Source organism: Streptomyces sp. NPDC051636 (assembly GCF_044453765.1).
GTDB lineage: Bacteria > Actinomycetota > Actinomycetes > Streptomycetales > Streptomycetaceae > Streptomyces.
The window spans coordinates 446,698-500,661 of the sequence record NZ_JBITDA010000002.1; the positions used below are offsets into that span (position 1 = coordinate 446,698).

Sequence of the window (53,964 nt, forward strand, 5' to 3'; positions counted from 1 at the left end):
GGCGCGCGGCGGCTGCTGGGCTGGCACGCCGCCGAAGTCGTGGGCCGCCCCGCCGTGAACCTCCTGGCCTCCGGCGGCGAGCGGCTGTCCTTCGCCCCGCGCGGTGACCGCTGGTCGGGCACCGTCACGTTGTGCCACCGCGACGGCTCCGCGGTGTCCGTCTGGGTGCTCGCCCATCACCGGCCGCCGGACAAGGACGGCCGGGGCCACTGGCTCGTGGTCACGCCGCTGCGGGATGGCGGCCCAGGCTCCCCCGACGACCCGCTGGAGCGGACCGGGCTCCTTCAGTCACCCTGCGCCGTCGCCATCTACGACGACCAGTTGCGGCTGCGCCGGATGAACGACGCCATGGCCGAGGTGCTCGGGCTGCCCGAGGAGAACGTGCGCGGGCTGCGGATGCCCGAGATGAGCGGCCGGCCGCAGAGCGCGGACGTCGAGCGGCACCTGCACCGCGTGCTCACCAGCGGCCGCGGCGACGACGTGCGGACGTACCTGCCGATCGGCGGTGACGGCCCCACGAACGCCTGGCTGGCCCGGATGGCGCCGATCACCGACGACACCGGGCGGGTGCGCGGCGTGTGCGTCGCCGCCCACGACTTCACCGAGCAGTACCTGGCACGGGAGCGGCTGCAGATCGTGAACGAGGCGAGCGTGCGCATCGGCAGCACGCTCGACGTCGTCCGTACGGCACAGGAACTGGCGGACGTGTGCGTGCCGGCGCTCGCCGACTTCATGACCGTCGACCTGCTGGACCCCCAGGAATCCGGCGGCGAGCCCCCGGCCCGGGTCACCGCGCCCGTCCGGCTGCGCCGGGTCGTGCACCGGTCCCTGCTGCCGGGCACCCCGGAGGCCGTGGCCCACGTCGGGCAGGTCGAGTTCTACCCCGCCTTCTCCCCGCAGGCCGACTCGCTCGTGGCGGGCCGTACGATCGTCGCCTCCGTGCCCTCCGGCGACCTGGAGCCGTGGCTGAACCGGAGCCCGGTGCGCGCCGAGCGGGTGCGGGAGTACGGCATCCACTCCACGATGTCCGTGCCGATCCGGGCCCGCGGCCTGACCCTCGGGGTCGCCGTGTTCACCCGGCACCGGCGACCCGACCCGTTCTCGGCGGACGACGTGCTGCTCGCCGAGGAGGTCACGGCCCGCGCCGCCGTCTGCATCGACAACGCCCGCCGCTACTCCCGCGAGCGGGAGACCGCCCTCGCCCTCCAGCGCAGCCTGCTGCCCCGCTCCCTGCCGCGCACGGCCGCACTGCGGGCCGCCTGCCGCTATCTGCCCGCGGCGCGCGCCGGGGTGGGCGGCGACTGGTTCGACGTGATCCCGCTGTCCGGGATGCGGGTCGCCATGGTCGTCGGGGACGTCGTCGGACACGGCGTCCAGGCCTCGGCCACCATGGGCCGGCTGCGCACCGCCGTGCGCACCCTCGCCGACATCGACCTCGCCCCGGACGAACTGCTCACCCACCTCGACGACCTGGTGCTGCGGCTGGCGGAGGAGTCGGGCGGCGAGGGCAGCACCGGCGAGGTCGGCGCGACCTGCCTGTACGCCGTGTACGACCCGGTCTCGCGCCGCTGCGCGCTGGCCCGCGCCGGGCATCCCGCGCCCGTGCTGCTCCCGCCCGGCGGCGAGCCCCGGCAGGTCGACCTTCCCGCCGGGCCCCCGCTCGGGCTCGGCGGGCTGCCCTTCGAGTCCGCCGAGCTGTACCTGCCCGAGGGCAGCGTGCTCTCCCTCTTCACCAACGGTCTGATCGAGTCCCGCGACCGGGACGCCGAGGCCGGACACCGGCTGCTGAGCCGGACCCTGGGGACGTACACGGACTCGCTGGAGGAGACCTGCGACCGCATCCTGCACGCCCTGCTCCCGGAAGGCGGCGCCGCCGACGACGTGGCGCTGCTGCTCGCCCGCACCCAGGGGCTGCCCGCCTTCCAGGTGGCGACCTGGGACATCCCCGCCGACCCGGCGCTGGTCGCCCCGATCCGCAAGCAGGTGGTCGAGCAACTGGACCGCTGGTCACTGAGCGAGGCCGCGTTCACGACGGAGCTGGTGGTCAGCGAGCTGGTCACCAACGCCATCCGGTACGGCTCCCGTCCCATCCGGCTGCGGCTGATCCACGACGCGGACACGCTGATCTGCGAGGTGTCCGACTCCAGCCACACCGCCCCGCACCTGCGCCGCGCCAAGATCTTCGACGAGGGCGGCCGGGGGCTGCTGCTGGTCGCCCAGCTCACGCAGCGGTGGGGCAGCCGGCACACGGCGGAGGGCAAGACGATCTGGGCGGAACTGGCGCTGTACGGGGACGCGTAGCCGGCGAGAAGCGGCTCAGGAGGCGGTCAGCCAGGGACGTACCTGTTTGCGGGCCTCGTGCAGCCGGGACTTCAGCGTGCCGAGCGGGATGCCGACGCGCTCGGCGACCTCGGCGTAGTCCAGCTGGCAGATGTCCCGGTAGACCAGCGGCGCCACCAGGTGCGGATGCTCCCGCTCCAGGCGCTCCAGCGCCTCCAGCAAGTCGACGCGGGAGCCCGCGATGACGCTGGTGGTGCGCGGGTCGACGCACGCGGAGGGCTCGAGGGCGACGGGCTGTTCGGCGGCGTGCCGCTTCAGCTCGCGGTACTTCTGGCGGGCGCAGTTGGCGACGACCGTGTACAGCCAGGTGCTGAAGCGGCTGCGGCCCTCGAAGGTGGAGATCCGCCGGGCGATCTGCAGCAGCACGTCCTGCGCGGCCTCCTCCGCGTCCTCCCGGCAGGGCAGGAAGCGTCCGCAGCGCCTCACGACCTCGGGCCGGACCTCCGTCAGCAGCCGCTCCAGGGCCGCCGGGTCGCCCGCGGCGGCGCGGCGGGCGAGGTCTTCGGTCAGCGCCGCGTCGTGCACCGTGGGTCCCCCTTGGAGTCGATCTCAGGGCAGGCATGATAGTCGTATGCACTCCCCCGAGCGGATCGGCCGCTATCGCCTGCAACGACGCCTGGGCACCGGTGCGTTCGGCACGGTGTGGCTCGCCCAGGACGACCAGCTCGAGGCCCCGGTGGCGGTGAAGGTGCTCGCCGAGAACTGGTCGCACCGCCTCGACGTGCGCGACCGGTTCCTGTCCGAGGCGCGGCTGCTGCGCAAGGCCGACTCCGCCCGGGTGGTGCAGGTCTACGACATCGGTGAACTGCCGGACGGCAGGCCTTACTTCGTCATGGAGTACGCCGACGCCGGCACCCTCGCCGACCTGCCGGCCCATGGCCCGCTCCCGGTGGGCGAGGCGCTGCGGCTGACAGCGCTGGCCGCCCGGAGCGCGGCGGCACTGCACGAGGCGGGAATCGTGCACCGGGACGTCAAGCCGAGCAACGTACTGCTGCGCACCGCGCCGGACGGCACCCGCCGGGTGCTGCTGGCCGACCTGGGGCTGGCCAAGACCCTGGCGCAGGCCTCGGGGCTGACCCTGGCCGCGGGTTCGGCCGGATACCAGCCGCCGGAGCAGGCCGAGCCGGGCGCGGGCATCGACGCGCGGGCCGACGTGTACAGCCTGGGTGCGGTCGGCTACGAGCTGGTCACGGGAACGGTGCCGGGGCCGCCGGGCAGGGTCGTACCGCCGCAGCGGCTGCGCCCGGACCTCCCTGACGAGGTCCAGCGCGCCCTGATGCGGGCGCTGGAGCCGGACCGGGAGCGGCGCTGGCCGAGCGCGGAGGTGTTCGCGGACGAGCTGGACCGGCTGGCCGCGCGGGCGTCCGCGGCGCCGCGCCGGCGCCGGTTCGACGGCCTGCGGAAGAGGATCGGCGCCGTCACCCTCTCGGCCGCAGCGGTCCTGGCCGCCGGGGCCGCGGCCGTCGCGGTCACCCTGGCGCACGGACGCTCCTCGTCCGGTTCCTCCGCCGAGGAGGTGCGGGTCAAGGACTCCACCGGCCGGATCGTGGCCGAGGTGCCGTCAGGCTGGGGCCGCCAGCTGCGCGACGCCGGCTGGAACCCGAAGGCGCTGGGCCTGGCGTCCGGGCACGAGCCGGGGCTCGCGGTCGCCGACGACCTGGCGAAGTGGTCGGACCTGGGCGCGGACGTGGACGGCGTGTTCGTCGGCCTGAGCGAGCACGGCGACGTGACGGACAAGGTGGACGCCCTCGCCCACAGCGGCTGCCGCTACGACGGCGGCCGCGCCTACACCGGCGCGGCCTGGAACGGCCGGATCCGCACCTGGAGCGGCTGCCCGGGCGGCGGCTCGATCAGCGAGACCGCACTGCGCCCGGCGAGCGGCGAGGACGGGCCTCAGGTGTATGTGCAGATACGCCAATCCCGGGGCACCGACGCCACGGACCGCATACTCCGCTCCCTGCGGGTCACCTGACGGGTGACGCCGGAAAACCCGCACGGAAGAACGGGCGAAAAAACCGCGGGAACCGTGAACTTTTCCCGCGGCCCGCGCATCGGACTCTCATGACGGCGCACGAGGCGCCGAAGAACACGCGCCGACGCGGTGCGTGCCATGACCTTCCAGGAGTGTTGAGAGACATGGCGTACACGTCCCAGTCCTTGCATCGAGCGGCCGTGCTCGGGAGTGCGGTCGCCGTACTCGGCCTCCTGAGCGCCTGCGGCGGCGACACCGGCAGCGGTGCTCCGCAGAAGGTGCCGGGGAACGCGTCGCCCGCCTCGGACGTCTCGGACGTCTCGGCGGACAGCGGCAGCACCACGGCGGTGGCGCCGAGCGGCGCCCCGTCCGGCTCGTCCGCCCCGTCCGGTACGTCGGCCTCGACGAAGCCGGCCGGCCGGGCGAGCGCGGGTGGCGACACCGCCACGACGAACGCCACGAGCACCCGCTGCCACACCTCTGAGCTGCGTGCCGCGGTGGGCCGCAACAACCCGGGCGCGGGCCAGGAGAACTTCCCCATCGTCCTCACCAACAAGTCCGTCCGGACCTGCACGCTGCACGGCTATCCGGGCGCCGCCTTCGTGAACGCCTCCGGCAGCCGGCTCGGCCCGGACCCGAAGCGTTCCCCGGGCAAGCCCGCCACGGTGACACTGAGGCCCGGTCAGAGCGCCTGGGCGGGCCTGAGCTTCTCCAACCCGGAGGTCAGCGGCGCGAAGACGGCGACGCCGGCCGCGCTCCTGGTCACCCCGCCGGACGAGCGGGACCAGCTGAAGGTGAAGTGGACGGCCGGTCCGGTGCCGGTGTCCGGCAACTCCTCGTCCGTGTTCCTGACGGTCTTCAGCCCCGGCACCGGCGCCTGACCGAGCCCGTATCCAGCCCGTATCCAACCCGACCCGGACCCCGCTTGCCCCTCCCCCGGCAGCGGGGTCCGTCATTGTGCCGTCACAACCGTCACAGGAAGGAAACAGGCGCCGTCCGCCGCGATCTTTCCGCCGTACCCGCCCATCGAACCCGTCGACCGCACAGCGAGAAGGCCCCGACGGGGCCGCGACGAGGGAATCGGGGACGAGACATGAGCGGCATCTCACGCAGGCGTCTGCTGACGGCGGGAGCGACGGCGGGTGCGCTGGGCGCCCTGTCCGCCTGTTCGGCCGGGGGACTGTCGGTGGGCGGCGACGGTTCCGGGGGCGGCGGGAGCACGGCGCAGGCCCGGCCGGTGAAGCCGATCGGCGACGGCTCCACCGCCGACACCGGGGCGCAGCCGCACCAGCCGAAGGCCGCACGGATGAAGGCGGGCACCCGGCCGCCGCAGTTCGTGGTGTTCTCCTGGGACGGCGCGGGCGAGGTCAGCAACAAGCTGTTCTCCCGCTTCCGCGAGGTGGCCGCAGACCACGACGCGTCGATGACCTTCTTCCTCAGCGGCATCTACACGCTGCCGGAGTCCAAGAAGCACCTCTACCATCCGCCGCGGCACGCGGTCGGCGCGTCCGCGATCGGCTACCTCGCCGACCGGCACATCCACGCAACGCTGCAGCAGCTGCGCTCCGCCTGGCTGGAGGGACACGAGATCGGCACCCACTTCAACGGGCACTTCTGCGGCGCGGACGGGGTGCGCAACTGGTCGGGCGCCGAGTGGCGCAGCGAGATCGAGCAGGCGGTCCGCTTCGTCACCGAGTGGAAGACCAACACCGGCTTCACCCACCTCGACCCGCTGCCCTTCGACTACCGCAAGGAACTGATCGGCGGTCGCACCCCCTGTCTGGAGGGCCAGGCCAACCTGCTGCCCACGGCGGCCGCCTGGGCCGTGGTGCGGGAGGCGGTGATGGCCGTCCCCGCCGCCGCGGTCGCCGTCACCACCTGCGCGAGCTCGCTGGAGCACGGCCGGGCCGAGGCGGAGCGGCTCGGCCCGGTGGTCGGCTTCCCGGCGGCGGTGCTGATGCTCGCCCGGCGGTTCGAGCGGCAGGTGGTGGCCGCCGCCGAGGGCGCCGATCCGCTGGTGCCGGCCCGCGACGGGGACCGGGCCCGGCTCGGCCCGCGCAGCCTGGGCCCGGCCGTGCGCTTCGCCGTCGACCACGCGCCCTGCCCGGTACCGCTGGTGTGGCCGGAGTCTGCGCCGGACCTGACGGCGATGCCGCCTCCCCCGCCGTCGCGCCACCGTTGAGCGGCGGTGTCCCCGGTCAGCGGCGCCCGTGTCCGAAGCCGGAGCCCGAGCCGTATCCGGGGCCGTAGCCCCGTCCGCCGCCGTCCTGCCCGTCCCCGTCGCAGTAGTACGGGTTGTACGCGCACGGGTCGGTGGAGCTCGTGCTCGACGGCGTCGGTCGCGGGGTCGACGCCGTCGCCGACGGGGTGGGCGTCGGCGACGGTCTCTTCGCGGCCTTGGGCGTGGCCGGAGTGGAGGGTGTCGTCGTCAAGGGCGTGGTGTGGGCGTCCCAGTTGACGTTCTGCATCTGCAGGTCGGGCTTGGCGGTGTCGATGACCCAGCGCTGGACGTCGGTGTCCGCGCGGGTCTTGAGCACAAGGGCACCCGCGCCGTCGGTGGCGGCGGGGGTGAGCGCCAGATCCTGGTCCCCGCGGGGTACCAGGGCGCCCTGGAGGGTGAAGTCGTAGCGGACGCTCGTGCCGGCCGCGGCCGTGCACGGGGCGAGCTGGACCGAGTAGCCGAGGTGGGAGTCCAGGCACAGGTCGGGGGCGGCCGCGTTGCGCAGCAGTCCGTCGGTCTCGTACGTCCACTGCTGGCTCGCCGCCGAGGAGCAGATGGCGAGTTCCGTCTCGGCGCCCTTGACGGCCTTCTTGCCGACGACGCCGACGCAGAGCCCGGAGGCGAGGTTGTGCAGCCGGCCGCGCAGGGTGCCCTTGGCGGTCGCGCTGGAGCCGGCCCACGACGGGTTCGTGGTGGGGGAGCCGGAGCCCGGCGACTTCGCCCCCTTGCCACCCGCGGCGGTGTCGGTGCCGTCGCCCGAGCCGAGCACGGTCCACAGCACCAGCGGCAGCACGACCAGACCGCTCACGGTCGCCACGGCCAGGGCGAGGTTGCGACGCCGTGCCCGGCGGACCGCCCGCTGCGTGGCACGGCGGGAGGCGGGAGGCGGTGCGTTGCCCGGCGCGGAGGGGCCGGAGGCGGCACCGGATTCGATGCGGGGCGCCGAACGGCGGAACGCCGTCCTGGACGGGGTGCGGGAGGCGGCACGGCGGGAGACCGCACGGGCCTCGGCACGGGACGCGGGTGCGGTGCGGGCGGGGGAATCGTCCGCCGCGGGGGCGGCTGCCGTGGTGGCGAAGGGCTCACCGCCCGCCAGTCCGGCCGCCGTGCCGTCGAAGGGCTCACCGCCCGCCGGTGCGGGTGCCGGGACGTCGAAGGCCTCGCCCCCGGCGAGCCCGGCGGCGATCGCGGCCGCGTGCTCACTCCCGGCGGATCCGGCGGGGTGCTGCCCGGGCTCCGGCTCGGCGGTCTGCTCGGCGTGGGCCGCCCGGGCCGCCACGTACTCCGCGGCGCCCCAGCCGAGGACCGCCTCGGCCAGGGCGAAGCCGAGCCCCGCGTTGAACTCGTTCAGCTGGTCGGCGGTGTGCCGGCAGTGCCGGCAGCCGTTCAGGTGCTGCTGGAGGTCCGGGTCGACGTCGATCCCGCCGCGCCGGTAGGTGACGTCCAGCATCCGGATGTAGCGCAGGCACTCGTCGTCGTCGGCGAGTTCGCGGTGCACCTGCAGGCACTCCTCGCGCAGCCGCTCCCGGGCACGCCGGAGCTCGACGCGGGCGCCCTCCTCGTCGAGGCCGAGCAGTCCGGCGGGTATCGCCAGGGGTTCGGACTCGACCTCGGTGTGCCACAGCAGGGCGCGGGCCGACTGGCGCAGCCGCTGGAACGCCCCGGAGACCAGGCGCCGGTGCGACGGGGGCAGCAGCCGGGCCGCCGCGCGGCCCTCGCCGACGGAGCGCACGTCGGGGTGGAGGAGTTCGTGCCGGCCGTCCTTGTCCCACTCGGCGGCGATGCGGCGCACGGTGACCAGGAGCTGGGGCCGCCAGGCGGAGGTCGGCCCCGCCTGTCTGAGCGACGCGCCGAAGAGCCGGGTGAAGGCCGCGGTGGTGAGCATGCCGGCCGCGCGCGCTCCGTCGGTGCACAGCCGGGCGTAGGCGAAGGCGGCTTCCCAGTGCCGGTCGAGGAGTTCACCGACAGGATGCAGCGCGGGTGTCGCTCCCGTCCACCTTTTCAGCTCCGCGCTCAGCTGCTCGTCCGTGACGTCGAACGCCCGGGGCGGGGTGGGGGAATTCGACAGGCCTGCGTCATTCACGGCTGCATTCCTCCAAGACGCAACGCGGGATTTAGTCCATACCAAACGGGTATGCTATCCGGCCCTACAACGCGACCGGGACGACCCGTACAGGATTCGGCATCTCGAACGTCCGCCTTCGGCAGCTCTTTTGAAGCGTGGGGGCGTACGGGAGCGGCCTCTCGCATGCAGAGAGACGAAGAATATCGCCTGCACGCCGAACAGGGCACACCTTCGCACAGGTCAGCGGGCCGGAACAAGGGATCTTCGGGTTTTGCGCATTGCTCGCCCGGCCACGGAATTTGACCCATTGTCAACAGGGATCTTTTTGCGGGTTGCCGCCGCCTCGGCACGGTTATTGCCCGGTACGCGCCCGGCGGGACCCGTACCGCTCCCGAAGGGCGGGGGAGCCGGTCCGTGCGGTACGACAGTTCGCGCCGCACGGACCCCGCTGACCGTCAGTGCCCGCTGATGGCGTGCGGGGTGCAGGGCTCCTGGAGTGCCTCGAACTCCTTGTCGCTGGGCTCCAGTCCGACGGCGGCCACCGCGTCCTCGATGTGCTGCGGCTCGCCCGCGCCGACGATGGGCGCGGCCACCGTGTCCTGGTGCAGCACCCGCGCGAGGGCGACCCGGGCGCGCGGGACGACCCGCTCGCCGGCGATGCGGGTGACGGCCTCGACGATCGAACGGCGACGTTCGCCCCGGTGCCCGATCACGTCCTCGAGGAGATCGTCGACACGATCTTCCTCCCCCTGGTGCGTTGACCGACCGCAGCAACTCACGATCGAGACTTCGTGGCACCAACCTCATGAGACAGCACACCCAGAGCTGCCCAGCCCTGCGGTGCGGCCCTCAGGGTGTCGGCGAGGCCGAGGGGGTTGCGCGGGCGTCCAGGGCTGTGACCGGGCAAGAGGTATCTGCGCCCGGCCGTGTTGCTGTGCCGGGGGCCGTGCTGGAGCTGATCGTCGATGAGGCGGGCGAGCTTCGGCGGGAGCACGAAGGGGTGGTGGTTGGCCGTCATGCAGTCGGTTGCCAGAGGTGAGCGTACGCCGTCGCACGACGTCGGACGTGGGCTTCCGATGCCGACTTGACGGCGGCCGCGCGCGGGCGATTTGATCACAGTCGTGCCGTCGCGTCGGGTGCCGGCAGTCCGAGGCGGGTCGTACCCGCGGTTGATGGAGCGGTCGTGCCGGCCAAGGGGGTTTCCCGCGTCGGAGGTCTCGCGACCACCACCGGCGCGATCGTGCTTGCCGTCACCGCCGCCCTGGGGCTCGCGGGGTGCGGTTCCTCCGGCGGGACGCAGGCGGACCATTCCTCTCCCCCAACCGGCAAAGCGGGCAAGGGCGTTCGCCTCCCGCCGCGTGCCGCCGGGTTCGACTACCAGATCGGCGGCCCCTATCCCCCGCCCCGGGGGGTCCGCATCGTCAGCCGCGACCGTTCGGCGTCCCCGGCACCGGGCCTGTACAACATCTGCTACGTCAACGCCTTCCAGGCCCAGCCCGAGGAGCGCGCCTCCTGGCCCGCCGGCCTGCTGCTGCGCGACGCCGACGGCAAGGTGGTCGTCGACAGGGACTGGAACGAGCCGCTGCTGGACATCCGCACACCCGCCAAGCGTGAACGCGTGGCCGAGCGGGTCGACCGCTGGATCGACGAGTGCGCCGCCAAGGGCTTCGACGCGGTCGAGCCGGACAACTACGACAGCTACACCCGCTCCCGGCACCTGGTCACCGCCGACGACGCGACCGCCTTCATCGCCCTCCTCTCCCGGCACGCGCACGCCCGGCACCTGGCCATCGGCCAGAAGAACACCGCGGAACTGGCCGGGGCCGGGAAGCGGACCGGGCTGGACTTCGCGGTGGCGGAGGAGTGCGCCGAGTACGACGAGTGCGGGACGTACGCCAAGGCCTTCGACGACCGGGTCCTGGTCATCGAGTACTCGGACGCCGGCCTGCGCAAGGCCGTCGCGGGCTTCGGCGGGCGGCTGAGCATCGTGCGCCGGGACCGACTGGTCTCGACACCCGGCAGCGACGGGTATGTCCGCGAGGTGCGGTGAGGGCCGGGGCCGACCGGAGCATCGGCCCCGGCCCCGGGTTGCTGCCCGCAGGTGACGGGTCGGCGTGGGAGCGGCCGGATGATCGTATCGCTGCCGCATCCTCGGCGCAGGCGACCGGCGCCCGGCCGGTCACGGCCGTACGGAGGAACCGCCGTGCCGACACGTCCTACCACCTTGAGGATCCTGGCCGGGGCGGCACTGCTGCCCCTCGCCCTCGTCTCGCCCGCCTGGGGGCGGCCGGTTCCCGCACGGGCGGTGGCGGCCGAGCCGCCGTCCACGCTGTGCGCGACCGCCGGGGTCCTGCGCGGCGAGCACGGCCAGCGGGCCACCGTCAGCCTCTGCGCGGGCAACGGCACCCCCGCCATGTCCGTCTCCGCCCCGGCGGCCTGCGGGCGAGCGGGCACGCGCGTGCGGTACACCTGTCAGACCACCGGCACCTGGACGGCCCTGCACGGCGGGAGAACCGCCGCGTCCGCGACGCTGCCCGGATCGGTCCCGTACCCCGGCCCGGGGACGTACGACATCTCGGCCACCGTGCGCGTCCGCTCGGCGCCCGCCGGGGTCGACCTCCAGGGCACCGTCCAGGCCACGCTCACCCTCACCGCGCCCCTGCCGGAGCCGACGCACCGCATCGAGGTGGACCGCGGCACGGTGCGGGCCGGCTCGGTGACCACCCTGACGTACACGATCCACCGGGACAGCGACCAGGGCGACGGCAGCGCGCGCTTCGGGCTCATCGGCGAGGAGGGCACGGGGATGAAGGTGTCCACCTCCGACCGCCGCTGCGTCAATCCGCTGGTCGGCCGCTACCCGTCGAGGACCCGGCTGGCCCACTCCCTGGACTGCGCGCTCACCGACCTCCAGCCGGGCCATCCCGCCAAGGTGGCCGTCCGGGTGGCGGTCAAGGGCACCTGCTCCACGCTGGTGTCCAAGCTGGGCTACTGGATGCCGCAGGGCCAGACCCTCTACACGGGCGGCATGCTGGCGGGGCCGACGGTCATCTGCCGCTAGGGGTGTCCAGCAGGTCCAGCGCCCGTTCCCAGGCGAAGTCCGGCCGCCCGCCGTCGACGGCCGGCTCGCCGGAGTACGGGTCGCCGAACCGGACGCCCATCCCGCCCAGGCGTATCAGGCTCTCCTGGTAGGCGGGGTGGGCGGCCAGGGCATCGGCCACGCAGGGCAGGACGGCGATCGGCACGCCGAGGCCCGCGGCCTCGCACAGGGTGCCCAGGGCGAGGGTGTCGGCGACCCCGGCCGCCCACTTGTTGACCGTGTTGAAGGTGGCGGGGGCCACCACCACCGCGTCGGGCGGCGGGAACGGGCGCGGGTCGCCGGGGCTGCGCCACGCGGAGCGGATGGGGCGGCCGGTCTGCGCCTCGACGGCGGCGGTGTCGAAGAAGCCGCCCATCGCGACCGGCGTCGCGATGACGCCGACCTCCCAGTCCCGTTCCTGGGCGGCGGTGATCAGCTTGCTGACGTCCGCCGCGATCCCGGCCGCGCAGACGACGAGGTGGAGAAAGGGCTTCCCGGCCTGTCCGGTCATCCGGGAACCCTACTGGAGCGGAAAGGACAGCCCCCGCTCGGCCTCCGGCCGCGGGCCGTGGATCCTGCGCTCGTGCTCCTCGATGCGCACATCGTTGATGCTCGCCTCCCGACGGGTCATCAGCCCGTGCGTGTCGAACTCCCACAACTCGTTGCCGTACGACCGCCACCACTGGCCGTCGGCGTCCCGGCACTCGTACTGGAAGCGGACCGCGATGCGGTCGCCGTCGAAGGCCCACAGGTCCTTGCGCAGCGCGTACTCGTGCTCGCGCGCCCACTTGGCGGTGAGGAACTCCACGATCGCGGCCCGGCCGGTGACGAAGGTGTCGCGGTTGCGCCAGACCGAGTCCTCGGAGTAGGCGAGCGCGACCCGCTGCGGGTCGCGGGTGTTCCAGGCGTCCTCGGCGGCCTGCACCTTCTGCGCGGCGGTCTCGCGGGTGAAGGGCGGCAGCGGCGGGCGGTCGGTCATGGCTTCCTTTTCCACGGGCCTCTACGGGCGGGCCGTCCCCTCCGTCGGCATGGACGACATCCGGGGTGCCTCGGGCGTCTCACTCCAGCGGCTCCACCAGCTCTTCCCCCGAAGGAGCAACCGGTGGCAGCCTACTGGAGCGGCGGGACGGCCGGCGCGGTCGCCTCGCGCAACGCCTACGGCGGACATCGAGCGGCCGGGAGCCGGGTCAGTCCGCCGGATCCGGCAGCGTGATGGCGCCGACCGGGCAGGCGCGGGCCGCCTCCCGGACCATCGGGTCGCCGCCGCCGTCCTCCCGGCCGGGAAGCAGCGTGCTGAAGCCGTCGTCGTCCTGGGTGAAGACGCCCGGGGCGGCCAGGGCACACTGGCCCGCGCCGATGCAGACGTCCTCGTCGATGTCGATACGCGCGAGGTCGTGGGCCATGACCGGAGCCTCTTACCAGGTCACGGGGAGTTCCAGCATCCCCTGGATCGTGTCGCCCGGCTTGAAGGGGATGGCCTCCGGCGGGGCGGCCAGGCGCAGGCCGGGCAGCCGCCGCCACAGCGTCCCGAGGGCGATCTCCAGCTCGGCGCGGGCCAGGTTCTGGCCGAGGCACTGGTGGATGCCGAAGCCGAAGCCCACATGGTGCCGGGCCGTGCGGTGCCAGTCCAGGGTGTCGGGTTCGGGATAGACGGACGCGTCGCGGTTGATGACCGAGGTGGAGAAGACCACGCCCTCGCCGGCCCGGATGGTCGCCCCTTCCACCTCGATGTCCTCCAGGGCGGTCCGCAGCAGCCCGTCGGCGATCGACAGCAGCCGCATCAGCTCCTCGACGGCGACGGGCAGCAGCGCGGGGTCGGCGCGGAGTTCGGCCAGCCGCTCGGGGTGCCGCAGGAGCGTGTAGGTGCCGAGCGAGATCATGTTGGCGGTGGTCTCGTGGCCGGCGACCAGCAGGATGGACGCCAGCGAGACGGCTTCCGCGCGGTCCACCGTGCCCTCGCGCAGCTGGTGGTGGACCAGGTCGTCGAGGATGCCGTCGCCGGGCTCCGGCTGCTTGGCCTTGCCGTCGATCAACTCGCCCAGATAGGCCTCGAGTCGGTCGCGGGCGTCCAGGGTGTCGGCGGGCTCCGGGCCGCGCAGCAGGCGGCGGGACTGTTCCTCGAAGAACTCGTGGTCGGCGTACGGGACGCCCAGCAGGGAGCAGATCACCATGGACGGCACGGGCAGCGCGAACGCGCTCACCAGCTCGGCGGGCGGCCCCTGGGCGATCGTCTCGTCCAGCCGCTCGTCGACGATCCGCTGGATGGCGGGGCGCAGTTCGGTGGCGCGCCGGAGGGTGAAGGCGGGGACCACCATCCGCCGTTGGGCGTGGTGTTCGGGGTCGTCCCGGCCGAGGAGCGCGAGCTTGCGGTCACGGGTCACCGCGATGCGGGGCGTGATCGTCGGAAAGCCGGGGCGGGTGCGGTCGGAGGACAGACGCGGGTCGGACAGCAGCGCGCGGGCGGCGGCGTGGCCGGTGACCAGCCAGACGGGCCGGCCGTCGAACAGGGTGACGCGGGCCAGCGGGCGGTGCGCGCGCAGCGGGTCGTAGGCGGTCGGCGGCTGGTAGGGGCAGGTGCGGTCCTGGGGGAAGGCGACGGGCTCACGCTGAGCCATCGGTTCGGTCGAGCCGGTCGGTTCCGTTGATTCCGTCGTTTCCATCAATTCCGTCGATTCCGTCATGGCGGACCTCGCAGACGAAGGGTGCGTCGTGCCGATCTTTTATTAGATGCCCCGGGCATCTATGCGGCGACGACAAGTTCGGCCAGATCGGTGATCCGCGCCTTCTGGCCGAACATCGTGCTCGCTGCCGCCGTGACCGCGCCGATATTCGGTTGCCGGTTCCGGTTCGCGGGCCGCACGATCGGGCGCATGTTCACCACTGACGTCCTCCTGCCGCCGGCCTCCGCCGCCGTCTTCCCGGTGCGGGGCGGGCAGCAGCCCGGCCGCCCCCGGAGGTCCGAGCCCGCGCGCCCGTGACGGCCGCGCTCGTCGCGGGCCTGCTCGCGGGCTACGGCGTGGCCGTACCCGTCGGCGCGGTCGCGACCTACCTGGTCTCCCTCACCGCCCGTACGACCCTGCGGACCGGCGCCTGTGCCGCCCTCGGCGTGGCGAGCGCGGACGGCCTCTACGCGCTGCTGGCCACGGTGGGCGGCTCCGCCCTCGCGGCGGCGCTGCGGCCGCTGCTCGGACCGCTGCGCTGGGCCTCGGCCCTGGTGCTGGCGGCGCTGGCGGTGCTGGGCGCGGTGACCGCCGTTCAGCAGTACCGCGCGCACCGGCTCACCACCCGGCCGGACCGGCCGCCGCCCAGCCCCGGGCGGGCCTACCTGGGCCTCCTCGGGATCACCCTCCTCAACCCCACGACGGTGGTCTACTTCGCCGCCCTGGTGCTCGGCACCCGCGCCCAGGACGCCGTACGCCCCCTGGAGCAGGGCGTCTTCGTCCTTGCCGCCTTCGCCGCCTCCGCCAGCTGGCAGCTGCTGGTCGCCGGCGGCGGCGCACTCCTCGGCCGCGCCCTCACCGGGCACCGGGGACGGTTGGTCACGGCGCTGCTGTCGAGCGGGGTGACCATGGGGCTGGCGGTGCGGGCGGCGGTGGCGCCGGGATGAGGCGGTCCCGGTCTGGCGCGATGGAACCGCCCGGCGCGCCGGTCCTGCTGCCGGATCTCGCCATGCGCGCGCGTGGTACGGATGAATCGTGGACCGGCCGATGTTGAAACAGGACGCCAACCGGCCGCAGGACCGTCGAAGGGACGAACGTCATGCCTCTTGAGGGCGAGTACGAGCCCAGTCCGACCCAGTGGGTGCGCGAGCAGGTCGAGTTGTACGAGAGCTCCGGCGGCACCAAGGGGACGACGCTGCTGGAGACGGGGCTGCCCGTGATCCTGCTGACGACCCGGGGCGCCAAGAGCGGAAAGATCCGCAAGACGCCGCTGATGCGGGTGGAACACGAGGGGCGGTACGCCGTGGTCGCCTCGCAGGGCGGCGCTCCCAGGCATCCGGTGTGGTACTTCAACATCAAGGCCGACCCGCACGTGGAACTGCGGGACGGCCCCGTCAGGCAGGACATGAAAGCCCGTGAGGTCACCGGCGAGGAGAAGGCCGAGTGGTGGGAGCGGGCGGTGGCCGCGTACCCGCCGTACGCCGACTACCAGAAGAAGACCTCCCGGCAGATCCCGGTCTTCGTCCTCGAACCGGCCGACGCGGACTGAGCGCCGGGCGGGGACCGAGCGCCCGGGCGGGGACCGATTCCGGCCCCGGAGCGCCGTCTTTTAGAAAAATCTGTTTCGGGGAGGCATGAACCGCCTCCGCTCCGGGCACCCGCCTGTCAGGCCCCGCCGCGTTCCCCCGTCGCGGCGGGGCTTTCTCGTGCCTCGCCCGCCGGCCGGTCGGTGACATCGAGGAAGATCTGGTCGGCCTCGGGGACGGCCTCGGCCAGGGAGCGCTTGATGCGCACGGCGGCCTCCTCGACCCGCTCGCTGTCCAGGCCGGGCACGAAGTCGATACGGGCGGCGACCAGGGTCGAGTCGAGCCCCATCTTCATCGTGAACAGCGCCTCCACGCTGTCGATCTCGTGCTCCTCCTCCAGCAGCGCCCGGATCCGGCCGCTGAGCTCGGGGTCGGCGGCCTCCCCGATGAGCTGGTCGCGGGCGTCGCAGCCCAGCCGGTAGGCGACGTACACGAGCAGCACGCCGATCGCCAGCGAGGCGGACGCCTCCCAGACGACCTGGCCGGTGGCCATGTGCAGGGCCATGCCGGCGATGGCGAGGGTCACGCCCAGCACCGCCGTGCCGTCCTCGGCGACGACGGTGCGCAGGGCGGGGTCGCGCATGCTGCCCAGGCTGCCGCCCTGCCGGTACACCTGGTGCAGCGCCCGGAACAGGGAGGCGCCCTCGGCCAGCAGCGCGACGCCCAGCACGATCAGGCCCGCCACATAGCCGCTGAACTTCTCCTCCGTACCGCTCCTGAGCGCCTCGAAGCCCTGGAAGAAGGAGAAGCAGCCGCCCATGACGAAGATCCCGACGGCGGCCAGGAGCGACCAGAAGAACCGCTCCTTGCCGTAGCCGAAGGGATGCCGGGTGTCGGCCGGGCGGCGGCTGCGGCGCAGCGCGGCCAGCAGGAAGACCTCGTTCAGGCTGTCGGCGACCGAGTGCGCCGCCTCCGACAGCAGGGCGGGGGAACCCGCCAGGAGGCCACCGACGGCCTTGGCCGCGGCGATCACCAGGTTGGCGGCGAGCGCCACCAGGACGGTGATCCGTGTCCTGCGGTCGGCCTTGTGGTCCTCTCCCCCGGCCCGCGTCGCGTCACGCTCCGCCGGGCGGTGTTCCGTCTTCTCTTCCGTCTTCTCTTCCGCCGATGTCCCGCTCACCACCGCCGACTGCCCCGGCCGGGGCGGCTCACACCGTGCCGACTGCGGAAATCGGGGAACGCGTTCCCCAGGACGCCCCCGGCGGCAAGGAGGAAACATGGGTGGCGACGGCAACAGCGCGTACGGCCGCAAGGCGTTCACCCGGTCCAAGAGCCACTTCACGGACCGGATCACGGCGGACGGCCGCGACGGCTGGCCGGTGGAGCCCGGCCGCTACCGTCTGGTGATCAGCCGCGCCTGTCCGTGGGCTAGCCGGGCGGTGATCTCACGCCGGCTGCTGGGCCTGGAGGACGCCCTGTCCATGGCGATCGCCGACCCCGTCCAGGACGACCGCAGCTGGCGCTTCACGCTCGACCCCGACGGCCGCGACCCCGTACTCGGCATCCGCTTCCTGGCCGAGGCCTACGACCGGCGGGAGACCGGCTACCCCGGCGGCGTGAGCGTGCCGGCGGTCGTGGACGTGCCCAGCGGGCGCCTGGTCACCAACGACTACCAGCAGCTCACCCTCGACCTTGCCACCGAGTGGACGGCCCTGCACCGCAAGGGAGCACCCGACCTCTGTCCACCCGCCCGGCGCGACGAGATCGGCGAGGTGATGGCGGACGTCTACGAGGACGTCAACAACGGCGTGTACCGGGCCGGGTTCGCCACCCGTCAGGAGGAGTACGAGGCCGCGTGCGCCGGGGTCTTCCGGCGGCTGGAGCGGCTGACGGACCGGCTCGCGCGGCAGCGCTACCTCGTCGGCGACACGATCACCGAGGCGGACATCCGGCTGTTCACCACACTGGTCCGTTTCGACGCCGTCTATCACGGTCACTTCAAGTGCAACCGGTGGAAGCTTGCGGAGAACCCGGTGCTGTGGGCCTACGCCCGGGACCTGTACCAGACGCCCGGGTTCGGTGACACGGTCGACTTCGACCACATCAAACGGCACTACTACCAGGTGCACACCGGCATCAACCCCACCGGGATCGTGCCGCTCGGGCCGGATCTCGCCGGCTGGCTCACGCCGCATCACCGGGAGGAACTCGGCGGCCGGCCGTTCGGCGACGGCACACCGCCCGGGCCGGTGCGCCCGGGCGAGGAGGTGCCGGCCGCCGGGCGGCCCTGAACCGTACACATCGCGACGAAGGAGTGTCACACGTGGCCAAGAAGAAGAAGCTGCCCCTCGCCTACCAGCCCGTCGGCTTCGTGCTGAGCTGGGCGAGCGGGGCGCTGGCCGGGCTGGCCTTCCGCCAGGCGTGGAAGGCGATCCGGCACGAGGACGACGCACCCGACGCGCTGGACCGGGACCGCGGCTGGGGCGAGGTCCTGCTGGCAGCGGCGGTCCAGGGCGCCATCTTCGCGGTGGTACGCAGCGCCGTGGACCGCACCGGGGCCAAGGCCATCGAACGCTCGACGGGGGTGTGGCCGACGAAGGACAAGGGAGGCCGGGACTGAACAGCCGTACCGGCCGGGAGTCTCCCGCTCAGCCCTGCTTGGGTGCCGTGGGAGGCACCAGGCGCAGGGTGAAGGAGTGGCCGGCCGGGTCGGCGTAGCCGCGTTGCTCGTACGGCCCGGCCGCGTCCTTCGTGTCGAGCGGCCGGCCGCCGAGCCCGACCACCCTGCGCTCGGCCTCGTCCAGGTCCTCCACCAGGAAGTCCAGGTGGGCCTGGAGGGAGTTCTCGGGGCGAGGCCAGCTCGGCGGGGTCGCGTTCATGTCGCGGCGGAACGCCAGCCGGACCCCGTCGGCGCCCCTGATCTCCACGAGGTTGGCGGACGCGGCGGCCTGCTCCCCCTCCAGCAACTCCTTGTAGAACTCGGCGAGTTTCTCGGGCTCGGCGCAGTCGAGCACCACGACGCCCGCTTTCACCAGTGCCATGCTTCCTCCGCGGGATGACAGGGACCCTCGGCAAGGCCCCTCCCCTGCGGATATCCCCGCCCGGCGGATTCAGTCGGCCACCGGCGGCTTCCCGCCCCATGTGGGGGGCGAGCGAGTGTACGCGGCTCATGAGGCGTGAGCAGTAACAGACATCACGGTCAGGTCACGGTGTAGATCATTTACGCTCTGGGCAGCCTCGTACCGCTTTTCGGCTCAACTTCCGGGCCGCGAAGTGCAGTTCGAGTGTGCGGGCGGCTGTCTGGTCACCCGCTCGCAGGGTGGGGGGACCTGCGTTCCGTCTCCGAAAGGAAGCGCATGCCTCAGGACGTCCGTTTCGACCTGCCCTTCGAGACCCCCGTCAGCGACCATCTGGAGTACGCGCGCGCCCGGCATCTGCGCTGGATCTGGGACATGGGGCTGGTGCGCAGCCAGGCCGGGTTCGCGGAGTACCAGTCCTGGGACCTGCCGCAGGCGGCGGCCCGTACCTATCCGCACGCCTCGGCGGACGACATGGTCGTGCTGATGAACTGGTTCTCGCTGGCCTTCCTGTTCGACGACCAGTTCGACGCGAACCAGCCGGACCGCGCCGACCGGATAGCCGAGGTGGCGCGCGAGCTGATCGTCACGCCGCTGCGTCCGGCGGGCAGCCGGCCGCGGGTGGTCTGCCCGATCACGCTGGCCTGGGCGGAGGTCTGGCAGCGCCTTTCGGATGGCATGTCCCTGACCTGGCGGACGCGGTTCGCGGGCTCCTGGGGGCGGTTCCTGGTGGCGCACTGCGAGGAGGTCGACCTGGCGGCGCGCGGGCTGGCCGGGACGCTGGGGCTCGACGAGTACGCGGCCTTCCGCCGCCGCACGGTCGGTATCCACCACAGCATCGACGCCGGCGAGCGCAGCCGCCGCTTCGAGGTGCCGGCACAGGTGCAGGCGCATCCGCTCATGGAGCGCATGCGCGACCTGGCCGCGGACACCATCGGGTTCATGAACGACATCCACTCCTTCGAGCGCGAGCGCCGCAGGGGCGACGGGCACAACCTGATATGCGTGCTGCAACGGGAGCGAGGCGGTTCCTGGCAGGACGCGGCGGACGAGGCGTACCGCATGACCACCACCTGCCTCGACGAGTACGTGGAACTCCAGGCGCGCGTCCCGCGGATGTGCGACGAACTCGGCCTCGACGAGGAGGAGCGCACCCGGGTGCGGATGGGCGTGGAGGCCATCCAGCACTGGATCAACGGCAACTACGAGTGGGCCCTGACCACCGGCCGCTACGCGGCGGCCAAGGAGGGCCCGGCGGTCACGGCCGAACGGGCCGGACGGGGTTCGGTGGACGACCTGCTGGCGGTGTGAGCAGGACGGCTGCCCGCCGGGTGCACGGTACGCCGGGGCGCTGACCGGATGCGGTCGGCGGCCCCGGCGGTTGCGGGCGCCCGGGACCCCGGTGCCCCGGGTACGGCTGGACAGCCCGTCCGCCCGGCGCGCCGAAGGCACAGGCCGGGCACGCCCCCGCACGCTTGGAACACCGCAGGACAGCCCGCCCGGCGGGGCGCCCCGGAGACGGACAACGCCGCTCCCGGCCGAGCGCCGGCAGGCCTACGGCGTGAACTCCACCGGCAGGCTGTCCAGTCGGGACTCCCATGTGGAGGCGGTGGAGGTCAGTTCCTCCGGGGGCACCGCGAGGCGCAGGCCGGGGAGGCGGTGCAGGAGGACGTTGACGGCGGTCTCGATGATGGCCTGGCCCAGGTTCTGGGCCGGGCACTCGTGCGGGCCGGCGCTGAAGGCCAGGTGGGACTGGTTGCCGGCCACGGAGATCCCGGTGTCCGGCCGGATCTGCGGGTCCGCGTTGCCTGCCGCGAGGCCGAGGACCAGCAGGTCGCCCTCCTTGATCGGGCAGCCGCCCAGCTCCAGGTCGGAAGTGGCGAAACGGCCCGGCAGCACGGCGAGCGGCGGGGTGTTCCACATCACCTCCTCCACGATCGCGGACATGTCCAGCTGACCGCTGACCAGCCCGGAGCGCCGGGAGGTGTCGGTGAGGATCAGCTGCAGCGCCCGGGCCAGCAGGTTGCTGGTCATGGTGTGGCCGGTGATCAGCACCAGGCGCAGGTGGTTGAGGAGCTCGTCCTCGTCCAGGCTCGCATGGTGATCGATGAGTCCGGTGGCGAAGTCGGAGGCCGGCTCCGCGCGCTTGCGGGCGGCGAGTTCACCGAGGACACCCATGATCTTCTTGTTGTGCGCGAGGGAGTCCGCGCTGCCCTTCATGATCTGGTGGCTGGACTCGGCCAGGCTGCGCCCCTCGCTCTCGGCGAGTCCGACGACGCGGGTGAGGACGAGCATCGGCAGGTGGTCGGCGAAGTCCGTCACCAGGTCGGCGCGGCCCGCACCCGCGAACGCGTCGATCTGCTTGTTGGCGAAGTGCGCGACGTGGCGGCGGATGCCGCGGCCGGTCACCGCCTGCAGGTTGTCGGTGACGGCGGTGCGCAGCCTGCGGTGCGGCTCGCCGTCCTGGGAGACGCAGTCGGGGCGCCAGCCGAGCATCTGGATCAGCGGCGAGGTGTCGGCGACCCGGCCCTCCTTCCAGTCCCGCCAGATCCGTGAATCCCGGCTGAACTGCAGGGGGTTGTCCAGCACCCGCCGGTTCTCCCGGTAGCCGAGCACCAGCCAGGCCGGGATGTCGCCCTCCAGCAGGATCGGGGCCACGGAGCCGTACTGCTTGCGCAGTTGCTCGTAGATGCCGTGCGGGTCGGTCTCCGACTCGGGGCCGTAGAGCCGGGTGATGCCCGCGCCGTGGGCGACGGGGCACCCGGCGGGGGCGTCGGGATGGCGGGGCTGGTCGTTCATCGGGGCTCCAGTGCGACGGCGGACCGTTCCTGCAGGTGGCGGATGAGCGCGACCAGCACATCGCGGCTGGAGGCCCGGTCGCGGGCGTCGCAGGCCACGACCGGAGTGTGCGGGGAGATGTCCAGGGCGTCCCGGATCTCCTCGACGGGATGCTGCTGGGAGTCGGGGAAGATGTTCAGCGCGATGACAAAGGGGACGTTCTGTCGTTCCATCTCCTCGATCGCCCGGAAGCTGGAGGCCAGCCTGCGGGTGTCCACCAGGACGACCGCGCCGAGCGCGCCCTTGAACAGGCCGTTCCACAGGAACCAGAAGCGTTCCTGGCCGGGGGTGCCGAACAGGTACAGCATCAGGCTGTCGTTGAGGCTGATCTTGCCGAAGTCGAGGCTGACGGTGGTCTCGGCCTTGTCGGCGACGCCGATGAGGTGGTCGTCGCCGACGCTGGCCTGGGTGAGCGTCTCCTCGGTGGTGAGCGGCTTGATGTCGCTGACGGAGCGGACCATGGTGGTCTTGCCGGTGCCGAACCCGCCGGCGATCATCACCTTGACCGAGCGGATGCCCCCGGCGGCGGGCCGGCCGGGATGGTCAAAGCCTTTCAAGTCCACTGAGTACCTCCTGGAGGAGCGCGAGGTCGGGCCCGCGGCCGGCGTCGTGCGCCGGGATGGGATCACGGGCTTCAATACGGCCTGCGTCCAGCAGATCCGCCAACAGCACCGCGAGAATGTTGAAGGGCAGTCCGAGGTGGGCGCCGAGTTCGGCCACCGACAGCGGATCGCGGCAGCGCCGGACTATCTCCTCGTGCTCGTGCTGCATGCCCGGTAAGGGGCCGGTGCGGGAGACGATGAGGGTCGCCACGTCGAGGCTCGACGCCGACCCGCCAGGTCTGCTGCGTCCCCCGGTGAGGACGTAGTAGCGCTCGAGACCGGACGGGTCCGTGGGTCGGCGGGGAGCACTCATCCAGAGTGCTCCTCCAGGCGCGGAGTGGTGCCGAGGAGCTCGCCCATCCGGCGGGCCAAGTCCCTCATCTGGTGTCCGAGCAGGCCCTGGTCGAGGCCCTCCCTCGCGAGGACGCCGAGATACGTCTCCACCCCGGCCCGCACGACGAACAGATGTCCGCCGTCGACCTCGATCATCGCGAGCCGCAGTTGGCCCGCGTACTTGGGGAACTGCTCGGCGACCGGCTGGGCCAGGGCCTGCAGGCCGGCCACCACGGCCGCGAAGCGGTCCACGTCGTCGGGGTCTTCGGCGCCGAAGGAGGTGATGGCCTTGCCGTCGCTGGAGGCCACCAGAGCGAAGCGGATCTCCGGGATGCTCTCGACCAGATCGCGGAGCGCCCAGCTCACGTCGGTTCCCTGTTGCGTCATGTGGACTAGTCGCTCTCTTCGTTGCGGTGCTCGGTGGACTCGCGTCCGGCGGTGCCGTGCGGCCCGTCGGACGGTGCGGGTGCCACGACGGGCTCGCGTGTGGTGTTCGGTGCGTGGTCCTCCGGGGGTTTTCGCGCGGGGTCGGTTTCATGGCCGCCGGCCCGCCCGGCCGCACCGGCGAAGCCCCGGACGCCGGCTGCCGCCCCGGCCTCGGTGAACGCCCGCTGGAACGCGGCCGGTTCACCTTCACCGGACACTCGGCCGAGTTCTCCGGCTCCGCCGAACTCACCCCGGCGAGCGGCCGGTTCGGCTTCGCCGACTCGTGCCGGCCCGGTCTCTGCGAACTCCCCGGCGCCCGCCGCCCCGGACTCCCCCGCATCACGGCCGGTGGCCGTCGGTCCCGCGTCGTGCTGCGCCGGTCCGGTGGCCGTCTGTCCGGTGCCGCCGGTGTCGCGGCCGGGTGGCGTGTCCCCGGGCTCGCGGCCCGCCGTGGCGAAGGCGGCGAGGCCTGTGAAGGACTCGTCCGGGGGGACGGCGGTGACGGAGGACGGGTCGGGGCGGGCGGCCGGGCGCGCGTCCTCCGGCTCGCGGCGCTTGCTGCGGCGGCGGGGCAGGCCGCCGGGGGTGGTGTCCATCCCGTCGGCGGTGGACACCGGCCCGGGGGCGGGGGCCTGGGCGGCCGCCGGTGCCGGAGCGGCCGCCGGGGCGGGCGCGGCGAGCGGGCTGAAGTACTTGTGCGGGACCACGACGACCACCGAGGTGCCCAGCCAGGGCGAGTCGGCGAAGGTGACCCGGATGCCGTAGCGGCGGGCGAGGATGCCGACGACGCGCAGGCCGATGTTGGCGTCCTCCGAGATGCCGCCGAGGCCGGGACCGGCCGCGGTGCCCGCGAGGGACTGCTCGGCCTCGCGCTTCTTCTCCTCGCTCAGGCCCTTGCCCGAGTCCTGGATCTCGATGCCGACGCCGTTCGGCACCTCCTTGCCGGAGACGATGACCGGCTCGGTGGGCGGGGAGTAGCGGGCGGCGTTGTCGAGGAGGTGGGCGAAGATGAGGGTGAGGTGGTCCACCAGGCCACCGTCCACACCGAGTTCGGGCAGGTGCCGTACCTCGACCCGGTGGAAGTCCTTGATCCGGCCGATGCCGCCGCGGACCACGCTGAGCAGCCGCTGCGGCTCCTGCCACTGCCGTCCGGGCCGGTCGGAGCCGCCCAGCACACCGATGCTCGCGGCGAGCGAGTCGGCGGGGCCGAGCTCCTGGTCGAGCTCCATCAGGCCCCGGGCCACGGCGGGCAGCCGCCCGTGCTCGCCCTGCATCTCGTGCAGGCGGCCACGGAGCTTGCTGGTCAGGACGTGGATACGGTTGCCGATGCTGATGACCGCCTGCTCCGCGGAGGTGGAGCGGTTGAACTCCTCCTCGACGCCGATCAGCGACGTCCGCAGGATCCGGCGCAGGTCCGCCTGGAGTTCGGCGTCGGCCTTCGCGCACTGGTTCACCGCGGGCAGTACGTCGTCGATGGCGTCGCCGGCCCGCAGCCGCTTCAGCGCCTCGGGCAGCTGTTCCCTGGCGAGCCGGGCCACCGCCTCCCGCTGGAGCGCGAGTTCCTCCTGCCACACCTCGGCCCGGTCGGCGAGCTGGGCCTCGTAGGACTTGGCCGTGTCGGCGAGCCGCTGCTCGTACGCCCGTGCCTGCTCGGTCAGCTGGGCGTCGTAGGCGGCCGTCCGCTCGGCGAGCCGGTCCTCGTAGGCGGCGGACTGCTCGGTGAGCTGCGCCTCCAGGGATGCGCGCTCGGCGCTGAACTTCCGCTCCAGGCCCGCCACATGCTGCTGCCACTTCAGGGAGTGCTCGGCCTGCGAGGTGCGGAAGTCGCCCTCGGCGCCGCGCAGTTGCCGCTGCGTGCGAATCAGCAGCCGGACACAGACGGAGCTTGCCGCGGTGGCGGCGGCACCGGCAACGGCGGCGGTTATTCGCTCCGAGCTCATGAAGGTGGCGGCAACCGTCCCGCCCCCTAAGGCCAGTGGCATCAGCCACCAGCTGTACCAGGCGACAGGGGCCCGCGCCGCCGGTGGCGGAGTGGCGAGTTCCATCTGCATCCTTCGAAAGCAACACGATCCGAACAGGGGGGGTGTGCACGTCAACTCGCGGTGACGGACTGGAGCTTATCGGGTTTGAACCCGAAAGGATCAAACTCGCCGTCCCGCGGACATGAGGGTTCAGTCACTCTCCGCCACACCTCCCAGGAGTGACTTCCTGGACGGATGTCCAGGTATGCTGGACACCTGTCCAGGAAATCGGAGGAGCCGGTCGGTCGTGGAAATCGTGGCGGAGATACTGGTCGGCCTGGTGGCCGCCCTGCACGCGTACATCCTGGTGATGGAGATGTTCCTGTGGGAGAAGAAGCCCGGCCGGGCACTGCACGGCTTCGACGCGGAGATGGCCCGGGCGACCGCGCCGATGGCCGCGAACCAGGGGCTGTACAACGGCTTCCTCGCGGCCGGTCTGGTGTGGGGGCTGCTCGCCGCCGATCCGACGGGTCTGCGCGCGCAGGTGTTCTTCCTGTGTTGCGTGGTCGTCGCGGGCGGGTACGGGGCGGCCACGGCCAACCGCCGCATCCTGTTCGCACAGGCACTGCCCGGCGGCCTCGCCCTGGCCGCCGTACTGGCCGCCCGGTGACCCGCCCCGCGCCCGAGGACCCGCGGGCCGCCCGTACCCGGGCGCGGCTGCGCGCGGCCCTGCTTCAGGAGTGCGCCGAGCGGCCGCTGGCGGAGGTCGGCGTGGCCGCGCTGGTGCGCCGCGCCGGGGTGGGCCGGGCCACGTTCTACGTGCACTACGACGGCCTCGAGGCGCTGGCCGTCGACGCCTGCGCGGATGTCGTACGGGAGGCGGTCGAGGCGCTGCACGCCTGGCGCGGCCGGCCCGACCCGGTGCACGCCCCGCCCGCGCTGCTGGAGTTCTTCGCGGGCCTCGCCCCGCACGCGGGCCTGTACCGCGCCCTGCTCACTCCGGGCGGCGGCGGGCCGCTCGGGCACGTGCTGCACCGGGACCTCAGGGCCCGCAGCCTGGCCGAGCGGGAGCGGGCGGGCGCCGCCGACGCCCCGCTGGTCGCCTCGGCCGTGGCCGCGGCCTTCGCCGGTGTCCTCGCCGACTGGCTGCACGGGCTGCTGGAGGCCACTCCCGAGGAAGTGGCCCACCAGGTCTGGCAGTTGCTGGTCGCCCTGCACCGCAGCCGGTGACGGCTCACTGGCACGCCGGGTCCTGCTTCGCCAGCGGCCAGGCCTCGACGCCGTGGGACGTGCGGACGTACGCCGTCGACTTGTCCTTCGTCAGCCACAACTGCCAGTCGTGGTACCGGTATCCGGTGTCGTGGGCGTCGGCGGGCATGCGGACGTCCCCGTCGTACGGAGCGGAGAGCAGTGTGCCGGCGTCGAACAGCCCCTCGGGGTCGCGGACGTACATCGGGTCCCCCGCCTCCCGTCCGAGTTCCAGGAAGTGGGCGCTCTGCCAGTCGCAGTGTTCCGCACCGGCGGAACTGTTCACCTGCGTGACCGGTACCCGCTTGCCGGTGCGGTCCGTCCATATCTCGAACTCCCAGGAATCGGTTACGCGCGCCGGGAGTTCGGCGGGATCGCAGGAGGCGCTGGTCTCCGGTCCCCAGCCGGGCCGGTTCTTCCGGTCCTTGGCGACCACGACGGCCACCTTGGTCCTGCCGCCGACGTCGAAGGAGTACAGGACGCGGTCGCCCTCCTCGCGCTCGACGCGGTAGCCGGAGCGGGGGACTTCGGGCACGTAGATGTCGAAGTACGCCGTCAGGCCCTCCTCCGGCGTGCCACCGCCGTCGCCCTTGCTCCAGCCGTCGCCCCTGGCGCTGTCGAAGACCTTGCCGTCGCACTCGAGCGCGCCGGCCGCGTTCAGCGGGCCGGCGTAGGGCGTGGCCGGGGGCGTGCCGTCGACAACGACGTCCTCCCCGCCGCCGGCGCCGCACCCCGCCGCCGTCACCGCCGTCAGTACCGCAGCCGCCACGAACCCTCTGCGCATTCCCGCCCCGTTTCCCCGGCCGCTGTTTCCGCTCCTTGGACGCGGTGGCGAGCGGACACGTTCAGCGGGCCGTCTGGAACGTCCGCCGGTACGCCTGCGGGGACACCCCGATCGCCGCGTGCAGATGCTGGCGCAGGGAGGCGCCCGTGGCGAAGCCGACCTCGCCCGCGATCTGGTCCACGGACAGGTCACTGGACTCCAGCAGGTGCCGGGCCCGCGCGACACGCTGCTGGATGAGCCAGCGGCCGGGGCTGAGGCCCACCTCGTCGTGGAAGCGGCGGGCGAAGGTGCGCAGGCTCATCCGGGCGTGGGCTGCGAGGTCGGTGAGGGTGAGGGGTTCACCGAGGCGCTCCAGGGCCCAGGCGCGGGTGGCCGCCGTGCTCGCGGCGCCGGAGTCCGGGACGGGCTGCTCGATGTACTGGGCCTGGCCGCCGTCCCGGAAGGGCGGGACGACGCAGCGCCGGGCGACTGTGTTGGCGAGTTCATGGCCGTGGTCGGTGCGCACCAGGTGCAGGCAGATGTCCACGCCGGAGGCGGCGCCCGCGGAGGTGAGGAACCGGCCGTCCTCGACGAAGAGCACGTCCGGGTCGAGGGTGACGCGGGGGAAGAGGCGCCGGAAGCGGTCGGCGACCTGCCAGTGCGTGGTGGCCCGGCGCCCGTCGAGCAGTCCGGCGGAGGCCAGCACGAAGGCACCGGTGCAGATGGAGACCACCCGGGCGCGCTCCGGGATCGTGGCGAGCGCGGCGGTGACCTCGTCCGGGAGTTCCTCCGGGATGCACGCGGGCGGAATGGCCGTGACGATCACGGTGTCCGCGCTGTCCAGGGCCTCGGGGCCGTGCTCGACGGTGACCGAGAAGTCCGCGTTGGTGCGGACCGGCCGCCCGTCGACCGTGCAGGTCAGCACCTCGTACCGGCCGTCGGCCGCGCCGAGGATCCGGCTGGGGATGCCCAGCTCGAAGGGATAGACGCCGTCGAGGGCCACGACCACGACCCGTTCCGGCCGCCGTACACTGCTCCGCCTACGCATGGCACGATCCTATCGGTTGTTGGCAATCATGCCATTTCCCCGGCGGGCGGGCACCGGCAGGCTGATTCACCATGAGCGATGTGAACACCATGCGTGCGATCAGTCAGGACGTCCTCGGCGGGCCCGAGGTTCTCAAGGAAGTACAGCTGGAGCGGCCCGCGCCCAAGCCGAACGAGGTGCTGGTGCGGGTGCGCGCCGCCGGGGTGAACCCCACGGACTGGAAGCACCGGGCCACCGGCGGGTTCCTGGGCAAGCCGCCCTTCGTCCTGGGCTGGGACGTCTCCGGCGTGGTCGAGGCGGTCGGCATCGGCGTCGCCGCCTTCCAGCCCGGCGACGAGGTCTTCGGCATGCTGCCCTACCCGTTCGGCCACGGCTCGCACGCCGAGTACGTCACCGGCCCGGCCCGCGCCTTCGCGCACAAGCCGGCGAACGTCGACCACACGCAGGCGGGCGCCCTGCCACTGGTCTCCCTCACCGCCTGGCAGGCGCTGGTCGAGACGGCGGACATCCAGCCCGGCCGGCGGGTGCTGATCCACGCGGCGGCCGGCGGCGTCGGGCACGTGGCCGTGCAGATCGCCAAGGCGCGCGGCGCGTACGTGATCGGCACCGCGAGCGCGGGCAAGCACGAGTTCCTGCGCGGGATCGGCGCGGACGAGGCCGTCAACTACCGGGAGACGGACTTCACCGAGGCAGTGAAGGACGTCGACGTGGTGCTGGACACGGTCGGCGGCGACTACTCCCTGCGGTCGCTGCGGGTGCTGCGCCCGGGCGGGGTCGTGGTCTCGATCCTGCCGGTCGGCTCGGACGACTTCTACGAGGAGGCCGAGCGGCTCGGTGTACGGGCGGTCAGGATGCTGGTCGACGCCTCGCGCAGCGGTATGAAGGCGATCGCGGAGCTGGTCGGGGCGGGCAGGCTGAACGCCACGATCGCCGGGACCTTCCCGCTGGCCGATGCCGCCGAGGCGCACGCGCTCGGTGACACCGGCCGGACCACCGGGAAGCTGGTCCTGCTGGTGGACTGAGTCGGAAGGTGAGCACGGGCTTGACCGCCTTGACCGCGCCCATGTCCCGCACCGCCCCCCCGATGTCCGTGAACGGACAGGCGCTGATCGGGCGGTGCAGCGGGAGCGGTCCGGCGCGGACCAGCCGGACCGGGGCGGGGCTGAGGGTCTGGGTCTCGGCGTCGCCGGGAGGCCCGGTCCGGGAACCGGAGGAGCGGATGGCAGCCGGTCTCACGGCCCATCAGGAGGAACAGTTCCGCCAGGCACTGTCGAAGGCCTGGCCCGCCCTGGCGCAGACCTGACTGTTCGTCACCCTGTCACGCACATCAGAGGAAGACACGCGCCAAACTCGAAGACATATGTCAATCGAACATGCTCAAATTCCCTCCATCGAGGGTAAGTTGCAGGGCGGGGAGCGGATGTTCCGGCACGGGTGGGAGGTGATGCCGGCATGCACCAGGAGCCCCCACCACTCACCCGGCACCTGCGCATCCACCAGGACCGCGGGCACACGGTGCTGGAGTTCCGCGGCGAGATCGACATCGCGGCGGCCGCGGAGATCGCTCCGTACCTGGACCGGGTGACGGGCCGGCCCGGCGCCCGGGTCGTGATCGACCTCCGGCACATCGAGTTCTTCGACTGCTCGGGCCTGCGCCTGCTGTACCGGGCCCGCAGCCGGGTACTCGACCGCGACGGGCGGCTGCACCTGGTCTGCACCCACCCGCTGACCCTGCGCGTTCTCCGGGTCACCGGTCTGTCCCGGCTGCTGCCGCCGCGGCCGACGCTGGACGAGGCGCTGGGGCAGCCCGAGGCCACGTCCGGCTCGTTGTGACCCGGGGCACCGCGCCCGGGGCAGGGACTACGCGCTTCTCGGCTCGTCGAACAGGGCGCTGACGGACTCACCGTTGTGAATGCGGCGTACGGCCTCGGCCAGCGCCGGGGCGATGGACAGCACGCGCAGCTTCTCGGTGTGCTCGTCCACGGGCACCGGCACCGTGTTGGTGCACACGATCTCCAGCACGTCCGGCTGCTCGCTCAGCCGCTTCAGCGCGCCCGCCGCGAACAGCCCGTGCGTGCATGCCACCCGGATCGAGCGCGGCCCCAACTCGCGCAGCCGGTCCAGGAGTTCGAGCACCGTACTGCCCTTGGCGATCTCGTCGTCCAGCACGATGACGTCCCGCCCGGCCACGTCACCGATCACCGAGCTGATGCTCACCCGGTCGTCGGCGAACCGCTGCTTGGCACCGGCGGCCACCCGCCCGCCGATCAGCCGGGCGAACGCGGCGGCCTCCTTGGCGTTGCCGAGGTCCGGCGAGACGACGGTGGTGCGCGTCAGGTCGTACCGCCGGAAGTGGGCGGCCAGCTCCCGCAGCGCGTGCAGGTGGTCCACCGGGACCGAGAAGAAGCCGTGCACCTGGGGCGCGTGCAGTGTCATGGCGAGGACCCGGCCCGCACCCGCCGCCACCATCAGGTCCGCGACCAGGCGGCCGCCGAGGGAGATGCGCGGGGCGTCCTTCTTGTCGGAGCGGGCGTAGGAGTAGTGCGGCATGACGACCGTGATGCGCGCCGCGGAAGCGCCCCGGGCCGCGTCGCACATCAGCAGCAGCTCGACGAGGTGCTCCTGCACCGGCTTGACCAGCGGCTGGATCAGGAAGACGTCCCGCTCCCGGCAGTTGGCCTGGAGCTGCACCTCCAGACAGTCGTTGGCGAACCGGCTGACGCGGGTCGGGCTGAGCGGCACGCCGAGGTGGGCGCAGACCTCCTTCGCCAGGTCGGGGTGGGCACTGCCACTGAAGACGGCGATGTCACGCACGATCCGCTCCTCGCATGATCATTACGGGCCGCGGCTCATGCTACTGACACCGGCCGCCTCACCAGGGCACCGGGGTTGCGTCCCAGGAGAAGAAGCCGCCGTTCGGGCCGCCGTCCGGCGGCAGCGCAGGCCGTACGGCCCCCCGCGCGCCCTCGGCCGGATCACCGCCCACGGCAGCCGGCCCCGGGACGAGGCCGGTGGCCCGCAGCCCGGGGGGGCGAGTGCGTTGGACCTCCAGCAGCCGCGCCACATGCGGCCACCCGCCGTACCGGACCGGCGCCGGGCGGCGCGGCCGATCCCGGCAGGCGGAACAGATGGCTGCGGCTGAACCGCGACGTCCTGCTCCGGCCTCAGGACGACCAGGAGGTCGTCCTGATCAGCGCGGATCCGGGTTCACCCTCGACCCGCGTCCTGAGCCGGCCGGCCGCGGGGACGGCGACGGGCCGGCCGCGTCCCCGTCCAGTGCGCCCCGCGTGCCCCCTGTGCCCCCGCCAGGGTCGTCAATCGGCCAACGTCTCTGTCTGGCGGGCGTTTTGAGGGGAATGCGCACTGCAGGAAGGAGGACCGTCGGCATGACGACTTCCCTCACGCGCCTGCCCAGGCGCATGCCCGGCTGGGCCAAGGTGGTGACCGCGCTGGTACTGGTGCTGATCGTGCTGTTCGCAGGGATCCGGCTGGCCGTACTGCCGGGCATCAAGGACCTGTTCGGCACCGACACGCACGACCGTTCCGGCCCCGCGCTCCTGAAGTCCATCCAGGACATGAGCCGTTACGACGCCGCCTCCGGCAACTTCCAGGTCGTCGTGGACCTGGAGAAGGATGCCGAGTACCTGCCCGACGCGATCCGCGGCACCCGCACCCTGTACGTCGGGGCGGGCACCGTGGACGCCTACGTCGACCTCGGCCGGATCGGCAAGGACGACGTGACGGTCAACGGCGGCCGTACCTCGGCCACGCTCCGGCTGCCGCACGCGCGGCTCGGCAAACCCGCCCTCGACGCCGACCACTCGTACGCCGTCTCCAAGCAGCGCGGACTGCTCGACCGGCTCGGGGACCTCTTCTCGGACAACCCCAACAGCGAGCACACCGTGCAGGAGCTGGCGGTGAAGCACATCGGTGAGGCGGCCAGGACCAGCGGGCTGACCACACGGGCCGAGACGAACACCACCGGCATGCTCCAGGGTCTGCTCGGCTCCCTCGGTTTCAAGGAGGTGCACGTGTCGTACGGGACCTGACGGGACCGGTGAGCTGCGTCAGCCGCCCAGCACGCCCGGCAGGGTGAGCGCCCCGAGCAGGGTGGTGCCCAGCAGCAGCCAGGCCACGTAGTCCCCGAGGTGGCCGGACTGCAGCCGGCGCAGCGGCCGTGCCCGGTCCGGGGCGGCCGTCCAGGCCGGGCGGGTGACGGCCAGCGCGGCGAGGCCCACGGCCAGCAGGGTGGACAGGAGGCCCAGCAGGATGCCCTCCGGGGTCCATGCCACGGTTGCCGCGGCGCCGCCCGACCCGGCCTCGTTGACGGCGTGGGCGACCACCTCGGCGAAGCCGGGGGCCACCCCGGCGGCGAGGGCCGCGGCGAGCAGCACCGCGGGGACGGTGGTCATGGTGTCCGGGATCCGGCGCAGCCTGCCGCGGGTCTCGGGCTGCTCGTCGGAGCCGGTGGTCTCGTCCTCGGAGGCGTCCTCGGGGCGGGGTCCGAGGCCCAGGAACACCCGGGCCGCGACCCGCAGCACGGCGCCGGCGGTCACCGCGGAGGCGGCGACGTACAGCACGGTGAGCGGGCCGCCCACGGCCTCCTCGGTGACTGACTTGCCGAGTGCCGTGCCGAACGGCGGCAGTCCCGCGAGGCCCAGCGCGCCGGCGGTGAACAGCACGGCGACCGTGCGCAGCCGCCGGGCCCGGCCGTGCAGGGCGTGCTCGTCGACGCTGCCGTACCGGTCGAGGAGGATGCCCGCGCAGGCGAACAGCGCGGCCTTCACTCCGGCGTGCCCGAGGACGTACAGCGCGACCCCGTCGTCGGCCTCGGGCTTGAGCACGCCGATGCCGACGAGGAACAGCCCGGTGTGGGCGATGGTGGAGTAGGCCAGCAGCCGCTTGATGTGCCGCTGGTACCAGCACATGACCGCACCGACGGCCGCCGTCACCGCGCCGAGCACCACCAGTGCCCGTTCCAGGTCGGCGGGCGGGATCCCGCCGGGTCCGGAGAAGACGGTGTTGCAGACCCGCCATGCGCCGTAGGTGCCGAGTTCGACCATGACGCCGGACAGCAGCATGCACACGGGGGTGGGCGCGACCGCGTGCGCGTCCGGGAGCCAGAAGTGGAAGGGTACGGCGGCGGCCTTGACCAGCAGGCCGGTCATGACCAGCACGAAGGCGGCGAGGACCAGCGCGTCGGGCCGCCCGTGCGGGGCGGCGGCGTCGAGGCCCCGCCCGATCTTCGTCATGGCCAGCTCGCCGGTGCGGGCGTACAGCAGGCCGATGCCCATCAGCACGGCATAGGCGCCCAGGGAGTTGACGACGCCGAAGGTGACCGCTCCCTGCACGGCCTTGGGATCGTCGATCCGGTAGCCGGTCAGCGCGTAGGCGACGACGCTCATCAGCTCGAAGAACACGAACCCGTTGAACAGGTCGCCCGCGATCGCGAACCCGCACATGCCGCCCTGGAAGAGCAGCATCAGCGCGGGGAAGGAGCCCACGTGGTGGCGCGGGGGTTCGTCGAAGTAGTGCCAGGAGTACACCAGCGCCGCCAGCGTCAGCAGGGAGGCGACCGCGGCCATGCCGAGCCCCGGCCCGTCCCCGACCAGCACGATCCCGACGCTCTCGCCGCCCACGGGCACCCAGCCGCCCGCCCATTCGACCAGCGGCGGGGAGGAGTTCAGCAGCAGGACGATCGCGAGCGCGGCCGTGCCTGCGGAGACCGCGCAGCCCGCGGTCTCGGCGGCGAGGCGGGGCAGGCGGCGGCCGGTCGCGACGAGCAGGGCGGCGCCCAGCAGCGGTACGGCGACCAGCAGCGGCAGCAGGTGGTGCATCAGCCGCGCAGTTCCTTGAGTTCGTCGGGGTCGACCGTGCCGTGCCGCTTGGCGATCTGCACGACGAGCGCGAGCAGCAGCGCGGTGACGGTGGCGCCGACGACGACGTCGGTGAGGGCGAGGGCCTGCACGACGGGGTCGACGACGGGGCGTGAGCCTGGCTCGATGTCGGAGAACACCGGGGCCGTGCCGCCGTCGCGGTAGCCGACGGCCAGCAGCAGGACATAGGTGGCGGCCTGGCACACCGACAGGCAGCCGACGGCGTGGATCAGGTTGCGGCTGGTGGCCAGGCCGTAGCAGCCGGTCAGGAAGACCCATACGGCGACCAGGTACGGAAGGACGTGCAGCACGGCGGTCACAGTGGTCTCAACTCCCGCTCTCCTCCTCGATCGTCACGGCCTGGTCCAGGAAGTTGGCGAGCAGGACGACCACCGCGCAGGCGACCTCCATTCCGATGGCCGCGTTCAGCAGGGGGACGGTGCCGCCGGAGGACAGCGTGTTGAACGTGCCGTACGGCAGCAGCGTGTTGGCCAGGAAGGCGGTCCCGGCGAGGACGCCCGCGAGGCCGAGCACCAGGTAGGCCGAGGCGGCGAGGGCGTCGCCGATCTCGAACAGGGCGACGGGGCGGATGCGTTCCAGGGCACGGTAGTCGGCGCCGAGGTACAGCAGGTGCAGGGCGGTCGCGGCGACGACTCCGCCCTGGAAGCCGCCGCCGGGGCTGAGCTGGCCGTGGGCGATCACGTAGAGGCCGGTGAGCAGGGCGACGGGCAGCACGATCAGGGCGTAGCCGCGCACCGGCCCCGCCACCTCGGCGGGTTGGGGCCGGGCCCGGTGCTCGTCGCGGGTCTGGCGCAGCAGGACCACGCAGCCCAGCACGGCGGCGAACAGGATGGTCATCTCGCCGAAGGTGTCGTAGGCGCGCTGGTCGAAGTTGACGGAGGCGACCGTGTTGGCGGCGTACCGGGAGAGCGAGGCGTGCACGGCCCGCTCTCCGTACGGGTGCCGACGGCCGCCGAAGGACGGCAGGTCGAGGCAGGCGGCGACGAGGAGGGCGGCGAGGCCCGCGCCGCCTGCGGCCAGCAGCCAGAGCCGGGTGCGGGGGTTCACCGGTCGCCGTCCTTGGCCCGTGGCCGCCGCCGCACCTTGCGCACCGACAGCATCACCAGCAGCGGGGTCAGCGCGGAGCCCACGGCCAGCTGGGACAGGCCCACGTCGGGGGCCTGGAGGACGGTGAACAGCACGGCGAGCAGCACGCCGAGGACCGACAGCACGAGCGCCTGGCGGGCCGGGTCGCGGGTGGCCACGGCCGCGGTCGCGGCGGCGGCCACCAGCAGCAGGGCGACGACGATCACCAGGTCAGCCACGGCACACCCCGGTTTCCCTCCGGCCGCTGTCCTCGCCGGCCCGGTCACACCCGTCCCCGCGCACGACGGCCTCCCGGTCAGCCACGGCGCACCCCCCGTACTCCCCCGGACAGCGCCCGCGAGGCGACGAGGTTGCCGCTGATCAGCAGGGCGCCGGTGACCACGAGCTTCACCATCGCGCGGCTCGGCCCGGTGGCCGCGCACAGGACGAGGACGACGGCCGCGCCGGCACCCGCGGCGGCCCAGGTCGGCCCCCAGGCGCCGGGCCGGTCGTCCTCCAGTTCGTCGCTGAGCAGGCGGGCGAAGACGAGGGTGCCGACCGGGCCGAGCAGCGCCAGAAGCAGGGCGAGGTCGACGTAGGAGGGGCGGCCGTAGCCCTGGGAGAGGAGCAGCAGGCTGGGGCAGACGGCCGAGGTGATCAGGTTCTGGGCCATGACGCGGCGCCGCAGCGGGCCGGTGGCCGCGCCCCACAGGGCCGTCCCCGCTCCCCCCGCGAGCAGGACGGCCGCCGCCAGGATCCAGGCGTTCACCGCCAGTTCACCGCCCGTCGCGCGGCCCGGGCCGCGAGCGCCGTGACGGCTGCCGCGCCCGCGCCGACCGCGCACTCCAGGGTGTCGACGGTGCTGATGAGCACCAGCCACAGCAGGGCAAGCCCGGCCCACCAGGCGAGCCACTCGCCGGCAGCGAGGAGGGTCGTACGCCGGTTCACACGCCATACCTCCCCGGGCCGCGGTCGACGGTTCGTCAGACGATGTCCGCTTGATTGGCATTCGCCCCTCGGGGCATCCAAGCACCGCCGGGGTCGCGGCAGGCGGCGGCGCGCGGGCCTGAGCCCGGAGTGCCCCGGGAGCGCGTCCGGAAACCACCGGGCGCGCACGGCGAGGGTGCCGTGGGGGCGGCATCGCCGACCGGTTCTCGGGTAACCGGCCAGAAGACGCAGGGAAGTTGAAGACTGGAGGATCGAATGGGTATGACCGCCGCACGCCTGCGCACCCTCAGGGCGGGCCGCACCGGCAAAGCCGGCCGCACGACCAGGGCCGGCCACTCCGGCCGGGAGGCCCGGCCGGAGAAGGCCGGGCACCACGTGCTCCCGCTCCCCGTGCGGCTGCTGGCGATGCTGGTCGCCTTCGCCTTCATGGTGGCGTTCGCCGTGGTCCTGGCCCGGCTCACCCTCCAGCCGTCCCCGTCGTCGGTGTCCTTCACGCACACCAACCTGCACCCGGGCCGCTCCCTGAACGCCTATCTGGACCAGCCCGAACTCCGCGACGCGGTCAAGCAGATCGGCGGGAACCTGCTGCTGGGCGTCCCGTTCGGCGTGCTGGTGCCGGTCCTCGCGCCGCGGGCACGCGGGATCCTGAAGGTGCTGCTGCTCACCGCCGCCGTGATGCTGCTGGTCGAACTGGCGCAGGGCGCGCTGGTGACCGGGCGTGCCTTCGATGTGGACGACGTCATCCTCAACACCGCCGGGGCGCTGGCGGGTTACCTGCTCCTGGGGCGGCGGCTGAGCCGTACGGTGCACGCGCGCGTACGGAAGCCCAGCACCCGATGATCGCCTGACGCTGGTCCGTACCAAGGTATTGACGCCCCCCTTATCTCACTTCTTAAATCAAGAGGCGACGCTTTCATCCCCCCACCCGGCCGGGCGCGCCCGCGTGCCCCGCCGCCGTACGGAAGGGAGAGCAGTGGCCTCCCCACGCCTGCTCCGCAGCTGCCTGTTCGCCGCCCTGTCGGCCGCCCTCCTCGCCTCCGCCGCCGTCGGTCCGGCGCGGGCGGACGCACGGGGCGCCTCCGCCGCCGTCACCTTCTCGGACACCTTCGACGGGCCCGCCGGTGCGGCGGTCGACTCCTCGAAGTGGCAGACCGAGACCGGCGACAACGTCAACAACCACGAGCGGCAGTACTACACGTCCGGCACCAGGAACGCGGCCCTCGACGGTCAGGGCCATCTGGTCATCACCGCCCGGCGCGGGAACCCGGCGGGCTACCAGTGCTGGTACGGCAGCTGCCAGTACACCTCGGCCCGGCTGAACACCTCCGGCAGGTTCGCCGCACAGTACGGACACGTCGAGGCGCGCATGAAGATCCCGCGCGGTCAGGGCATGTGGCCCGCCTTCTGGATGCTCGGTGACGACATCGGGCAGGTCGGCTGGCCGGACTCGGGCGAGATCGACGTGATGGAGAACGTCGGCTACGAGCCCTCCACCGTGCACGGCACGATCCACGGCCCGGGCTACTCCGGCTCGGGCGGCATAGGCGCCGCCTACTCCCTCCCGAACGGCCAGGCCTTCGCGGACGCCTTCCACACCTTCGCCGTCGACTGGGCCCCCGACTCGATCACCTGGTCGGTGGACGGCACGGTCTACGAGCGCCGCACGCCCGCCGACCTGGGCGGGAAGGAGTGGGTGTTCAACAAGCCGTTCTTCCTGATCCTGAACCTGGCCGTGGGCGGCTACTGGCCCGGCGACCCGGACGGCTCCACCCTCTTCCCGCAGCAGCTCGTGGTGGACTCGGTGTCCGTGACGACGGGCGGCTCCGCGACCGGCGTCCCGATCCGGGGCCTGGCCGGCAAGTGCGCGGACGTCACCGGGGCGAACCCCGCCAACGGCACCCCCGTACAGCTGTACGACTGCAACGGCACCGCCGCCCAGCAGTGGACGGTCGGCGCGGACGGCACGCTCCGGGCGCTCGGCAAGTGCCTGGACGTCACGGACAACGGCACGGCGGACGGCTCCACCGTCCAGCTGTGGGACTGCACGGGCGGACCGAACCAGAAGTGGGCGGTCTCGGCGGCGCACGACATCGTCAACCCGCAGGCGGACAAGTGCCTGGACGTCACCGGCAACAGCTCCGCCAACGGCACCCGGCTGCAGATCTGGAGCTGCACGGGCGGCGCCAACCAGAAGTGGACGGTCGGCTGACACCCACCGGTCCCACCGGTCCTAGTGGGACGTCCAGGTGAATTTGTCGCCGCCCACCCAGCGGACCATGTCCGGGTCGTCCAGGTCGTGCACCGTGATACCGAACGCGGCGGCGGCTTCCAGGACGTCGGTGACGGTCCTCGCCTCCCCGACCACCTGACCGTCTATCTCCACGATGCGGAAGGGCGGGGCGCCCGGCTTGCCAGGCATCACCCCGTGCACCATGATCCGCGGGTGCGATATGTAGGGGGCTGCTTGTTCGGTCATGCAATTCAGGGTAGAACGCGACGAGCCCCGACGGGTCATCCGCTGCCGCCGTCGAGCAGGTCGAGGACCGCCGCCTCGACCGCTCCCTGCGTGGCCGGGCGCCCGAAGTCCCCGTGTTCGCCCAGCCGGGTGAGCACGGGGGCGATCGTCACGCCCTCCTCGAACAGCTCGAAGACCTTCGGATCGATGTAGGAGGCCCGGCACACCGCGGGCGTGCTGCCCAGGTAGTGGCTGACCTCGCGCACGGCGCGGGCGATCTGCCGGCGGCGGGCCGCCGGGGTGGTCCGGGCGGCCGCGGTGGTGACGGACACCGCGACGGCCGCTAGCACCGTGGCGTGCCAGGTGCGGAAGTCCTTGGCGGTGACGTCGGTGCCCGACAGCCGGCGCAGCGCCTCGTTGAGGTCGCCGCCGTGCAGGTCGTGCCAGGCGCCGCGCTCCCAGTAGGCGAGCAGCCGCTCGCCGCCGCGCGGGCGCCGCAGCAGGGCGCGTACGCGGCGTGCGCCTGCTCGTCGACCAGGGCGCGCATCATCTCCGTACCGCCCTTGGCCGGAAAGCTGAAGGTGATCTCCCCGCGGCCGCAAGTGACGTGTTCACGCAGCATCGTCGTCAGGCCGTAGGTCTCGCTCTGTCTGGTGTGCCGGTCACTGCCGATGCGGAAGAAGCCCAGGTCGAGCAGGCGTACCGCGCACGCGGTGACCCGGGTACGGCTCAGGCCGCGGCCGGCCAGGTCGATGGCGGCCCGGGCGCGCAGCTCGGGCAGGGCCCGCGCGACCTGGCGGACGTGCTCGTGCTTGGCCTGCTCCTGCTGGGCGCGGAACTCCTCGTGGTACAGGTACTGGCGGCGGCCGGCGTCGTCGGTGCCGACGGCCTGGAGGTGGCCGTTGGGCCAGGGGCAGATCCACACGTCCCGCCAGGCGGGCGGGATGGTCAGGGCGCGGATCCGGGCGAGCTGGTCGGGATCGGTGAGGGGATCGCCGTTCTGGTCGCGGTAGCGGAAGCCCCGGCCGCAGCCGACCCGGCCGAAGCCGGGCCGGTCGCAGGAACTCGTACGCAGTCTCATGGGCTCAGGGGCGCCGCCAGTCGTCGCTCTTCAGGTGCGAGCCGGCCATCGGGCCCATCCGGAGCATGCCGCCGTCCACGGCCCAGGAGGCGCCGGTGACGTAGGACGCGTCCGGGCCCGCCAGGAAGGCGATCACGGCCGCGACCTCCCGCGCGTCGCCGGGCCGCCCGAGCGGAACACCGGGGCGGCTCTCGGTGTGCGGGTCCGTGTCCTCCTGGCCGGTCATGGGGGTGGCGATCTCGCCGGGCGCCACGGCGTTGACGGTGATGCCGTACTCGGCGAGTTCCAGCGCCATGACCTGCGTCAGCAGGCCGAGACCGCCCTTGGCCGCGCAGTACGGGGCCGCGCCCACCCTCGGCTGGTGCTCGTGCACGGAGGTGACGTTGACGATCCGGCCGCCGTCGCCCTGCCGGATCATGTGCCGGGCCGCGTGCTGCCCGCACAGGAAGGGGCCGAGCAGGTCGACGTCGAGGACCTCGCGCACCTTGTCCGGCTCCAGGTCGAGGAACGGCGTCGAGGTGCCCGTACCGGCGTTGTTGACCAGGATGTCGACCCGGCCGAGCCGGTCGCACAGCTCGTCGACCGCGCCCGCGGCCTCGGGCAGCCGGGTGAGGTCCATCTGGGTCACGGCGGCCCGCTGCCCGGCGGCGCGCACCTCCTCGGCGGTCTCCTCGGCGCCCTTGAGGTCGCTGTGCCAGGTGATGCCGACGTCCACGCCCTGCCGGGCCAGGCGGACGGCGGTGGCGCGGCCGATGCCGGAGTCGGCGCCGGTGACGACGGCCACCGGGGAGCGTGCTGCGGCGGGAGCGGACATGACAGGCCTCCTCCTGGGCGGGGCAGGTGGACGGCACACGCAGTACCCGGGTGCACCCCGGACAAACCGGCAGGCCACCGTGCGGCCCGGGTGCGACTGGGGAACTCTGGAGTGGCACGCGGAGCTGGAGGTGGCGATGGATCCCGTCGACGCGCTGGACCGGATCGCCTTCCTGCTGGAGCGGTCCCTGGCGCCGACGTACCGGGTACGTGCCTTCCGTACGGCCGCCCGGGTGCTGTCGGAGCTGCCCGCCGGGGAGGTGGCCGAGCGGGCGTCCGCCGGGACGCTGGAGTCGCTCAAGGGGGTCGGTCCGAAGACCGCGCAGGTGGTCCGCGAGGCGCTCGCCGGACAGGTGCCGGGCTATCTCCAGAAGCTGGAGGGCGAGGCCGACAGCCCCCTCGCGCGAGGCGGCGAGCGGCTGCAAGCGCTGCTGCGCGGCGACTGCCATCTGCACTCGGACTGGTCCGACGGCGGCAGCCCGATCGACGAGATGGGCCGGGCGGCGGCCGCTCTCGGCCACGAGTGGGCGGTGCTGACGGACCACTCGCCCCGGCTGACGGTGGCGCGCGGGCTCTCCCCGCAGCGGTTGCGCGAGCAGCTGCGGGTGGTGGCGGAGCTGAACGAGACGTGGGCCCCGTTCCGGCTGCTGGCCGGCATCGAGTGCGACATCCTCGAGGACGGCTCGCTCGACCAGGAGCCGGAGCTCCTCGACCGGCTCGACGTGGTGGTCGTGTCGGTGCACTCCAAACTGCGCATGGACACCCGGTCGATGACCCGCCGCATGGTGGCCGCCGTCCGTGATCCGCGCTCCGACATCCTCGGGCACTGCACCGGGCGGCTGCTGACCGGGCGGGGGCGGCCGGAGTCGGAGTTCGACGCGGACGAGGTGTTCGCCGCCTGCGCCGAGACGGGCACGGCGCTGGAGATCAACTCCCGCCCGGAGCGGCTCGACCCGCCCCGGCGCCTGCTGCGGCGGGCCGTGGCGGCGGGCGTGCTGTTCTCGGTCGACACCGACGCGCACGCGCCCGGCCAGCTGGACTGGCAGATCCACGGGTGCGCGCGGGCGGAGGAGTGCGGGGTGCCGGCCGAACGGGTGGTGACCACGTGGTCCCGGGAGGAGCTGCTGGCCTGGGCCCGGGAGCGCCGGACGCCGTCCGGCGTGGCGGGAGCCTGACGTGGTACCCGTGCCAGGGCCTGTCCGGCGGATCATGGCACAGGGAAGCGACGGTGCCTGGTCAGTGCGGGTGTGGGGGTCTGGTGCGCACAGGTGCACGGCGGAGGAGGGCGTCGATGCGGAGCATCGGCAATCGACGCCAACGCCGTAGCTGGGCGTGGAAAGCCCCACGTCTGCGGCATGATCCGCCGGACAGGCCCCAGCCGCGAGAGAAAGGACGCCCGGATGGACCGTGCCGCCGTCTTCGACGTCGACGGAACGCTTGTCGACACCAACCACCTGCATGTGACGACCTGGTGGGAGGCCTTCCGGCAGGCGGGCCACCGAGTGCCCATGCACGCCGTGCACCGGGCCGTCGGGCTCGGCTCCACCGACCTGATCGCCCACCTGCTCGGCGACGACCGCGACAAGGACCGGGACGGCGAACTCAGCGCCGCCCACAAGGCGCTGTACGGCCAGTACTTCGACCGCCTGCCCGCCCTGCGGGACGCCGGGGAACTGCTCAGACGCCTGCACGGGGACGGCTGGGCGGTGGTGCTGGCCACCTCGGCGAGCGGCGCGGAGCTGAGCGCGCTGCGCCGGGCGATCGACGCGGACGACGCCATCACCGCGACCGCGAGCGCCGACGACGTGGAGCAGGGCAAGCCCGCGCCCGAGCCCGTCGAACACGCCCTGGAACTGGCCGGGGTGCCCGCCGAGCGGGCGGTGTTCGTGGGCGACACCGTCTGGGACATGCGGGCCGGCAGCCGGGCCGGGGTGCGGTGCGTGGGCGTGCTGTGCGGCGGTATTCCGCGCGGCGACCTGGAGGCGGCGGGCGCGGAGGCGGTCTACGCCGATCCCGCGCATCTGCTGGCGTCCCTGGCGGACAGCCCGCTGGCCTGAGGATCACGGGAATCCGCCGCACAGCACAGGAATCGGCCGCACATCACACGAATCCACTGCTTGAGGAGCCGCGATCATCGGATACCCGCAATTGATGACGCGCGTGACACAGACTCCACGACAGGTGCTGCGCCAGGAGGCGCGGGGCGTCGGCCGGTCCGTCCGGGCGGCCTGGCGCGGCCCGGGCCGGGAACGGGACCTGGTCGTGCAGTCGCTCAAGGCCGCCGGGGCCGCGCTGCTGGCCTGGGTCGTGGCGGGCGACTGGCTGGGCGACCCGCTGGCCCTGATGGCGCCCTGGGTGGCGCTGGTCATGGTGCAGGCCACGGTGTACAGCTCGCTGCGGCAGGCCGCGCAGCAGGTCACGGCGATCTGCACGGGCACGCTGCTGGCCTCGGCGGCGCAGGTGGTCACCGGGGACACGCTGGGCGCGCTCGCCCTGTCCCTGCCCGTGCTGGTGCTGCTGGCGAACTGGTCGCGCTTCGGCGACCAGGGCATCTACGGCGCCACCACGGCGGTGTTCACGATCGCCTCCGGGAGTGTCTCCGCGGCCGCGGTCGGGCACCGGGTGGGCCAGGCGGCGCTGGGCGCGCTGATCGGGGTGGCCGTCAACGCCTTCGTGCTGCCGCCGATCCACCTGCGGGACGTGCGGGAGAACCTCGCGGCGCTGGCCCGTGAGGCCGGTGAGGTGCTGTGCGCGCTCGCCGCCGATCTGCGGCGCGGGGAGTGGGACGCCGGCACCGCGGCCGACTGGTCGCACGGCGCGTCCCGCCTCGAACACCGCCTGGAGGCGCTGGGCTCGGCCCGCGCCTGGAGCCGGGAGAGCCTGCGTCTGAAGGGTCCGCTGCGCGCCCTGCGCCGGATCCCGACCGACGTGCCGCCGGAAGCGGAGGACGAGCGCTGGAGCCGGGTCACGGGTCATGTCCGCGCGCTGACCCGGACGCTCGCGGTCGCCGCCGATGAGGGCCGTGCGGCCACGCCCCCGGACCCGGCGCTGCTGGAGCCGTACGCGGACCTGTTGGAGCTGATCGCCCGGGCGTGCCACACGGAGAGCGGCCGTCTGCTGGACGGACGGTCGGGCGGGGGTTCCGGTGAGCAGCCGGACGACGACGGCGCCGAGGCGGCGCGGCGGGAGCTGCGCGGGCGGCTGCAGGAGGGCCTGCGGGAGCACGCCGGGCGGGAGGCGCCCCGGGCCGCGGTCCTCGGGTCGCTGCTTCTGCAGGCCGAGAACCTGTGGGCGGAGGCCGTGCCGGGCTCTACCGGGGACTCCGGGAGTGGCGCACATCACCGGACATGACCCCACACACCGGAACAACAACCGATGGTTCGCTGTTGAACCAACCGTGGGTGCGGATGGGACAGTGTCCCCGGGCCTCACCTTCTGCCCCCAGGGACGATCGTTCGGCTGAAGCCCTGTGGAGCCTTTCGCCGAGAGGCGGCCGCCATCCGCGCCCACCACATACCGCCCCGACCGGCCTCCCCCGTCCGGTCGGGGCTTTCCCGTGCCCGGCTTCCTCATGCCCCCGCGTCGGCGAACTCCCGCCGCTCCGCCGGGAGCCCGTCGCCGTGCGTGAAGGACAGACCGTGGCCCGCGTTCTCGTAGACCTTCAGCGTGCCGTCGGGCACGAGCCGCGCCGCGGCGGCGGCCGGTCACCTCCAGCGGCGCGGAGACGTCGTGCGTGCCGTGCACGACCAGCACCGGCATCCGGAGTCTGGGCATCTCGGGGGCGACGTCGACGGTGACGGCCACGCCCTGTACGGCGTTCGAGGCGTGCGGGGTGGTCGCCAGGCAGCGGTCGATCACGTGGCGCCGGAAGGCCGGCGACACCTCGACGCCGGGCAGGCCGATCCCGAAGAAGGAGTCGGCTCCGTCCTCGTAGAAGGCGGCCCGGTCGCGGCGGTAGACCTCGTTGTACGCGCGCGCCGCGGCGGGGTCCACCCCGTCCGGGTTGCCGGCCGTCCGGATCACCCCGGGCGCGATGCCGCAGACCAGGGCGGCCCGGGCCACCCGCCCGTCGCCGTGCCGGGTCAGGCAGCGCACGACTTCGGCGCTGCCCGGCGAATGGCCGACCAGGGTGGCTTCACGCAGGCCGAGGTGGTCGAGGAGCCCGTGCAGGTCGGCGGCGAGGCTGTCGAGGTCGAACCCGCCCCGCACGTCGTCGGAGCGTCCGTGCCCCCGCCGGTCCAGCCCCACGCAGCGGTAGCCTGCGCCGCCGGCGGCAGCATCTGGAACTCCCACAGCTCGGTAGCCAGCCAGGCGCTGCCGGCGAAGACGACCACAGGGCCGTCGGCCGGGCCGTAGTCGGCGTAGAGCAGGCGTACACCGTCGACGGGGCTGTGGAAGTACGGCATGGACGTCCTCCTGGAATCCGGTGGGGTGGGTACGTCCCCGATGGTTCCGTCCCGGGCGGCCCGGGTCGATGACCTCCGGCGTCATGGCCGCCGGCGCGTGCATGCCGGGCGGACCGGGTACTCGGGCGGTCCGGCCGGAGCCGCCGCCGAGAGGAGCCGAAGGTGACAAGCGCAACGGGCAGCAGGGTCGTGGTCACGGGCGCCACCGGCAACGTGGGTACGAGTGTGGTGCGCCTGCTCGCGGAGGATCCGCAGGTGGAGTGGGTGCGGGGGCTGGCCCGCCGGACGCCCGGGTGGATGCCTCCGAAGACCGAGTGGTCCCCCGTCGACGTGGCGTCCGAACAGGCCGATCTGGCCGGGATGTTCGAGGGCGCCGACGCCGTGGTCCACCTGGCGTGGGCGTTCCAGCCGACGCACGATCCGGCGAGGACCTGGCGGACCAACGTGCTCGGCAGCATCCGGGTGTTCGAGGCGGTGGCCGCGGCGCGGGTGCCGGTGCTGGTGCACGCCTCGTCGGTCGGCGCGTACTCGCCGGGGCCGAAGGACCACGCGGTGGACGAGTCGTGGCCGACGCACGGCTGGCCGGACGCCGCGTACTGCCGTGAGAAGGCCTACCTGGAGCGGGCCCTGGACATCTTCGAGCGCGACCACCCCGACGTGCGGGTGGTGCGCATGCGGCCGGCCTTCCTCTTCAAGCGGGAGTCGGCGAGCGAGCAGCGGCGCATCTTCGGCGGCCGCTTCCTGCCGGGCCCACTGGCCCGGCCCGAGCTGCTGCCCTTCCTGCCCGACGTGCCCGGGCTGCGGGTGCAGGCGCTGCACACCGACGACGCGGCCAGGGCGTACCAGTCGGCGCTGCGCTCGCCGGGCGCGCGGGGCGCCTTCAACCTGGCGGCCGAACCGCCGGTCGACGCCGAACTGCTGAGCGGGATGCTCGGCACCCGCCCGGTACGGCTGCCCCGCACCGCGGCCCGGTCCGCGATCGCCGCCGCCTGGGGGCTGCACCTGCTGCCCGCATCCCCGCACCTCTTCGACGCTGTCCTGCGCCTGCCCCTGATGGACTGCTCGCGCGCGCGTGCCGAACTGGGTTGGCAGCCGACGCAGACCGCCACGGAGGTGCTGCGGGAGTTCCTGGGCGGCTTCCAGCAGGGCGCGGGGATGGACACCGAGCCGATGCGGGGGCGGAAGGTCGGCTGAGTTTCGCAGGTCACCCGGGTGGTACTCGCGTACCGCCCGGAACGAACCGAGGGGAGTACGCCGTGTCCGACGACCGCCACCAGGGATCTGGGGAGGGCGGTTCGCCCGTTCCCCGGGACATGCAGGACCAGCAGGCGCACACCGGCGAGGACCCGTGGGAGGTGGCCCCGGACCAGGCGACCGACGACTCCGCCGCGGAGGACGTCCCCGACACCGACGAGGCCGGGACGGGCCGGCAGGGTGCCCCGAGCTCGGGAACGGCGCAGACCGAGCATCCCGTGCCGGACGAGCCCTCGGCCTGAGGAGACGGCCGTACGGGCCGGGTCACGGCTGCGGCGCGCGCTCCGCCAGTGCCGTCCGCCAGGCCGGCAGCCGGTCCTCGGCCGCCGGTTCCGCCCGCCGGCCGCCGCGCGCGAAGAAGTCGGCCAGGGGCAGGATCGCGGCGCCGACGGTGACCGCGTCCGGTCCGAGCCGGCCCAGGTCGATGGTGACCTTCTCGGCCGGGTGGCGCAGCGCGTACGTGGTGGTGTGGCGGCGTACGGCGGGCAGGAAGCGGGCGCCGAGCTGGAGTCCGGCCCAGCCGCCGATGAGGATCCGCTCGGGCTGGAAGAGGTTGATCAGGTCGGACAGGCCGGCGCCGAGGTACTCGGCGGTCTCCTCCAGGACGGCGAGGGCGACCGGGTCGGAAGCGGTGCCCTCGGGCGGGTAGGCGGCGGCCAGCATCGCGGTGAGCGCGGTCTCCTCGTCGGTGTCCTCCGGCGGGTGCCCGCCCTCCTCCCGCCAGCGGGCGAGCAGCGACTCGGCGCCCGCGTAGGCCTCCAGGCAGCCCGGCGCCCCGCAGCGGCACCGGCGCCCGCGCACCCGTACCGTCAGGTGCCCCCACTCGACGGCCCGGCCGTGCTCCACCTCCGGGGTGACGAGACAGGCCCCGACGCCGGAGCCGAACAGCACCACCACGGCGTTGCGGGCACCCCGGCCGGCGCCGAACCACATCTCGGCCTGGCCGAGGGTCTTGGCGCCGTTGTCGATGAAGTACGGGACGGTCTCGGGGAGTCGGGAGCCGGAGCGGAGCAGCGCCTCCAGCGGGACGGCGTCCCAGCCGATGGTCTGCCCGTGCACGACGGCGCCCCGGTCCGCGGTGTGCTCGACGATGCCGGGGACGCCGACACCGACGCCGAGCAGCCGCTCCGGGGCGGTCTTTGCGCCCGCGAGGACCTCGGCGACACCGTCGCGGACGTGGCCGACGATGACGCCGACGTCGTACCCCTGCTGTGCCAACGGGCGTTCGGCGCGGGCGAGTTCGGTGAGGTTCAGGTCGAACAGCTCGACGCGGACCCGGGTTTCGCCGACGTCGACGCCGATCATGTGCCCGCTGTGCGGGGCGACCCGCAGCAGGGTGCGGGGACGGCCGCCGTCGGAGTCGACGCTGCCGGCCTCCTCGACCAGCCCGTCGGCGATCAGGTCCGCGACGACGTTGCTGACCGAGCCGGAGCTCAGACCGGTCGCCGGGCCCAGTTCGAAGCGGCTGAGGGGTCCGTCGAAGTACAGCCGTTGCAGCACGGCCGTGCGGTTGGCCCGCCTGAGGTCGCGTACCGTGCGCCCGTTCCGCCCCGCCATGTGGCTCCCTTCGAACCCTGCCCGACCTGCAACATACCCTTGCGGGCGGACCCGGCGCGACATTCCCCCAACCCTTAGTTCACGCTGTGAGCTAAGAAGGGGCGGGCGAGGCGCGGTCAAACGGGCCGGGAGGGCGGGGCCAGTTCCCCGATCCCGTCCGGCGCGGCGACGAGCAGGCGCACGCCGGGCACCGTCGCCGCAGGAAGACGCGGTGGTCGTCGGCGTGGACGGCGTGCAGGGTGATCCGCATCAGGGTCGCCTGACCACCGTACGGTCGGTGAAGGCGGGGTACAGCTCGCCCCGTGGACAGCGCCGCGACATGACGCAGCGCCGCCCGGCTCCGCGCCGACTCGGCACAGCGGGAATCCACTGGCTCCCCTCCCCTGGGCCGCCTAGGCCAGGCAGAAACCTAGTACCCCTAGGTTTCTGGCCGCCGGACCCCTTCGCCTCCAGAAAGACTCCTCCCATGAGATCCCTCACCGAGCAGGACATCCGCAACTCGTTCATCAACTGCTCGAAGGGCGACGCGAAGCGACTGGCGCTTCCCCGCGATCTCGACCAACGCCCCTGGGACGACCAGGACTTCCTCGGCTGGCGGGATCCCGGCGCGCCCGACCGCAGCTACCTCGTCACCGAGCGGGACGGCCGGCTCGTCGGCGTGGCCCTGCGCTTCCCCTCCGCGCAACGCGGTTTCCTGCACCGCAGCATGTGCTCGCTGTGCCTGACGACCCATCGCGGAGGCGGCGTGTCCCTCATGACGGCCCGCAAGGCGGGCGCGGCCGGCCGCGAGGGCAACTCGGCCGGCCTGTACATGTGCACCGACCTCGTCTGCTCCCTGTACGCACGCGGGAAGAAGATCCCGGACTCCGGGGCCCGCTTCGAGGAGAGCCTCACGCTGGAGGAGCAGATCGCCCGTACGACGGGCCGTCTGACCGCCTTCCTCGACAAGCTGTACGCCTGACGTCGGCCCCGCAGCCGGGCCCGCTCCAGCCGGGCGCCGGCGGGCAACGAGGCGACCCTCGACCGGGTGCGCTACCGCGACTACCTGGTCGACCTGCGCTCCGTCGGCAGTCGGTGCTGTTCCACCACACGTAGTCGCGCTGGAACCCTCGCTCATGATGCGGCGCGGGTCCCCTTGCCGTGCACGACGTGGTCGTCGAGCCGCAGCCCGGTACTCCAGCTGCCCTCCAGGGCGAAGGTGCGGAAACCCTTCTCCTCGACCATGGGGCGGAAGACGCGGTCCTTGGGCGAAGAAGTCGGAGGGTGGCCTCGCCGAGGCCGGCGGCCCGGGCACCGCCGAGCATGCGGTCCAGGGCGCGCAGGTCGCCGGTGTCGCCGCCGGGTTCGACGGAGCGCAGGGGGCGGACGGCCTGGTCGAGGGCCGTGACGACCGTGCCCCGCGCTCCGTCCGCCGTCGCCAATGGCGGCCTGCGGCCCGCCCGTCGCGAGGGCGCACCGGCTGCTGACGGTGACGAGCAGAGCCGGGCCCCGTCCGTTCCGATGCCGTTTCATGAGGTCAAGGCTCCCCACCCCGGCACGTGGCGTCACCATCCGGCAGCCCTCCGTACCGGGCTGCGGACAACCCGTCGCCCGTGACGGGGGTTGTCCGCAGCGGCCCCTTGCCACCCGGCGGATCAATGTGTTCGATGAGCCACCTGAACGGGAACAGGGGCAACAATGCAAGTTGTACGTGAATGGACTGCGCCCCTGTCGCGCTTCCTGCGGCGCCGGCGCGACCCGGTCGTCGTTCAGGCCCTGCGGTCGGCCGTCGCGGCGTCGATCGCCTACGTCATCGCGCTGCGCCTGAGTCCGGAACCGGCGCCGCTGACCGCGCCGCTGACCGCGCTGCTGGTCGTCCAGGTGACCTTCTACGCGACGCTCACCAACGGCATCCGGCGGGTGAACGCCGTGGTCGCCGGCGTCCTGGTCGCCATCGCCTTCAGCCTCCTGGTGGGTCTGACCTGGTGGAGCCTGGCGCTGCTGATCATGGCCGCGCTGGCCGTCGGGCACCTGGTGCGGGTCGACGAGTACGTGGCCGAGGTGGCGATCAGCGCCATGCTGGTGCTCGGCGTCACCACCATCGGGTACACCGCCTGGGCCCGCATCGTGGAGACCTTGATCGGCGCGATCGTCGGCATGGGCTGCAACCTGCTGCTGGCGCCCCCGGTGTGGGTTGACAAGGCCGGGGAGTCCATCGAGGGCCTCGCGCGGCGGCTGCGGCAGCTGATGCTGCGGGTCGGCGAGGAAGCCGCGGCCAGCACCCCGGTGGAGTGGGCCACGGCGCGGCTGTACGAGGCCCGCCGGCTCGACCACGACATCGTCGAGGTGGACGCGGCGCTGCGGCAGGCCGAGGACAGCCTGCGGCTCAATCCCAGGGTGCGCGAGGGCCAGCTGCGCCGGGTGGTGCTGCGCACGGGCCTGGACACGCTGGAAATCTGCGCGGTCGTGCTGCGGGTGCTGGCCCGCTCCTTCACCGACCTGGCGAAGGCCCGCGAGCCCGAGCCGATGTTCGAGCCGGAGACAGGTGCCGCGGTCGAGCAGCTGCTGTCGGAGATCGCCGACGCCGTGGTCAGCTTCGCGGTGCTGGTGACCACCGACCTCAGCCACAATGCCGAGTCCGCGGAGGCCCGGCTCACCGCCGAGCTGCACACGGCCGCCGCCACCCGCGACAAGCTGGCCGTGATCCTCAGGGCGGAGGCGGAGCGCGACACCCGGCACTGGCAGCTGCTCGGCGCCGTCCTGACCGAGGTGAACCGGATCATCGACGAGCTCGACACCGAGCACCGCTCGCGCCGCCTGCTGGAGGAACTGGACCGCGTCTCCGGCGAGCAGCGCACCCGGATGCCGCGCCTGACCCGGCTGCGGGAGCGCATCGGGCTACAGGAGCAGCTGCACCGGAACCGTTTGGGCACCGGCAGGCGTTCTCCGTGAGGAGATGACGCGAGCGGAAGGGGGCGGGCGGATGACCGGCACGGCCGTACGGATCGACGGGAACACGCTGCGCCTGCCGGGCGGAGTGGCGGTGCGGTTCGTGCGCACCCTGCGGCTGCCGGAGACGGGCACGCATCCGCTGCCGCCGGGGCTGGGCGAGTTCCCGGTCCGCCGGATATCCGACCACGCGGATGCGGTTCCCGAACAGTGGCGGGCGCGCGGCGGCGTCATGCTGCCGGTGTATCTGCGCGAGGCGATGTGGCTGAGCTTCGCGGGCACCTCGGAACCGGCCGCACTGCAGGTCGGGGTGGGCAAGGTGTGCGCGGTGTCGGGCAAGCCGTGGAGCGACCGGCTCGCGCGTGACCCGCAGAACTACCTCGTCCTTCCCCGGCAGCCCTGGCTGGACGGCATCAACTCCGGCAAGGGCACGGTCCGCCAGTTCGTGGCGGTGCCGCTGGGGCTGGGCGCGACGGTGGAGGGCCAGGTCACGGGCGAGGAGGTGTGGGGCGGTGTCCAGCTGCGGTCGTTCCCGCTGCGGGACGACCTCCTCGACCAGTGGCGCAGGGAGCAGCGGGCCCAGCGGGAGCGAACGCGGGCGTACGGCGCTCCCCCGCCCATGGCGGCCCCGCCCATGGCCGCTGCGGCCGCCCCGGGCGGGCCCCCCGCGCGGGGCGCCGCGGCCATGGGGCTCGGCGTCGGCGGCTCGATGCGGCAGGAGGTCTACCGGGACGACCGGCCGCTGACCCACTGGTCGAAGGAGCCGGCCGGGCGGGTGTTCGTGCACCTGGTGACGCCACCGCAGTGGCGGCGCATCACGGGCGAGGAGCCACCGCCGTCGCCGGTGGACCGGGCGGCGTACACGCGGGCGGGACTGCCCTGGTACGACTACTACGACCAGGACGCCGAGGACCTCGCCCCCACGGACGCCCTGGAGGCCGTCAAGCCGGTCGGCGACTGGCTCGGCGACGACCTGGAGCCCTGGCAGCAGCCGACGCCCGGCCAGGTGAAACACCTGAAGGACGCGCCGGGCGTGCCGGTCGAGGACGGGGAGTGGTAGCCCCCTGCGCCCGTTGCGCTGAGCGCAACAGATATTGCGGCACTTGTACTTGACGGGCGGTCCGCGCGAAGGTGGCTGTCACGACCGGGCAACCGAGACCTGAGGTGCGGGCAATGGAAAGTGGTGCGCAGGCGCCGCGCGGCGGCTGGAGCCGGCGCCGTTTCGTGCGGGCCGCGGCGGCCACCGCCTCCGTGGTGGCGGCGCCCGCCTGCGCCGCGCCCGGGGCGGACCCGCCCGCGCCCGAGGGCCGTACGGCCACCGCGCGGCCGGGGCGCGAGGCCTCCGCGAAGGCTCCCCGCCCGCTCTGCCTGGGCACCTACACCTCCGTCGACGACGGCGGCACCGGGATCGGCCTGGCGTCGTACGACCCGGCGACGGGCCGCATCACCGGCTCCGGGACGCTCACCGGTGTGGCCGACCCGTCGTATCTCGCCGTGCACCCGGACGGTCGCACGCTGTACGCGGTCGACGAGCGCACGGACGGCGGGGTGACCGCCGTACGCCTGGCCGGCCGGCGGATCCTCGGCACCCGGAGCACCGGGGGCGCGGCCCCCTGCCATCTCTCCGTCCATCCCTCCGGGCGCTGGCTGCTCAGTGCCAACTACGGCTCCGGCAGCGTGGCCGTGCACCCGATCGACGCCGAGGGCTCCCTCGGCGAACGCACCGACCTGGTCACCCACTCGAGCCCCTCGCCCGGCCCGGGCCAGCAGGGCCCGCACGCCCACCAGGTCGTCACCAGCCCCGACGGCGGCCACGTCCTCGCCGTCGACCTGGGCACCGACACCGTCTACAGCTACCGCCTCGACCCGGCGAAGGGCAGGCTCACCGAGGTCGCCCAGGCCCACACGCGGCCGGGCGCGGGCCCGCGCCACCTCACCTTCCATCCGGACGGCCGGCACGCCTACCTGGCCAACGAGGTCGGCAACACGGTCGCGGTGTGCGCCTACGACCCCGCCACCGGCCGCCTGGCGATGGGCGCGCCGCAGTCCACGGGCACCGGCGCGGGCACGAACTACCCGGCGCAGATCCTGGTGACCGCGAACGGCTCGTACGCCTACCTCGCCAATCGCGGCCACAACAGCCTCACCCGGTACGCCGTCGAGGCGGACGGCGCCCGCCTGCGCCTCATCGACACGGTGCCGGTCGGCGGGGACTTTCCCCGCCAGATCGCCTTCTCGCCGGACGGGCGGCTGCTGTTCGCCGCCAACCAGCGGTCGGGGACGGTGAGCGTCTTCCACGTCGACCCGGACAGCGGCCGGCTGCGGCTCACGGGCGAGCCGTTCGCGTCACCGGTCGCCGTCTGTGCGCTGCCGCTGTAGAGCGCGGGGGCAGACGGCCGCGCTCGCCTGGGACAGCAGCACGTGCACGCGCTCGGTGAGCTCGGCGACGTCGTCGGCAGGCGCGTGGAACGGCAGGCGTACGTCGCCGTGGGCGCGGGCCCGCTCGATGCGCAGCGTCAGCCCGTGCCGGTCCACCGCGAGGGGCGTCACCCGCGTCGCGGCGTGCAGGCTGCCGGGGTCGACGAGCCGGGTGAGCCGTTCGACGGCGTCCGGGTGGGCGTCGGCGAGGTGGGTCAGCAGCCGGGCCTCGGCCAGGGCGAGCGGATCGGGTGCGGCGGCGGCGAACTCGCCGAGGTCGACGACCACCGCGCCGGAGGGCCGGCGCAGCACCACCCGGGTGGGCCGGAAGGCGAGACGGCCGTCCGCGGGGGCGAACCAGCCGGCCAGCCAGAGCCGGGAGCGGATGCGGTGGCGCACGGGGACGGGCGCGACGTCGGCGAACTCCAGCACGGCGGACGGCTCCCCGCGCGGCGCGCAGACCGCCGCCGCGAGCAGGGCACTGTCCTCGGGTACGCGCAGCAGCACCCGGCCGTCCTCTGTCACGGTGTGCGCGCCGACGAGTTCCTCGCGGCCGCCCTCCGCCGTCACCGCGCAGGACCACGCCACCGCGAGCACCGAGCGGGCCCGCTCCGCCGCACCGGGTTCCGCCGTCCAGCTGTCACCCATCCCGAACCTCCTTAGGTAAGCCTTGCCTAACCTATCGAAGATCGGGACGTACGCCAACCACGGTCACGCGATCACGGCGAGCAGCGCCCGCGCGCACAGATCCCGCACCTGTTCCCGGGAGAGACCGGAGCCCCTCAGCCACTCCAGGCAGACGGCCGTGGTGAAGGCCAGCCAGCCCCGCACGGCCAGGCGGAGTTCGCAGCGTTCCGCGAAGCGCGGGCCGAACTCGGGGTCCGCGGCGAGGGCGGCCAGGATCTGGCGTTCCTGGGCGGCCAGCGCCCGCCGGTAGACCCGGCGCACGCCCTGGTCGCCGGCCGCGTCGGCGCGGTGGAAGG

The 53,964-nt window shown here is 73.3% G+C and carries 57 protein-coding genes and 4 pseudogenes (2 of these 61 cut by a window edge); 28 read left to right on the forward strand and 33 right to left on the reverse strand.

Features of this window, described 5'->3' with window-relative positions; all coding sequences use genetic code 11:
* Window positions 1-2,301, forward strand: the 3' portion of a protein-coding gene (locus ACIBBH_RS05700) for a SpoIIE family protein phosphatase (protein WP_399402242.1). Its footprint begins 84 nt before the window's first position; 2,301 of the gene's 2,385 nt are visible here — the last part of the coding sequence; its start codon lies beyond the left edge, outside the window; it ends in the stop codon at window positions 2,299-2,301.
* Window positions 2,302-2,316: 15 nt separating this feature from the next.
* Here ACIBBH_RS05700 and ACIBBH_RS05705 read toward each other — a convergent pair whose 3' ends face one another.
* Window positions 2,317-2,865, reverse strand: a complete 549-nt coding sequence (locus tag ACIBBH_RS05705) for an RNA polymerase sigma factor (protein WP_399402245.1) — start codon at window positions 2,863-2,865, stop codon at window positions 2,317-2,319.
* Window positions 2,866-2,911: 46 nt separating this feature from the next.
* Between ACIBBH_RS05705 and ACIBBH_RS05710 the strand changes: the two genes are divergently transcribed.
* From ACIBBH_RS05710 to ACIBBH_RS05720, 3 genes are all read left to right on the forward strand, one after another.
* Entirely contained in the window at window positions 2,912-4,312 is a 1,401-nt protein-coding gene (locus ACIBBH_RS05710) for a serine/threonine-protein kinase (protein WP_399402247.1), read from the forward strand.
* A gap of 164 nt (window positions 4,313-4,476) precedes the next feature.
* On the forward strand, window positions 4,477-5,193 hold the full coding sequence (locus ACIBBH_RS05715; RefSeq protein ID WP_399402249.1) for a DUF4232 domain-containing protein: 717 nt from the start codon (window positions 4,477-4,479) through the stop codon (window positions 5,191-5,193).
* Between the two features lie 212 nt (window positions 5,194-5,405).
* Window positions 5,406-6,494 carry a hypothetical protein gene (locus tag ACIBBH_RS05720; protein WP_399402251.1) on the forward strand — a complete coding sequence of 363 codons (1,089 nt, stop codon included), beginning with the start codon at window positions 5,406-5,408 and terminating at the stop codon, window positions 6,492-6,494.
* 16 nt (window positions 6,495-6,510) lie between these two features.
* Here the strand turns inward: ACIBBH_RS05720 and ACIBBH_RS05725 are convergent, their stop codons facing one another.
* Together ACIBBH_RS05725 and ACIBBH_RS05730 are read right to left on the reverse strand one after the other, a co-directional pair.
* Complete coding sequence (locus tag ACIBBH_RS05725; protein ID WP_399402252.1) at window positions 6,511-8,616, reverse strand: ricin-type beta-trefoil lectin domain protein; 2,106 nt, start codon at window positions 8,614-8,616, stop codon at window positions 6,511-6,513.
* A gap of 437 nt (window positions 8,617-9,053) precedes the next feature.
* Window positions 9,054-9,293: pseudogene (locus tag ACIBBH_RS05730) on the reverse strand (aldo/keto reductase); the annotation flags it as partial.
* Window positions 9,294-9,781: 488 nt separating this feature from the next.
* Here ACIBBH_RS05730 and ACIBBH_RS05735 point away from each other — a divergent pair.
* Both ACIBBH_RS05735 and ACIBBH_RS05740 read left to right on the forward strand, forming a co-directional pair.
* The gene (locus tag ACIBBH_RS05735) at window positions 9,782-10,648 is read left to right on the forward strand and encodes an endo alpha-1,4 polygalactosaminidase (RefSeq protein WP_399402254.1); all 867 of its coding nucleotides are present in this window, start codon (window positions 9,782-9,784) and stop codon (window positions 10,646-10,648) included.
* A 153-nt stretch (window positions 10,649-10,801) separates the two neighbouring features.
* Window positions 10,802-11,659 (forward strand): hypothetical protein, encoded by an 858-nt coding sequence (locus ACIBBH_RS05740; protein WP_399402256.1) that lies wholly within the window; start codon window positions 10,802-10,804, stop codon window positions 11,657-11,659.
* On the opposite strand, the gene ACIBBH_RS05745 is transcribed toward ACIBBH_RS05740, so the two are convergent.
* The 5 genes from ACIBBH_RS05745 to ACIBBH_RS05765 all read right to left on the reverse strand — a co-directional run bounded on the left by ACIBBH_RS05745 (window position 11,646) and on the right by ACIBBH_RS05765 (window position 14,555).
* Window positions 11,646-12,188, reverse strand: a complete 543-nt coding sequence (locus tag ACIBBH_RS05745) for a flavoprotein (RefSeq protein WP_399402258.1) — start codon at window positions 12,186-12,188, stop codon at window positions 11,646-11,648. The genes ACIBBH_RS05740 and ACIBBH_RS05745 overlap by 14 nt on opposite strands.
* 9 nt (window positions 12,189-12,197) lie before the next feature.
* On the reverse strand, window positions 12,198-12,656 hold the full coding sequence (locus ACIBBH_RS05750) for a DUF1348 family protein (RefSeq protein ID WP_399402260.1): 459 nt from the start codon (window positions 12,654-12,656) through the stop codon (window positions 12,198-12,200).
* A 208-nt stretch (window positions 12,657-12,864) separates the two neighbouring features.
* Window positions 12,865-13,080: a ferredoxin gene (locus tag ACIBBH_RS05755; RefSeq protein ID WP_399402262.1), complete on the reverse strand. Its 216-nt coding sequence runs from the start codon at window positions 13,078-13,080 to the stop codon at window positions 12,865-12,867.
* 12 nt (window positions 13,081-13,092) lie between these two features.
* On the reverse strand, window positions 13,093-14,292 hold the full coding sequence (locus ACIBBH_RS05760; RefSeq protein ID WP_399402264.1) for a cytochrome P450: 1,200 nt from the start codon (window positions 14,290-14,292) through the stop codon (window positions 13,093-13,095).
* 125 nt (window positions 14,293-14,417) lie between these two features.
* Entirely contained in the window at window positions 14,418-14,555 is a 138-nt protein-coding gene (locus ACIBBH_RS05765; protein WP_399402266.1) for a hypothetical protein, read from the reverse strand.
* Window positions 14,556-14,651: 96 nt separating this feature from the next.
* Here ACIBBH_RS05765 and ACIBBH_RS05770 point away from each other — a divergent pair, with 96 nt between their 5' ends.
* Both ACIBBH_RS05770 and ACIBBH_RS05775 read left to right on the forward strand, forming a co-directional pair.
* Window positions 14,652-15,284 (forward strand): LysE family transporter, encoded by a 633-nt coding sequence (locus ACIBBH_RS05770; protein WP_399402268.1) that lies wholly within the window; start codon window positions 14,652-14,654, stop codon window positions 15,282-15,284.
* 152 nt (window positions 15,285-15,436) lie between these two features.
* Window positions 15,437-15,886: a nitroreductase family deazaflavin-dependent oxidoreductase gene (locus ACIBBH_RS05775; RefSeq protein WP_399402270.1), complete on the forward strand. Its 450-nt coding sequence runs from the start codon at window positions 15,437-15,439 to the stop codon at window positions 15,884-15,886.
* Between the two features lie 116 nt (window positions 15,887-16,002).
* On the opposite strand, the gene ACIBBH_RS05780 is transcribed toward ACIBBH_RS05775, so the two are convergent.
* Window positions 16,003-17,142 carry a cation diffusion facilitator family transporter gene (locus ACIBBH_RS05780; RefSeq protein WP_399402272.1) on the reverse strand — a complete coding sequence of 380 codons (1,140 nt, stop codon included), beginning with the start codon at window positions 17,140-17,142 and terminating at the stop codon, window positions 16,003-16,005.
* Here ACIBBH_RS05780 and ACIBBH_RS05785 point away from each other — a divergent pair.
* Both ACIBBH_RS05785 and ACIBBH_RS05790 read left to right on the forward strand, forming a co-directional pair.
* Window positions 17,141-18,154 carry a glutathione S-transferase family protein gene (locus ACIBBH_RS05785; RefSeq protein WP_399402274.1) on the forward strand — a complete coding sequence of 338 codons (1,014 nt, stop codon included), beginning with the start codon at window positions 17,141-17,143 and terminating at the stop codon, window positions 18,152-18,154. The genes ACIBBH_RS05780 and ACIBBH_RS05785 overlap by 2 nt on opposite strands.
* Window positions 18,155-18,186: 32 nt before the next feature.
* Window positions 18,187-18,483, forward strand: a complete 297-nt coding sequence (locus ACIBBH_RS05790) for a DUF4235 domain-containing protein (RefSeq protein ID WP_399402276.1) — start codon at window positions 18,187-18,189, stop codon at window positions 18,481-18,483.
* 28 nt (window positions 18,484-18,511) lie between these two features.
* Here the strand turns inward: ACIBBH_RS05790 and ACIBBH_RS05795 are convergent, their stop codons facing one another.
* Window positions 18,512-18,904 (reverse strand): VOC family protein, encoded by a 393-nt coding sequence (locus ACIBBH_RS05795; RefSeq protein WP_399402278.1) that lies wholly within the window; start codon window positions 18,902-18,904, stop codon window positions 18,512-18,514.
* Between the two features lie 315 nt (window positions 18,905-19,219).
* Between ACIBBH_RS05795 and ACIBBH_RS05800 the strand changes: the two genes are divergently transcribed.
* Window positions 19,220-20,251 carry a 7-epi-alpha-eudesmol synthase gene (locus ACIBBH_RS05800; protein ID WP_399402280.1) on the forward strand — a complete coding sequence of 344 codons (1,032 nt, stop codon included), beginning with the start codon at window positions 19,220-19,222 and terminating at the stop codon, window positions 20,249-20,251.
* Window positions 20,252-20,494: 243 nt separating this feature from the next.
* On the opposite strand, the gene ACIBBH_RS05805 is transcribed toward ACIBBH_RS05800, so the two are convergent.
* Genes ACIBBH_RS05805 through ACIBBH_RS05825 form a run of 5 tightly spaced genes read right to left on the reverse strand, consistent with a single transcriptional unit; the run spans window position 20,495 to window position 25,184 of the window.
* On the reverse strand, window positions 20,495-21,739 hold the full coding sequence (locus ACIBBH_RS05805) for a cytochrome P450 (protein ID WP_399402282.1): 1,245 nt from the start codon (window positions 21,737-21,739) through the stop codon (window positions 20,495-20,497).
* The gene (locus tag ACIBBH_RS05810) at window positions 21,736-22,341 is read right to left on the reverse strand and encodes a GTP-binding protein (RefSeq protein WP_399402284.1); all 606 of its coding nucleotides are present in this window, start codon (window positions 22,339-22,341) and stop codon (window positions 21,736-21,738) included. Before ACIBBH_RS05810 ends, ACIBBH_RS05805 begins: the two co-directional genes overlap by 4 nt.
* Window positions 22,322-22,693 carry a DUF742 domain-containing protein gene (locus ACIBBH_RS05815; protein ID WP_399402286.1) on the reverse strand — a complete coding sequence of 124 codons (372 nt, stop codon included), beginning with the start codon at window positions 22,691-22,693 and terminating at the stop codon, window positions 22,322-22,324. Before ACIBBH_RS05815 ends, ACIBBH_RS05810 begins: the two co-directional genes overlap by 20 nt.
* Entirely contained in the window at window positions 22,690-23,100 is a 411-nt protein-coding gene (locus ACIBBH_RS05820; RefSeq protein ID WP_030043913.1) for a roadblock/LC7 domain-containing protein, read from the reverse strand. Before ACIBBH_RS05820 ends, ACIBBH_RS05815 begins: the two co-directional genes overlap by 4 nt.
* Before the next feature lie 5 nt (window positions 23,101-23,105).
* The gene (locus ACIBBH_RS05825) at window positions 23,106-25,184 is read right to left on the reverse strand and encodes an ATP-binding protein (protein WP_399402288.1); all 2,079 of its coding nucleotides are present in this window, start codon (window positions 25,182-25,184) and stop codon (window positions 23,106-23,108) included.
* Window positions 25,185-25,407: 223 nt separating this feature from the next.
* On the opposite strand from ACIBBH_RS05825, the gene ACIBBH_RS05830 reads away from it, so the two are divergent.
* Window positions 25,408-25,770, forward strand: coding sequence for a DUF1304 domain-containing protein (locus ACIBBH_RS05830; RefSeq protein WP_399402290.1), 363 nt, complete (start codon window positions 25,408-25,410; stop codon window positions 25,768-25,770).
* Window positions 25,767-26,330, forward strand: coding sequence for a TetR/AcrR family transcriptional regulator (locus tag ACIBBH_RS05835; RefSeq protein ID WP_399402292.1), 564 nt, complete (start codon window positions 25,767-25,769; stop codon window positions 26,328-26,330). The genes ACIBBH_RS05830 and ACIBBH_RS05835 overlap by 4 nt, the downstream gene beginning before the upstream one ends.
* A gap of 4 nt (window positions 26,331-26,334) precedes the next feature.
* Here the strand turns inward: ACIBBH_RS05835 and ACIBBH_RS05840 are convergent, their stop codons facing one another.
* Both ACIBBH_RS05840 and ACIBBH_RS05845 read right to left on the reverse strand, forming a co-directional pair.
* On the reverse strand, window positions 26,335-27,132 hold the full coding sequence (locus tag ACIBBH_RS05840) for a hypothetical protein (RefSeq protein WP_399402294.1): 798 nt from the start codon (window positions 27,130-27,132) through the stop codon (window positions 26,335-26,337).
* Between the two features lie 61 nt (window positions 27,133-27,193).
* The gene (locus tag ACIBBH_RS05845; protein ID WP_399402296.1) at window positions 27,194-28,159 is read right to left on the reverse strand and encodes a GlxA family transcriptional regulator; all 966 of its coding nucleotides are present in this window, start codon (window positions 28,157-28,159) and stop codon (window positions 27,194-27,196) included.
* Window positions 28,160-28,230: 71 nt separating this feature from the next.
* Here ACIBBH_RS05845 and ACIBBH_RS05850 point away from each other — a divergent pair, with 71 nt between their 5' ends.
* The 3 genes and pseudogenes from ACIBBH_RS05850 (at window position 28,231) to ACIBBH_RS05860 (ending at window position 29,992) form a co-directional block, all read left to right on the forward strand.
* The gene (locus tag ACIBBH_RS05850; RefSeq protein ID WP_399402298.1) at window positions 28,231-29,181 is read left to right on the forward strand and encodes an NADP-dependent oxidoreductase; all 951 of its coding nucleotides are present in this window, start codon (window positions 28,231-28,233) and stop codon (window positions 29,179-29,181) included.
* A gap of 173 nt (window positions 29,182-29,354) precedes the next feature.
* Window positions 29,355-29,462: pseudogene (locus tag ACIBBH_RS05855) on the forward strand (MarR family transcriptional regulator); the annotation flags it as partial.
* Window positions 29,463-29,611: 149 nt separating this feature from the next.
* Window positions 29,612-29,992, forward strand: coding sequence for an anti-sigma factor antagonist (locus ACIBBH_RS05860; protein WP_399402300.1), 381 nt, complete (start codon window positions 29,612-29,614; stop codon window positions 29,990-29,992).
* Window positions 29,993-30,019: 27 nt separating this feature from the next.
* On the opposite strand, the gene ACIBBH_RS05865 is transcribed toward ACIBBH_RS05860, so the two are convergent.
* Window positions 30,020-30,973, reverse strand: a complete 954-nt coding sequence (locus ACIBBH_RS05865; RefSeq protein WP_399402302.1) for a ribose-phosphate diphosphokinase — start codon at window positions 30,971-30,973, stop codon at window positions 30,020-30,022.
* Between the two features lie 58 nt (window positions 30,974-31,031).
* A complete protein-coding gene (locus tag ACIBBH_RS05870; protein ID WP_399402304.1) occupies window positions 31,032-31,223 on the reverse strand; it encodes a hypothetical protein in 192 nt (63 codons plus the stop codon).
* A 322-nt stretch (window positions 31,224-31,545) separates the two neighbouring features.
* Here ACIBBH_RS05870 and ACIBBH_RS05875 point away from each other — a divergent pair, with 322 nt between their 5' ends.
* The gene (locus ACIBBH_RS05875; RefSeq protein WP_399402306.1) at window positions 31,546-32,208 is read left to right on the forward strand and encodes a DUF4230 domain-containing protein; all 663 of its coding nucleotides are present in this window, start codon (window positions 31,546-31,548) and stop codon (window positions 32,206-32,208) included.
* Between the two features lie 18 nt (window positions 32,209-32,226).
* On the opposite strand, the gene ACIBBH_RS05880 is transcribed toward ACIBBH_RS05875, so the two are convergent.
* The 6 genes from ACIBBH_RS05880 to ACIBBH_RS05905 form a co-directional block, all read right to left on the reverse strand.
* Window positions 32,227-33,996 carry a complex I subunit 5 family protein gene (locus tag ACIBBH_RS05880; RefSeq protein WP_399402308.1) on the reverse strand — a complete coding sequence of 590 codons (1,770 nt, stop codon included), beginning with the start codon at window positions 33,994-33,996 and terminating at the stop codon, window positions 32,227-32,229.
* Window positions 33,996-34,343 (reverse strand): sodium:proton antiporter, encoded by a 348-nt coding sequence (locus tag ACIBBH_RS05885; protein ID WP_399402715.1) that lies wholly within the window; start codon window positions 34,341-34,343, stop codon window positions 33,996-33,998. The genes ACIBBH_RS05880 and ACIBBH_RS05885 overlap by 1 nt, the downstream gene beginning before the upstream one ends.
* Window positions 34,344-34,362: 19 nt before the next feature.
* Window positions 34,363-35,103, reverse strand: coding sequence for an MnhB domain-containing protein (locus ACIBBH_RS05890; protein ID WP_399402310.1), 741 nt, complete (start codon window positions 35,101-35,103; stop codon window positions 34,363-34,365).
* Entirely contained in the window at window positions 35,100-35,360 is a 261-nt protein-coding gene (locus ACIBBH_RS05895) for a Na(+)/H(+) antiporter subunit B (RefSeq protein WP_399402312.1), read from the reverse strand. Before ACIBBH_RS05895 ends, ACIBBH_RS05890 begins: the two co-directional genes overlap by 4 nt.
* Window positions 35,361-35,437: 77 nt before the next feature.
* Entirely contained in the window at window positions 35,438-35,890 is a 453-nt protein-coding gene (locus tag ACIBBH_RS05900) for an MrpF/PhaF family protein (protein WP_399402314.1), read from the reverse strand.
* A complete protein-coding gene (locus ACIBBH_RS05905; RefSeq protein ID WP_399402316.1) occupies window positions 35,887-36,069 on the reverse strand; it encodes a hypothetical protein in 183 nt (60 codons plus the stop codon). Before ACIBBH_RS05905 ends, ACIBBH_RS05900 begins: the two co-directional genes overlap by 4 nt.
* 255 nt (window positions 36,070-36,324) lie before the next feature.
* Between ACIBBH_RS05905 and ACIBBH_RS05910 the strand changes: the two genes are divergently transcribed.
* Window positions 36,325-36,909: a VanZ family protein gene (locus tag ACIBBH_RS05910; RefSeq protein WP_399402318.1), complete on the forward strand. Its 585-nt coding sequence runs from the start codon at window positions 36,325-36,327 to the stop codon at window positions 36,907-36,909.
* 133 nt (window positions 36,910-37,042) lie between these two features.
* Complete coding sequence (locus ACIBBH_RS05915) at window positions 37,043-38,278, forward strand: ricin-type beta-trefoil lectin domain protein (RefSeq protein WP_399402320.1); 1,236 nt, start codon at window positions 37,043-37,045, stop codon at window positions 38,276-38,278.
* A gap of 21 nt (window positions 38,279-38,299) precedes the next feature.
* Here the strand turns inward: ACIBBH_RS05915 and ACIBBH_RS05920 are convergent, their stop codons facing one another.
* From ACIBBH_RS05920 to ACIBBH_RS05930, 3 genes and pseudogenes are all read right to left on the reverse strand, one after another.
* Entirely contained in the window at window positions 38,300-38,545 is a 246-nt protein-coding gene (locus tag ACIBBH_RS05920; RefSeq protein ID WP_399402322.1) for a hypothetical protein, read from the reverse strand.
* A gap of 35 nt (window positions 38,546-38,580) precedes the next feature.
* A pseudogene (locus ACIBBH_RS05925) lies at window positions 38,581-39,605 on the reverse strand (DNA topoisomerase IB).
* Window positions 39,606-39,609: 4 nt separating this feature from the next.
* Window positions 39,610-40,419, reverse strand: a complete 810-nt coding sequence (locus ACIBBH_RS05930; RefSeq protein ID WP_399402324.1) for an SDR family oxidoreductase — start codon at window positions 40,417-40,419, stop codon at window positions 39,610-39,612.
* 136 nt (window positions 40,420-40,555) lie between these two features.
* On the opposite strand from ACIBBH_RS05930, the gene ACIBBH_RS05935 reads away from it, so the two are divergent.
* The 3 genes from ACIBBH_RS05935 to ACIBBH_RS05945 all read left to right on the forward strand — a co-directional run bounded on the left by ACIBBH_RS05935 (window position 40,556) and on the right by ACIBBH_RS05945 (window position 43,769).
* The gene (locus tag ACIBBH_RS05935; protein ID WP_399402717.1) at window positions 40,556-41,593 is read left to right on the forward strand and encodes a PHP domain-containing protein; all 1,038 of its coding nucleotides are present in this window, start codon (window positions 40,556-40,558) and stop codon (window positions 41,591-41,593) included.
* Between the two features lie 225 nt (window positions 41,594-41,818).
* Window positions 41,819-42,475: an HAD family hydrolase gene (locus ACIBBH_RS05940; RefSeq protein ID WP_399402326.1), complete on the forward strand. Its 657-nt coding sequence runs from the start codon at window positions 41,819-41,821 to the stop codon at window positions 42,473-42,475.
* Window positions 42,476-42,569: 94 nt separating this feature from the next.
* Complete coding sequence (locus tag ACIBBH_RS05945) at window positions 42,570-43,769, forward strand: aromatic acid exporter family protein (RefSeq protein WP_399402327.1); 1,200 nt, start codon at window positions 42,570-42,572, stop codon at window positions 43,767-43,769.
* A 432-nt stretch (window positions 43,770-44,201) separates the two neighbouring features.
* Here the strand turns inward: ACIBBH_RS05945 and ACIBBH_RS05950 are convergent.
* Window positions 44,202-44,927 (reverse strand): annotated as a pseudogene (locus tag ACIBBH_RS05950) (alpha/beta fold hydrolase); the annotation flags it as partial.
* A 59-nt stretch (window positions 44,928-44,986) separates the two neighbouring features.
* Here ACIBBH_RS05950 and ACIBBH_RS05955 point away from each other — a divergent pair.
* Both ACIBBH_RS05955 and ACIBBH_RS05960 read left to right on the forward strand, forming a co-directional pair.
* Window positions 44,987-46,018: an SDR family oxidoreductase gene (locus ACIBBH_RS05955; RefSeq protein WP_399402329.1), complete on the forward strand. Its 1,032-nt coding sequence runs from the start codon at window positions 44,987-44,989 to the stop codon at window positions 46,016-46,018.
* 62 nt (window positions 46,019-46,080) lie between these two features.
* Complete coding sequence (locus tag ACIBBH_RS05960) at window positions 46,081-46,320, forward strand: hypothetical protein (RefSeq protein ID WP_399402331.1); 240 nt, start codon at window positions 46,081-46,083, stop codon at window positions 46,318-46,320.
* Window positions 46,321-46,342: 22 nt separating this feature from the next.
* On the opposite strand, the gene ACIBBH_RS05965 is transcribed toward ACIBBH_RS05960, so the two are convergent.
* Window positions 46,343-47,635, reverse strand: a complete 1,293-nt coding sequence (locus ACIBBH_RS05965; RefSeq protein WP_399402333.1) for an ROK family protein — start codon at window positions 47,633-47,635, stop codon at window positions 46,343-46,345.
* 466 nt (window positions 47,636-48,101) lie between these two features.
* Between ACIBBH_RS05965 and ACIBBH_RS05970 the strand changes: the two genes are divergently transcribed.
* On the forward strand, window positions 48,102-48,596 hold the full coding sequence (locus ACIBBH_RS05970) for an FBP domain-containing protein (protein WP_399402335.1): 495 nt from the start codon (window positions 48,102-48,104) through the stop codon (window positions 48,594-48,596).
* Window positions 48,597-48,748: 152 nt separating this feature from the next.
* Here the strand turns inward: ACIBBH_RS05970 and ACIBBH_RS05975 are convergent, their stop codons facing one another.
* Complete coding sequence (locus tag ACIBBH_RS05975) at window positions 48,749-48,859, reverse strand: erythromycin esterase family protein (RefSeq protein ID WP_399402337.1); 111 nt, start codon at window positions 48,857-48,859, stop codon at window positions 48,749-48,751.
* Window positions 48,860-49,312: 453 nt separating this feature from the next.
* Between ACIBBH_RS05975 and ACIBBH_RS05980 the strand changes: the two genes are divergently transcribed.
* The 3 genes from ACIBBH_RS05980 to ACIBBH_RS05990 all read left to right on the forward strand — a co-directional run bounded on the left by ACIBBH_RS05980 (window position 49,313) and on the right by ACIBBH_RS05990 (window position 52,942).
* The gene (locus ACIBBH_RS05980) at window positions 49,313-50,566 is read left to right on the forward strand and encodes an aromatic acid exporter family protein (protein WP_399402339.1); all 1,254 of its coding nucleotides are present in this window, start codon (window positions 49,313-49,315) and stop codon (window positions 50,564-50,566) included.
* A gap of 31 nt (window positions 50,567-50,597) precedes the next feature.
* Window positions 50,598-51,623, forward strand: a complete 1,026-nt coding sequence (locus tag ACIBBH_RS05985) for a hypothetical protein (RefSeq protein WP_399402340.1) — start codon at window positions 50,598-50,600, stop codon at window positions 51,621-51,623.
* Window positions 51,624-51,736: 113 nt separating this feature from the next.
* Window positions 51,737-52,942 carry a lactonase family protein gene (locus ACIBBH_RS05990; protein WP_399402342.1) on the forward strand — a complete coding sequence of 402 codons (1,206 nt, stop codon included), beginning with the start codon at window positions 51,737-51,739 and terminating at the stop codon, window positions 52,940-52,942.
* On the opposite strand, the gene ACIBBH_RS05995 is transcribed toward ACIBBH_RS05990, so the two are convergent.
* Complete coding sequence (locus ACIBBH_RS05995) at window positions 52,910-53,629, reverse strand: DUF2470 domain-containing protein (protein WP_399402344.1); 720 nt, start codon at window positions 53,627-53,629, stop codon at window positions 52,910-52,912. The genes ACIBBH_RS05990 and ACIBBH_RS05995 overlap by 33 nt on opposite strands.
* A 63-nt stretch (window positions 53,630-53,692) precedes the next feature.
* Window positions 53,693-53,964: the 3' end of a TetR/AcrR family transcriptional regulator gene (locus ACIBBH_RS06000; protein WP_399402346.1), read on the reverse strand. Its footprint extends 334 nt past the window's final position; only the last 272 of its 606 coding nucleotides appear in the window; its start codon lies beyond the right edge, outside the window; the stop codon is at window positions 53,693-53,695.

Bases quoted from the DNA above. Each gene is read 5' to 3' on its own strand.
- ACIBBH_RS05710 (WP_399402247.1), top strand. From the start codon at position 2,912: ATGCACTCCCCCGAGCGGATCGGCCGCTATCGCCTGCAACGACGCCTG.
- ACIBBH_RS05715 (WP_399402249.1), top strand. From the start codon at position 4,477: ATGGCGTACACGTCCCAGTCCTTGCATCGAGCGGCCGTGCTCGGGAGT.
- ACIBBH_RS05720 (WP_399402251.1), top strand. From the start codon at position 5,406: ATGAGCGGCATCTCACGCAGGCGTCTGCTGACGGCGGGAGCGACGGCG.
- ACIBBH_RS05745 (WP_399402258.1), bottom strand. From the start codon at position 12,188: ATGACCGGACAGGCCGGGAAGCCCTTTCTCCACCTCGTCGTCTGCGCG.
- ACIBBH_RS05750 (WP_399402260.1), bottom strand. From the start codon at position 12,656: ATGACCGACCGCCCGCCGCTGCCGCCCTTCACCCGCGAGACCGCCGCG.
- ACIBBH_RS05755 (WP_399402262.1), bottom strand. From the start codon at position 13,080: ATGGCCCACGACCTCGCGCGTATCGACATCGACGAGGACGTCTGCATC.
- ACIBBH_RS05760 (WP_399402264.1), bottom strand. From the start codon at position 14,292: ATGGCTCAGCGTGAGCCCGTCGCCTTCCCCCAGGACCGCACCTGCCCC.
- ACIBBH_RS05775 (WP_399402270.1), top strand. From the start codon at position 15,437: ATGCCTCTTGAGGGCGAGTACGAGCCCAGTCCGACCCAGTGGGTGCGC.
- ACIBBH_RS05785 (WP_399402274.1), top strand. From the start codon at position 17,141: ATGGGTGGCGACGGCAACAGCGCGTACGGCCGCAAGGCGTTCACCCGG.
- ACIBBH_RS05780 (WP_399402272.1), bottom strand. From the start codon at position 17,142: ATGTTTCCTCCTTGCCGCCGGGGGCGTCCTGGGGAACGCGTTCCCCGA.
- ACIBBH_RS05795 (WP_399402278.1), bottom strand. From the start codon at position 18,904: ATGGCACTGGTGAAAGCGGGCGTCGTGGTGCTCGACTGCGCCGAGCCC.
- ACIBBH_RS05800 (WP_399402280.1), top strand. From the start codon at position 19,220: ATGCCTCAGGACGTCCGTTTCGACCTGCCCTTCGAGACCCCCGTCAGC.
- ACIBBH_RS05805 (WP_399402282.1), bottom strand. From the start codon at position 21,739: ATGAACGACCAGCCCCGCCATCCCGACGCCCCCGCCGGGTGCCCCGTC.
- ACIBBH_RS05815 (WP_399402286.1), bottom strand. From the start codon at position 22,693: ATGAGTGCTCCCCGCCGACCCACGGACCCGTCCGGTCTCGAGCGCTAC.
- ACIBBH_RS05820 (WP_030043913.1), bottom strand. From the start codon at position 23,100: ATGACGCAACAGGGAACCGACGTGAGCTGGGCGCTCCGCGATCTGGTC.
- ACIBBH_RS05825 (WP_399402288.1), bottom strand. From the start codon at position 25,184: ATGGAACTCGCCACTCCGCCACCGGCGGCGCGGGCCCCTGTCGCCTGG.
- ACIBBH_RS05840 (WP_399402294.1), bottom strand. From the start codon at position 27,132: ATGCGCAGAGGGTTCGTGGCGGCTGCGGTACTGACGGCGGTGACGGCG.
- ACIBBH_RS05845 (WP_399402296.1), bottom strand. From the start codon at position 28,159: ATGCGTAGGCGGAGCAGTGTACGGCGGCCGGAACGGGTCGTGGTCGTG.
- ACIBBH_RS05850 (WP_399402298.1), top strand. From the start codon at position 28,231: ATGAGCGATGTGAACACCATGCGTGCGATCAGTCAGGACGTCCTCGGC.
- ACIBBH_RS05860 (WP_399402300.1), top strand. From the start codon at position 29,612: ATGCACCAGGAGCCCCCACCACTCACCCGGCACCTGCGCATCCACCAG.
- ACIBBH_RS05875 (WP_399402306.1), top strand. From the start codon at position 31,546: ATGACGACTTCCCTCACGCGCCTGCCCAGGCGCATGCCCGGCTGGGCC.
- ACIBBH_RS05880 (WP_399402308.1), bottom strand. From the start codon at position 33,996: ATGCACCACCTGCTGCCGCTGCTGGTCGCCGTACCGCTGCTGGGCGCC.
- ACIBBH_RS05910 (WP_399402318.1), top strand. From the start codon at position 36,325: ATGGGTATGACCGCCGCACGCCTGCGCACCCTCAGGGCGGGCCGCACC.
- ACIBBH_RS05920 (WP_399402322.1), bottom strand. From the start codon at position 38,545: ATGACCGAACAAGCAGCCCCCTACATATCGCACCCGCGGATCATGGTG.
- ACIBBH_RS05930 (WP_399402324.1), bottom strand. From the start codon at position 40,419: ATGTCCGCTCCCGCCGCAGCACGCTCCCCGGTGGCCGTCGTCACCGGC.
- ACIBBH_RS05935 (WP_399402717.1), top strand. From the start codon at position 40,556: ATGGATCCCGTCGACGCGCTGGACCGGATCGCCTTCCTGCTGGAGCGG.
- ACIBBH_RS05940 (WP_399402326.1), top strand. From the start codon at position 41,819: ATGGACCGTGCCGCCGTCTTCGACGTCGACGGAACGCTTGTCGACACC.
- ACIBBH_RS05945 (WP_399402327.1), top strand. From the start codon at position 42,570: ATGACGCGCGTGACACAGACTCCACGACAGGTGCTGCGCCAGGAGGCG.
- ACIBBH_RS05965 (WP_399402333.1), bottom strand. From the start codon at position 47,635: ATGGCGGGGCGGAACGGGCGCACGGTACGCGACCTCAGGCGGGCCAAC.
- ACIBBH_RS05970 (WP_399402335.1), top strand. From the start codon at position 48,102: ATGAGATCCCTCACCGAGCAGGACATCCGCAACTCGTTCATCAACTGC.
- ACIBBH_RS05975 (WP_399402337.1), bottom strand. From the start codon at position 48,859: ATGGTCGAGGAGAAGGGTTTCCGCACCTTCGCCCTGGAGGGCAGCTGG.
- ACIBBH_RS05980 (WP_399402339.1), top strand. From the start codon at position 49,313: ATGCAAGTTGTACGTGAATGGACTGCGCCCCTGTCGCGCTTCCTGCGG.
- ACIBBH_RS05985 (WP_399402340.1), top strand. From the start codon at position 50,598: ATGACCGGCACGGCCGTACGGATCGACGGGAACACGCTGCGCCTGCCG.
- ACIBBH_RS05990 (WP_399402342.1), top strand. From the start codon at position 51,737: ATGGAAAGTGGTGCGCAGGCGCCGCGCGGCGGCTGGAGCCGGCGCCGT.
- ACIBBH_RS05995 (WP_399402344.1), bottom strand. From the start codon at position 53,629: ATGGGTGACAGCTGGACGGCGGAACCCGGTGCGGCGGAGCGGGCCCGC.